This window comes from Streptomyces sp. R35 (genome assembly GCF_041053035.1).
GTDB lineage: Bacteria > Actinomycetota > Actinomycetes > Streptomycetales > Streptomycetaceae > Streptomyces > Streptomyces lutosisoli.
This window is the reverse complement of the sequence record NZ_CP163440.1, coordinates 3,641,465-3,699,135: the sequence shown is the minus strand read 5'-3', so window position 1 is coordinate 3,699,135 and position 57,671 is coordinate 3,641,465. Positions and strand designations below refer to the sequence as shown.

General features: G+C 68.2%; 42 protein-coding genes, 3 tRNA genes and 3 pseudogenes (2 of these 48 running past the window's edge). 32 read left to right on the top strand and 16 right to left on the bottom strand.

The annotated features are described in order from the left end of the window. On the top strand, positions 1-75 hold the 3' end of the coding sequence (locus tag AB5J50_RS16995) for an enoyl-CoA hydratase-related protein (protein ID WP_369258947.1). Its footprint begins 693 nt before the window's first position; only the last 75 of its 768 coding nucleotides appear in the window; its start codon lies off the left edge, out of view; its stop codon occupies positions 73-75. Between the two features lie 47 nt (positions 76-122). On the opposite strand, the gene AB5J50_RS16990 is transcribed toward AB5J50_RS16995, so the two are convergent. After that, positions 123-1,646 (bottom strand): membrane-associated oxidoreductase, encoded by a 1,524-nt coding sequence (locus AB5J50_RS16990; protein ID WP_369258945.1) that lies wholly within the window; start codon positions 1,644-1,646, stop codon positions 123-125. Next, a complete protein-coding gene (locus AB5J50_RS16985) occupies positions 1,643-2,356 on the bottom strand; it encodes a vancomycin high temperature exclusion protein (protein WP_369258943.1) in 714 nt (237 codons plus the stop codon). The genes AB5J50_RS16990 and AB5J50_RS16985 overlap by 4 nt, the downstream gene beginning before the upstream one ends. A gap of 211 nt (positions 2,357-2,567) precedes the next feature. On the opposite strand from AB5J50_RS16985, the gene AB5J50_RS16980 reads away from it, so the two are divergent. The 5 genes from AB5J50_RS16980 (at position 2,568) to AB5J50_RS16960 (ending at position 9,789) form a co-directional block, all read left to right on the top strand. Next, on the top strand, positions 2,568-3,485 hold the full coding sequence (locus tag AB5J50_RS16980; protein ID WP_369258942.1) for a sirohydrochlorin chelatase: 918 nt from the start codon (positions 2,568-2,570) through the stop codon (positions 3,483-3,485). A gap of 103 nt (positions 3,486-3,588) precedes the next feature. Beyond that, positions 3,589-4,926, top strand: coding sequence for a deoxyguanosinetriphosphate triphosphohydrolase (locus tag AB5J50_RS16975; RefSeq protein ID WP_369258940.1), 1,338 nt, complete (start codon positions 3,589-3,591; stop codon positions 4,924-4,926). Between the two features lie 93 nt (positions 4,927-5,019). Beyond that, positions 5,020-6,285, top strand: coding sequence for an NAD(P)/FAD-dependent oxidoreductase (locus tag AB5J50_RS16970; protein ID WP_369258938.1), 1,266 nt, complete (start codon positions 5,020-5,022; stop codon positions 6,283-6,285). A 46-nt stretch (positions 6,286-6,331) separates the two neighbouring features. Then, complete coding sequence (gene dnaG / locus AB5J50_RS16965) at positions 6,332-8,233, top strand: DNA primase (protein WP_327428528.1); 1,902 nt, start codon at positions 6,332-6,334, stop codon at positions 8,231-8,233. A 182-nt stretch (positions 8,234-8,415) separates the two neighbouring features. Beyond that, positions 8,416-9,789 carry an RNA polymerase sigma factor gene (locus tag AB5J50_RS16960; RefSeq protein ID WP_369258936.1) on the top strand — a complete coding sequence of 458 codons (1,374 nt, stop codon included), beginning with the start codon at positions 8,416-8,418 and terminating at the stop codon, positions 9,787-9,789. Between the two features lie 177 nt (positions 9,790-9,966). Here AB5J50_RS16960 and AB5J50_RS16955 read toward each other — a convergent pair whose 3' ends face one another. The 4 genes from AB5J50_RS16955 to AB5J50_RS16940 all read right to left on the bottom strand — a co-directional run bounded on the left by AB5J50_RS16955 (position 9,967) and on the right by AB5J50_RS16940 (position 15,736). Next, positions 9,967-11,895 (bottom strand): ABC transporter ATP-binding protein, encoded by a 1,929-nt coding sequence (locus tag AB5J50_RS16955; protein WP_369258934.1) that lies wholly within the window; start codon positions 11,893-11,895, stop codon positions 9,967-9,969. Beyond that, on the bottom strand, positions 11,895-13,628 hold the full coding sequence (locus AB5J50_RS16950) for an ABC transporter ATP-binding protein (RefSeq protein WP_369258931.1): 1,734 nt from the start codon (positions 13,626-13,628) through the stop codon (positions 11,895-11,897). Before AB5J50_RS16950 ends, AB5J50_RS16955 begins: the two co-directional genes overlap by 1 nt. Positions 13,629-13,827: 199 nt before the next feature. After that, positions 13,828-15,282: an FGGY family carbohydrate kinase gene (locus tag AB5J50_RS16945; protein ID WP_369258929.1), complete on the bottom strand. Its 1,455-nt coding sequence runs from the start codon at positions 15,280-15,282 to the stop codon at positions 13,828-13,830. Between the two features lie 148 nt (positions 15,283-15,430). Then, entirely contained in the window at positions 15,431-15,736 is a 306-nt protein-coding gene (locus tag AB5J50_RS16940; protein WP_327428523.1) for a YtxH domain-containing protein, read from the bottom strand. Between the two features lie 146 nt (positions 15,737-15,882). On the opposite strand from AB5J50_RS16940, the gene AB5J50_RS16935 reads away from it, so the two are divergent. From AB5J50_RS16935 to AB5J50_RS16925, 3 genes are all read left to right on the top strand, one after another. After that, a tRNA-Asn gene (locus AB5J50_RS16935) sits at positions 15,883-15,955 on the top strand. Positions 15,956-15,960: 5 nt separating this feature from the next. Beyond that, positions 15,961-16,033: transfer RNA gene (locus AB5J50_RS16930), tRNA-Asn, on the top strand. 165 nt (positions 16,034-16,198) lie between these two features. Continuing rightward, a tRNA-Ile gene (locus AB5J50_RS16925) sits at positions 16,199-16,275 on the top strand. A 148-nt stretch (positions 16,276-16,423) separates the two neighbouring features. On the opposite strand, the gene AB5J50_RS16920 is transcribed toward AB5J50_RS16925, so the two are convergent. After that, positions 16,424-18,313 carry a tyrosine-type recombinase/integrase gene (locus tag AB5J50_RS16920; RefSeq protein WP_369258927.1) on the bottom strand — a complete coding sequence of 630 codons (1,890 nt, stop codon included), beginning with the start codon at positions 18,311-18,313 and terminating at the stop codon, positions 16,424-16,426. 150 nt (positions 18,314-18,463) lie between these two features. Between AB5J50_RS16920 and AB5J50_RS16915 the strand changes: the two genes are divergently transcribed. Both AB5J50_RS16915 and AB5J50_RS16910 read left to right on the top strand, forming a co-directional pair. Beyond that, positions 18,464-18,709: a DNA-binding protein gene (locus AB5J50_RS16915; protein ID WP_369258925.1), complete on the top strand. Its 246-nt coding sequence runs from the start codon at positions 18,464-18,466 to the stop codon at positions 18,707-18,709. A gap of 181 nt (positions 18,710-18,890) precedes the next feature. Next, positions 18,891-19,814 carry a recombinase zinc beta ribbon domain-containing protein gene (locus tag AB5J50_RS16910; protein WP_369258923.1) on the top strand — a complete coding sequence of 308 codons (924 nt, stop codon included), beginning with the start codon at positions 18,891-18,893 and terminating at the stop codon, positions 19,812-19,814. On the opposite strand, the gene AB5J50_RS16905 is transcribed toward AB5J50_RS16910, so the two are convergent. Together AB5J50_RS16905 and AB5J50_RS16900 are read right to left on the bottom strand one after the other, a co-directional pair. Continuing rightward, the gene (locus tag AB5J50_RS16905; RefSeq protein ID WP_369258921.1) at positions 19,792-20,604 is read right to left on the bottom strand and encodes a hypothetical protein; all 813 of its coding nucleotides are present in this window, start codon (positions 20,602-20,604) and stop codon (positions 19,792-19,794) included. The two genes, AB5J50_RS16910 and AB5J50_RS16905, sit on opposite strands and share 23 nt — an antisense overlap. 4 nt (positions 20,605-20,608) lie before the next feature. Then, positions 20,609-21,151 (bottom strand): hypothetical protein, encoded by a 543-nt coding sequence (locus tag AB5J50_RS16900; protein WP_369258919.1) that lies wholly within the window; start codon positions 21,149-21,151, stop codon positions 20,609-20,611. A 228-nt stretch (positions 21,152-21,379) separates the two neighbouring features. Between AB5J50_RS16900 and AB5J50_RS16895 the strand changes: the two genes are divergently transcribed. The 4 genes from AB5J50_RS16895 (at position 21,380) to AB5J50_RS16880 (ending at position 26,956) form a co-directional block, all read left to right on the top strand. Next, positions 21,380-21,544, top strand: a complete 165-nt coding sequence (locus tag AB5J50_RS16895; RefSeq protein ID WP_369258917.1) for a hypothetical protein — start codon at positions 21,380-21,382, stop codon at positions 21,542-21,544. 485 nt (positions 21,545-22,029) lie between these two features. After that, positions 22,030-23,151 (top strand): ParB/RepB/Spo0J family partition protein, encoded by a 1,122-nt coding sequence (locus AB5J50_RS16890; protein ID WP_369258915.1) that lies wholly within the window; start codon positions 22,030-22,032, stop codon positions 23,149-23,151. Between the two features lie 106 nt (positions 23,152-23,257). Beyond that, positions 23,258-23,668 carry a hypothetical protein gene (locus AB5J50_RS16885; RefSeq protein ID WP_369258913.1) on the top strand — a complete coding sequence of 137 codons (411 nt, stop codon included), beginning with the start codon at positions 23,258-23,260 and terminating at the stop codon, positions 23,666-23,668. Between the two features lie 753 nt (positions 23,669-24,421). Then, positions 24,422-26,956 (top strand): NACHT domain-containing protein, encoded by a 2,535-nt coding sequence (locus tag AB5J50_RS16880; RefSeq protein WP_369258911.1) that lies wholly within the window; start codon positions 24,422-24,424, stop codon positions 26,954-26,956. 151 nt (positions 26,957-27,107) lie between these two features. On the opposite strand, the pseudogene AB5J50_RS16875 reads toward AB5J50_RS16880, so the two are convergent. After that, positions 27,108-27,373: pseudogene (locus tag AB5J50_RS16875) on the bottom strand (transposase family protein); the annotation flags it as partial. 107 nt (positions 27,374-27,480) lie between these two features. Between AB5J50_RS16875 and AB5J50_RS16870 the strand changes: the two are divergent. From AB5J50_RS16870 to AB5J50_RS16850, 5 genes are all read left to right on the top strand, one after another. Beyond that, complete coding sequence (locus AB5J50_RS16870) at positions 27,481-27,897, top strand: hypothetical protein (RefSeq protein WP_369258909.1); 417 nt, start codon at positions 27,481-27,483, stop codon at positions 27,895-27,897. Next, positions 27,894-31,778, top strand: coding sequence for an AAA family ATPase (locus AB5J50_RS16865; protein WP_369258907.1), 3,885 nt, complete (start codon positions 27,894-27,896; stop codon positions 31,776-31,778). Before AB5J50_RS16870 ends, AB5J50_RS16865 begins: the two co-directional genes overlap by 4 nt. Before the next feature lie 172 nt (positions 31,779-31,950). Further along, positions 31,951-33,285: a hypothetical protein gene (locus AB5J50_RS16860; protein ID WP_369258905.1), complete on the top strand. Its 1,335-nt coding sequence runs from the start codon at positions 31,951-31,953 to the stop codon at positions 33,283-33,285. Positions 33,286-33,287: 2 nt separating this feature from the next. Then, a complete protein-coding gene (locus tag AB5J50_RS16855; RefSeq protein ID WP_369258903.1) occupies positions 33,288-34,247 on the top strand; it encodes a ParB/Srx family N-terminal domain-containing protein in 960 nt (319 codons plus the stop codon). Between the two features lie 685 nt (positions 34,248-34,932). Next, entirely contained in the window at positions 34,933-36,135 is a 1,203-nt protein-coding gene (locus AB5J50_RS16850; protein WP_369258901.1) for an IS110 family transposase, read from the top strand. Positions 36,136-39,209: 3,074 nt separating this feature from the next. Here the strand turns inward: AB5J50_RS16850 and AB5J50_RS16845 are convergent. After that, positions 39,210-39,542 (bottom strand): hypothetical protein, encoded by a 333-nt coding sequence (locus AB5J50_RS16845; RefSeq protein ID WP_369258899.1) that lies wholly within the window; start codon positions 39,540-39,542, stop codon positions 39,210-39,212. Positions 39,543-39,579: 37 nt separating this feature from the next. Between AB5J50_RS16845 and AB5J50_RS16840 the strand changes: the two genes are divergently transcribed. Further along, positions 39,580-40,527, top strand: coding sequence for an IS481 family transposase (locus tag AB5J50_RS16840; protein WP_369258897.1), 948 nt, complete (start codon positions 39,580-39,582; stop codon positions 40,525-40,527). Between the two features lie 918 nt (positions 40,528-41,445). Here AB5J50_RS16840 and AB5J50_RS16835 read toward each other — a convergent pair. Then, positions 41,446-44,928: a hypothetical protein gene (locus AB5J50_RS16835; RefSeq protein WP_369258895.1), complete on the bottom strand. Its 3,483-nt coding sequence runs from the start codon at positions 44,926-44,928 to the stop codon at positions 41,446-41,448. Positions 44,929-45,625: 697 nt separating this feature from the next. Between AB5J50_RS16835 and AB5J50_RS16830 the strand changes: the two are divergent. Next, positions 45,626-46,540 (top strand): annotated as a pseudogene (locus tag AB5J50_RS16830) (peptidoglycan-binding protein); the annotation flags it as partial. A 312-nt stretch (positions 46,541-46,852) separates the two neighbouring features. After that, complete coding sequence (locus tag AB5J50_RS16825) at positions 46,853-47,098, top strand: hypothetical protein (protein ID WP_369258893.1); 246 nt, start codon at positions 46,853-46,855, stop codon at positions 47,096-47,098. 446 nt (positions 47,099-47,544) lie between these two features. Here AB5J50_RS16825 and AB5J50_RS16820 read toward each other — a convergent pair whose 3' ends face one another. From AB5J50_RS16820 to AB5J50_RS16810, 3 genes are all read right to left on the bottom strand, one after another. Next, entirely contained in the window at positions 47,545-47,814 is a 270-nt protein-coding gene (locus tag AB5J50_RS16820) for a hypothetical protein (RefSeq protein WP_369258891.1), read from the bottom strand. 796 nt (positions 47,815-48,610) lie between these two features. Continuing rightward, positions 48,611-49,825, bottom strand: coding sequence for a hypothetical protein (locus AB5J50_RS16815; protein WP_369258889.1), 1,215 nt, complete (start codon positions 49,823-49,825; stop codon positions 48,611-48,613). After that, positions 49,825-50,109: a hypothetical protein gene (locus AB5J50_RS16810; RefSeq protein WP_369258887.1), complete on the bottom strand. Its 285-nt coding sequence runs from the start codon at positions 50,107-50,109 to the stop codon at positions 49,825-49,827. Before AB5J50_RS16810 ends, AB5J50_RS16815 begins: the two co-directional genes overlap by 1 nt. 279 nt (positions 50,110-50,388) lie before the next feature. On the opposite strand from AB5J50_RS16810, the pseudogene AB5J50_RS16805 reads away from it, so the two are divergent. Next, positions 50,389-50,511, top strand: a pseudogene (locus tag AB5J50_RS16805) (IS481 family transposase); the annotation flags it as partial. Positions 50,512-50,620: 109 nt separating this feature from the next. Here the strand turns inward: AB5J50_RS16805 and AB5J50_RS16800 are convergent. Beyond that, positions 50,621-51,823: an alpha/beta hydrolase gene (locus AB5J50_RS16800; protein ID WP_369258885.1), complete on the bottom strand. Its 1,203-nt coding sequence runs from the start codon at positions 51,821-51,823 to the stop codon at positions 50,621-50,623. Between the two features lie 679 nt (positions 51,824-52,502). Between AB5J50_RS16800 and AB5J50_RS16795 the strand changes: the two genes are divergently transcribed. From AB5J50_RS16795 to AB5J50_RS16760, 8 genes are all read left to right on the top strand, one after another. Continuing rightward, positions 52,503-53,072 carry a hypothetical protein gene (locus tag AB5J50_RS16795; RefSeq protein ID WP_369258883.1) on the top strand — a complete coding sequence of 190 codons (570 nt, stop codon included), beginning with the start codon at positions 52,503-52,505 and terminating at the stop codon, positions 53,070-53,072. 89 nt (positions 53,073-53,161) lie between these two features. Next, positions 53,162-53,368 (top strand): hypothetical protein, encoded by a 207-nt coding sequence (locus AB5J50_RS16790; protein WP_369258881.1) that lies wholly within the window; start codon positions 53,162-53,164, stop codon positions 53,366-53,368. 103 nt (positions 53,369-53,471) lie between these two features. Further along, complete coding sequence (locus tag AB5J50_RS16785; protein WP_369258879.1) at positions 53,472-53,816, top strand: hypothetical protein; 345 nt, start codon at positions 53,472-53,474, stop codon at positions 53,814-53,816. Between the two features lie 90 nt (positions 53,817-53,906). Beyond that, positions 53,907-54,809 (top strand): recombinase RecT, encoded by a 903-nt coding sequence (locus AB5J50_RS16780; RefSeq protein WP_369258877.1) that lies wholly within the window; start codon positions 53,907-53,909, stop codon positions 54,807-54,809. Positions 54,810-54,826: 17 nt separating this feature from the next. Further along, on the top strand, positions 54,827-55,417 hold the full coding sequence (locus tag AB5J50_RS16775) for a hypothetical protein (RefSeq protein WP_369258875.1): 591 nt from the start codon (positions 54,827-54,829) through the stop codon (positions 55,415-55,417). Then, positions 55,414-56,547 (top strand): PD-(D/E)XK nuclease family protein, encoded by a 1,134-nt coding sequence (locus tag AB5J50_RS16770; RefSeq protein WP_369258873.1) that lies wholly within the window; start codon positions 55,414-55,416, stop codon positions 56,545-56,547. The genes AB5J50_RS16775 and AB5J50_RS16770 overlap by 4 nt, the downstream gene beginning before the upstream one ends. A gap of 91 nt (positions 56,548-56,638) precedes the next feature. Then, positions 56,639-57,562 carry a helix-turn-helix domain-containing protein gene (locus AB5J50_RS16765; RefSeq protein ID WP_369258871.1) on the top strand — a complete coding sequence of 308 codons (924 nt, stop codon included), beginning with the start codon at positions 56,639-56,641 and terminating at the stop codon, positions 57,560-57,562. A 100-nt stretch (positions 57,563-57,662) separates the two neighbouring features. After that, a protein-coding gene (locus tag AB5J50_RS16760) for a hypothetical protein (protein ID WP_369258869.1) crosses the window boundary here: on the top strand, positions 57,663-57,671 show its 5' end (the start). It continues 279 nt past the right edge of the window; only the first 9 of its 288 coding nucleotides appear in the window; the start codon lies at positions 57,663-57,665; its stop codon lies beyond the right edge, outside the window.

Sequence of the window (57,671 nt, the reverse complement as noted above, 5' to 3'; positions counted from 1 at the left end):
TTCGCGACGGAGGACCAGAAGGAGGGGATGAGCGCGTTCCTGGAGAAGCGGACGCCTGTCTTCAAGGGACGCTGAGATCTGGTGGCCGGGGACGAGGGCGGCCTCCCGTCCCCGGCCACCAGCTACTGGCGGCTCAGGGAGCGGCTGGCGCCCGCCGCGATCGTCGTCGCGAGGATCCACCCGGTGATGATCAGCAGATAGGAGAGCCACTGGTACCCGCCGCGCGGCGCGAACGCCCCTTCCTGCCCGAAGTCGATGATGGGCAGCAGCAGATCGAGGGTGTAGACGACGGGGTTGAAGTCGGGCGCCTCGGCGGGCTTCAGGGCGTGCGGATGGTGCAGCGCGAAGGCGACGGCGCCGGTGCACAGCAGCAACAGCAGCCAGCCGGCGGCGCGCATCGGGCGGAAGCCGTAGCCGACGGTCGCGTCCTGCAGATGGCCCCATAACCTGGCGTAACGCGGCAGTGTCCGGCGATGGCGGCGCAGCTTGGCCAGCTGGACCCTGCGCGCGGCACCGTCGTCGCCCGCGGTGCGGTACGCGGCGGTCAACTGCTCGTAGGCGTAGGGAAGATAGCCGCCCTCCTCGCGTTCCAACAGCGGCAGTCGCTGCGCGGCGGGCAGATGTGGGGCGAGGGTGCGATAGCTGAGGCCGTCGATCCGGACGCGCGCGGGCCACACCTCCGGAGGGACGTGCAGGAGGTCCAGCTGGGACCTGCGCAGATTAACCGTGCCCTTGATCGGGGCGGCGTCGCGCAGCCACAGTTCGCCGATGACGCAACTGCTGGCGCGCAGTGCCTGTCCCTCGGGGTTGGACAGCCGGGCGTAGGCGAGATTGAGCTGGCGGGGAATCCTCGCTCCGCTCAGATTGACCCGGCCCCGGGCGCGCAGCCGCATGCCATGCAGGTCGGTGCCGACCGAGAGGTTCTCGGCGTGCAGAGCGGTGTCGCCGGGCGGAGCGTGCAGTTCGGCGTCGTTGAGGTTCACCTGCCCGCCGACCGTGGCGCCGTTCAGCCGGACCTGGCCGCGGGCGACGAGGCCGACGGCCCACACGTCGGTGCCGATCTCCGCGTGGTTGAGCTGGAGAACCGGTTCCTCGGACGCTTCGGGATCCGGGCTGCCCGGCGAGTCCGGAGTGCCCGGCGCGTCCGGTGCGGCCTGGGGGCCGAGCCGCGCCCCGTTGAGGAACACGGCGCCGGAGGTCTTCGCCCCCTGGAGCCGCAGCGGGCCGGTGATACGGCAGCAGCTGAGCCGCAGTACCCCGTCGACACGCAGGTTTCCCCCGCTGAGCCCCGGCAGCACCGAGTCGCTCAGTACCAGGGCGGGCAGCCGCGCCCCGTACAGATTCGGGGCCTGCTCGAAGTGGCAGGACCGCAGCCGCACAGCGTGTTCGACCGTCCCGTACATGAGGTTGAGCTGCCCGCTGACGCGCGCGCCCGTCAGCTTCAGTCCGGCGATGTCACCGTCGCTGGTCGGCCCGCCGACCAGCAGCGCCCGCAGCACCTCGGCGCGTACGGTCCGCTCCGGACCCCAGGACGCACCGGCCGCGGGGTCCTCGTCGGGGCTCTCGCGGAAGTCGACTCCCTCACCGCGCGGGAAGGCCTGCCAGACGCGGCGTTCCGCGGGGGTCAGATCGGCGGGCGCCGTCACCTTCCGGCCGCCGACGCCAGGGCCCGGGCGACCCCCGGCTCCTTCGGCCCCAGGAAATGCGGATCCGGCTTGAACACAGCGTCCAGGGCGGCCTTTCCGGCGGCGAAGACCTCCCGGGTGCCGCCGTAGTACCAGGTGACGTCGTGCTTCGCGTCGACTCCGATGCCGTACGAGTCGACCCCCGCCGCCTGGCACAGGGCGACCGCGCGGCGGATGTGGAAGCCCTGGCTGATCAGCACGGCCCGGTCGACGCCGAAGATCTTCTTCGCGCGCACGCAGGAGTCCCAGGTGTCGAACCCGGCGTAGTCGCTGACGATCCGCTTGTCCGGCACCCCACGCTTCGTCAGATACGCGCGCATCGCGTCCGGTTCGTCGTAGTCCTTGCGGCTGTTGTCGCCGGTGACGAGGACGACCTCGATCCGCCCGGCCCGGTACAGCTTCGCGGCCGCGTCGAGGCGGTGCGCGAGGTACGGGGAGGGCTCGCCGTCCCACAGCCCGGCCCCGAAGACCACCGCGACCTCGGTGCGCGGCGCGTCGGCGGTGGTCCGCAGCCGGTCGCCCGTCACCACGTACATCCAGGTCGCCGGAAGCAGCGCCAGCACGCACAGCAGCATGAACGCCTGCACGGCCCGCCGCTGTCCGGTACGGGTGCGTGGCAGTCGTGGCAGGCGTGGTCTGCGCGGCTTGGGCAGCTCAACGAGATGGCGCATCGGACGGTCCCCTCCCCAGGTGGCCTCGACCAAGGAGGACGCTTCGAACGGTGATCCGGTTCGCCCCCATGGAGTGACCAGCTTCACTCATCGAACTGTCATCGCAGGTCACGAAGGCTCACACACCGAGTGCATCCCATCGTGAACCCCTGGAAAACACCCGTCATGCCCGCGCAACGGCCCGGCAACCTGCTGCCGCCAGGATCGGTCCATGACGGCGTCGAACCATCCTCCCGACGAGTCCCAGCTCCGCCCCGCCGGCCGGCCGCCGCGTGGCGCCCACCCAGACGGTCACCTCGACAGTACGGCGCAACTCATGAACCGGATCACCAGCCAGCTCGGCAGTCAGCTCAGCCTCGTCTCGCTCAACGGCACGCGCCGCCCCGAGCCGCCCGCGCTCGTCCTCGTGGCGCACGGCAGCCGCGACCCGCGCACGCTGAGAACCGTACGCACCCTGATCGAGCGGGTCCGCGAGCTGCGCCCCCACCTGTCCGTGCGCCTGGGCCACATCGAGCTGAACGAACCGCTGCTGCCCGACACGCTCGCCTCCCTCGACGGCAAGGCGGACGCCGTCCTCGTACCGCTGCTGCTCAGCCGCGGCTACCACGTCAAGCGCGACATCCCCGAGATGGCGGCCGCCGCACCCCGCGTACGCACCCGCGTCGCCGCCCCGCTCGGCCCGCACCCGCTGCTCGTGGAGACGCTGTACGCGCGGCTCGTCGAGGCCGGATGGCGGACCCGGATGAGCGACTCCGCCCGCCGCGCTAGCGGCGTCGTGCTCGCCGCCGCCGGTTCCCGCGACCCCGACGCGGCCGTCGACACCCGCCGCACCGCCCAGCTGCTCGCCGAACGCCTCGGCGTCCCCGTCGTCCCGGCGTACGCCTCCGCCGCCGCGCCCACCGTCCCCGCCGCCCTGCGCGCCCTCGCCGCCCGCGGCCGCCACCGCATCGCCGTCGCCTCGTACTTCACCGCCCCCGGCCGCTTCGCCACCCAGTGCGCCGACGCCGCCCCGTGGATCGCCGCCGATCCGCTCGGCGACCACCCGGCGATGGCCCGTCTGGTCCTGCACCGCTACGACCAGGCGCTGGCGACTCCGGCCACCACGGAACCGGAGCTGGCCTCGGTCTGAACCACCGGGCAACGGGATCGCCCCAGGAGGGCGAACAGAACCCGGCGGACGCACAGGCGCCCCGCAACCCCCGATTGTCACTGGCGCCGCTTACTGTCGAAGCATGGACGGCACCGCACCCCCCTCCGACGATTACGACCCGACGTCAGTCGACCGCTGGGCCGCAGAGCCCGACAAACGCCCAGGCCGCACCGCCTTCCAACGCGACCGCGCCCGCATCCTGCACTCCTCCGCCCTGCGCCGCCTCGCGGGCAAGACCCAGGTCGTCACCCCCGGCACCAGGAGCCAGGTCTGGGACGCCAGCCCCCGTACGCGACTGACCCACTCCCTGGAGTGCGCCCAGGTCGGCCGCGAACTCGGCGCCGCCCTCGGCTGCGACCCCGACCTGGTCGAGGCGGCCTGCCTCTCGCACGACCTGGGGCATCCGCCCTTCGGACACAACGGCGAGCAGGCGCTGAACGAGTTCGCGGAGGACTGCGGGGGTTTCGAGGGCAACGCCCAGTCGCTGCGGCTGCTCACCAGGATCGAGCCCAAGCGCTTCGTCCGCTCCGAGACCGTGACCGCGGACGCTGCCACGGCGGGCGGCGACCTCGTCAGCGTCGGCCTCAACCTCACCCGCGCCGCACTCGACGCCGCGACCAAGTACCCCTGGCCGAGAGGCGCCCATCCCACCGACCCGAAGTCGCCGAAATTCGGGGTCTACGAAGACGACCGGCCGGTCTTCGACTGGGTCCGCAAGGGCGCCCCGGGCACCCGCACCTGCTTCGAGGCCCAGGTCATGGACTGGTCGGACGACGTGGCGTACTCGGTGCACGACGTCGAGGACGGCCTGCACGCGGGCCACATCGACCCCAACTGCCTGCACGCGGAGCCCGAGCGGCAGGAGATCTTCGCGGTGGCCATCGGGCGGTACGTGCCCGCGGACACCGACCCCGCCGAGCTGTCCGAGGCCCTGGACCGGCTCCTGGACCAGGAGTGGTGGCCGCACGGGTACGACGGATCGGCCGTCGCGCAGGCCCGTTTGAAGGACGCCACCAGCCAGCTCATCGGCCGCTTCTGCCTGGCCGCGGAGGGCGCCACGCGCGCGACGTACGGCAGCGGGCGGCTCACGCGGTACAACGCCGAGCTCGTCGTACCGAAAAGCGCGCGCCATGAGTGCGCCGTTCTCAAGGCCGTCGCCGACCGCTATGTCATGCAGCGCGCCGAGCAGGAGCGGCTCCGCGCGGACCAGCGGATCGTCGTCGCCGAACTGGCCGAGGCGCTCACGGTCCGCGCGCCCGACGGACTGGATCCGCAGTTCCGGGCGCTGTTCGACATCGCGATCGACGACCGGGCCCGCAAGCGTGTGATCGTCGACCAGATCGCTTCGCTCACCGATGCCTCGGCGCGTTCCCTGCACCTCAGGCTCACCACGCGTTCCCATGGGGGCGGAAGAGTGTGACCCTGCGTGGCCTGATCGGGCCACACCCTCTTCCCGCATCACGCTCCGTGCGGGAGGCTCGCATGTGGCGACATCCTTACGAGGAGGCATCAAGTGGTCGACGCGGATCAGACATTCGTCATCGTCGGAGGAGGTCTGGCCGGCGCGAAGGCGGCCGAGACACTCCGAGCGGAGGGCTTCACCGGCCGCGTGATACTGATCTGCGACGAACGCGACCACCCGTACGAGCGCCCGCCCCTGTCCAAGGGCTATCTCCTCGGCAAGGAGGAGCGCGACAGCGTCTTCGTCCACGAACCCGCGTGGTACGCGCAGAACGACGTCGAGCTGCACCTCGGCCAGACCGTCGACGCCATCGACCGCGCCGCGAAAACCGTCCGCTTCGGCGACGACGGCACCCTCGTCCACTACGACAAGCTGCTGATCGCGACGGGTGCGGAGCCGCGCCGCCTCGACATCCCGGGTACGGATCTCGCGGGCGTCCACCACCTGCGCCGCCTCGCCCACGCCGAGCGGCTCAAGGGCGTCCTCGCCGCCCTCGGCCGTGACAACGGACACATCGTGATCGCGGGCGCGGGCTGGATCGGCCTGGAGGTCGCGGCCGCCGCACGTGAGTACGGCGCCGAGGTCACCGTCATCGAGCCGGAGCCGACACCGCTGCACGCGGTCCTCGGCCCCGAGCTCGGCCAGCTCTTCGCCGAGCTGCACCGCGAGCACGGCGTCCGCTTCCACTTCGGCCGCCGGCTCACCGAGATCGTCGGCCAGGACGGCATGGTGCTCGCCGCACGTACGGACGACGGCGAGGAGCACCCCGCCAACGACGTCCTGGCGGCCATCGGCGCTGCCCCGCGCACCGGGCTCGCCGAGGCCGCGGGGCTCACCCTCGCCGAGCGCGCGCACGGCGGCGGCATCGCGGTCGACGAGCGGCTGCGCACCTCCGACCCCGACATCTACGCGGCCGGCGACGTCGCCGCCTTCCACCACACGCTCTTCGGCACCCGGCTGCGCGTCGAACACTGGGCCAACGCGCTCAACGGCGGACCGGCGGCCGCCCGAGCGATGCTGGGCCGCGAGCTGACGTACGACCGCGTGCCCTATTTCTTCTCCGACCAGTACGACATCGGGCTGGAGTACTCGGGCTGGGCGCCCCCGGGGTCGTACGACCAGGTGGTGGCCCGTGGAGACGTCGGCAAGCGAGAGTTCATCGCCTTCTGGCTCAAGGAGGGGAGGGTGCTGGCCGGGATGAACGTGAATGTGTGGGACGTCACGGAGCCGATCCAGCAGCTGATCCGATCCCGGGCCCAGGTGGACACGGAGGCGCTCGCCGACCCGCATGTCCCGCTGGACAGCCTGATCCCATGACGGACGGCGGCGCTCGACTGTCACACCACCACCGTAGAATTCACGCGTGGCTGGAAGGATCAACGACGAGGACGTGAAGGCGGTTCGGGACGCGGTCCCGATCGACGCCGTGGTGTCCGAGTACCTTCAGCTGCGCAACGCGGGCGGCGGCAACCTCAAGGGCCTCTGCCCGTTCCACGACGAGAAGTCACCGTCCTTCCAGGTCAGCCCGAGCAAGGGACTCTTCCACTGCTTCGGCTGCCAGGAGGGCGGCGACACCATCACGTTCGTGATGAAGGTCGACCACCTCACCTTCTCCGAGTCGGTCGAGCGCCTCGCCGCCCAGGCAGGCATCACGCTGCGCTACGAGGAGGGCGGGTACAACCCCTCCCACCAGCGAGGCGAGCGCATCCGCCTCGTCGAGGCGCACAAGGCGGCCGCGCAGTTCTACACCGAGCAGCTCGACACCAGCCCCGAGGCCGACACGGGCCGTAAGTTCCTGGCGGAGCGCGGCTTCGACCAGTCGGCGGCCGCCCACTTCGGCGTCGGCTACAGCCCCCAGGGCTGGGACCACCTCACCCGCTATCTGCGCGGCAAGGGCTTCACCGACAAGGAGCTGCTCCTCTCCGGCCTCTCCCAGGAGGGCCGCCGCGGCCCCATCGACCGCTTCCGCGGCCGCCTGATGTGGCCGATCCGGGACATCGGCGGCGAGGTCGTCGGCTTCGGGGCGAGGAAGCTGTACGAGTCGGACAACGGGCCCAAGTACCTGAACACGCCAGACACGGCGATCTACAAGAAGTCCCAGGTCCTGTACGGCATCGACCTCGCCAAGAAGGACATCGCCAAGGCCAGCCGCGCGGTCGTGGTCGAGGGCTACACCGATGTCATGGCCTGCCACCTCGCCGGAATCACCACCGCGATCGCGACCTGCGGTACGGCGTTCGGTGGCGACCACATCAAGATCCTCCGCCGGCTGCTGATGGACAACGGCTCGGCCCGCGTGATCTTCACCTTCGACGGCGACGCGGCCGGCCAGAAGGCCGCCCTGCGCGCCTTCGAGGACGACCAGAAGTTCGCCGCCGAGACGTACATCGCCATCGCCCCCGACGGCATGGACCCCTGCGAGCTGCGCCTCGCCAAGGGCGACGAGGCGGTCGCCGACCTGGTCGAACCCCGCACCCCGCTCTTCGAGTTCGCGCTGCGCCAGATCGTGCTGCGCTACGACCTGGAGACCCCGGCCGGGCGCGCCGCCGCGCTCGACGAGGCCGCACCCATCGTCGCCCGCATCAAGAACAGCGGCGCGCAGCACGAGGTCGCCGTGCAGCTCGCGGGCATGCTCGGCATCCTCGACACCCAGTTCGTGGTCAAGCGGGTCGCCCAGCTGGCCCGTTGGGCCCGCGACCGCGGCGGCAAGGGCCCGGCACCGGCCGGGCAGCGCCCCCAGCAGACGTACTCCGCGGGCCAGGCACCCACCGGCGGCCCGGCGCTCACCCTGCGCAACCCCGTGTTCGCCACCGAGCGTGAGCTGCTCAAACTCGCTCTCCAGCGGCCGGAATTGGTCTCCCCGGCGTTCGACGCGTACGGGATGGACGAGTTCACCGCCCCGCCGTACACGGCCGTACGCCAGGCGATCATGGACGCGGGCGGCGCGGAGTACGGCGTCCAGGACCCCCAGGAATATCTGGTGCGGGTCCGCGAGGCCGCCCCCGACGACGTGGTCCGCGCGATGGTCACGGAGCTGGCCGTCGAAGCGATCCTGCGCAAGACCGTCGACGAGAACTACGCGGGCGACCAGCTCGTCATGGTCCGCCGCCGCGCCGTCGACCGCCGTATCCGGGACGTCCAGGGCTCCCTGGCCCGGCAGAGCGCCCACGGCGACCCGGCACAGCTGGCAGCCGTGCAGAACGAGCTGTGGGTGCTCCAGCAGTACGAGCAGGCGCTGCGGGAGCGGGGCGCGGAAGCGCTCTGAGGGAGCGAACCGGGGGTAGTGCCCCGGGCGCACATGCCAATCCCGTACGCCCTTCGACCTGTTTTGCACCGCGTGAGCTGGGCACCCGTACGGCACGGTAACCGCGCGGTCACGGACCGGACGCAAAAAGTCACCGCACGCCCCTCGTGGCGGCGATGTGTCGTACTCCACACTGGGTTCCGGTGCCTGAGTCCTCGGAGCGCGGCCGACCCGCACGCGACGGGTTCCCGATCCCCGCGGTTCCGCTAAACGACTACGGGATGGACAGCGGCGAGGCCGTCGACCCCATCCCCGACGTACCGCTGCCGCACGCCTCAGCAGCGACATTCCTGGAGGTCGCCCCCGTGCAGACCCAGACCCTCGCCCAGACCGACAACACCACGGATACGGACGCGGATACCGACGTCGTCACGGCGGTACCCCCGCAGAGCCGTGCCGCGCACCACCCCGAGACGGAGCCGGAGGGCTCGCCCGAGCTGGGCGAACCGTCCACCGGCGCCGTGGAGGTAGCCGAGGCCGAGGCCGAAGTCGCCGAGGCCGAAGTCGCCGAAGTCGAAGTCGCCGAAGTCGAAGTCGAAGTGGAAACCGAGGCCGAGGCCCCCGAGCCCGTCGAACTGCCCCGAGGCCGCACCAACGACACCGGTGGCCCCTCCTCGGACCTGTTCCGCCAGTACCTGCGGGAGATCGGCCGCATCCCCCTGCTCACCGCGGCCGAGGAGGTCGAGCTCGCCCGCCGTGTCGAGGCCGGTCTCTTCGCCGAGGAGAAGCTCCGCCTCGCCACCGACCTGGACAGCCAGCTCGCCCTCGACCTGGACAAGCTGGTCGTCATGGGCCGCATGGCCAAGCGCCGGCTCATCGAGGCGAACCTGCGGCTCGTCGTCTCCGTCGCGAAGCGCTATGTGGGCCGCGGCCTGACCATGCTCGACCTGGTCCAGGAGGGAAACCTCGGCCTGATCAGGGCGGTGGAGAAGTTCGACTACGCCCGCGGCTACAAGTTCTCGACGTACGCCACCTGGTGGATCCGCCAGGCCATGTCCCGCGCCCTCGCCGACCAGGCCCGGACCATCCGAGTCCCCGTCCATGTCGTCGAGTTGATCAACCGGGTGGTGCGGGTGCAGCGCCGGATGCTTCAGGAGCGCGGCTACGAGCCGACGCCGGAGGAGGTTGCCGCGCAGCTCGACCTCCCCAGTGAGCGCGTCAGCGAGGTCCTGCGCCTGGCTCAGGAGCCGGTGTCGCTCCATGCGCCGGTGGGCGAGGAGGACGACGTGGCGCTCGGCGACCTGATCGAGGACGGCGACGCGACGTCGCCCGTCGAATCCGCGGCGTTTCTGCTGCTGCGTGAGCACCTGGAGGCGGTCCTCTCCACGCTCGGTGAGCGCGAGCGGAAGGTCGTCCAGCTCCGCTACGGCCTTGCGGACGGCCGGCCCCGCACCCTGGAGGAAATAGGCCGCATCTTCGGCGTCACCCGCGAACGCATCCGCCAGATCGAGTCCAAAACCCTGAACAAACTCAGGGACCACGCCTTCGCCGACCAACTCCGCGGCTACTTGGACTGAGCCGACGTTCTTTCGCCCCCGCCGCCCCTACCCGTCCCATCCCTGGGGGCTGGCCCCCAGACCCCCGCTAAAAGATGCGCAGTTCCCCGCGCCCCTTTTAGGGGCGCGGGGAACTGCGCAATCTTTTGGACCAGCCCCCACCCACCCGCACCCGGGGTAGGGGCGGCGGGGGCGAACCTAGTCGACCTCAGCCACCGCCTGGGCGAACTGGGCCTGGTACAGGCGCGCGTACGCGCCGTTGGCGGCCAGCAGCTCCGTGTGCGCGCCCTGCTCCACGATCGACCCGTTCTCCATCACCAGAATCGTGTCGGCATCCCGAATCGTCGACAACCGATGCGCGATCACGAACGAGGTCCGCCCATGCGCGAGCTTCGCCATCGCCTTCTGGATCAGAACCTCCGTACGGGTGTCCACGGAACTCGTCGCCTCGTCCAGCACCAGAATCACCGGATCGGACAGGAACGCCCGGGCAATCGTGATCAGCTGCTTCTCACCCGCACTGACCCCCGTCCCCTCGTCGTCGATCACGGTGTCGTAGCCCTCCGGCAGCGTCCGGACGAACCGATCCGCGTGCGCGGCCCGCGCCGCCTCCTCGATCTCCCCCCGCGTGACGTCCCGCGAGGCCCCGTACGCGATGTTCTCGGCGATCGTCCCCCCGAACAGCCAGGTGTCCTGGAGCACCATGCCGATACCGGCCCGGAGTTCGTCCCGGGACATGGACGCGATGTCGACACCGTCGAGGGTGATGCGCCCCCCGGTGACTTCGTAGAACCGCATCAGCAGGTTCACCAGCGTCGTCTTGCCGGCACCTGTCGGGCCGACGATCGCCACCGTGTGCCCGGGCTCCACCTTCAGCGACAGATCCTCGATCAGCGGCTTCTCGGGGTCGTACCGGAACGACACGTTCTGCAGGGCCACCCGCCCGCGCAGCTCGTCGGGACGGGCCGCCGGCACCGGGTCGGCCTCCTGCTCCTCCGCGTCCAGCAGCTCGAAGATCCGCTCCGCCGACGCGACACCGGACTGCACCAGATTCGCCATCGACGCCACCTGCGTCAGCGGCATCGAGAACTGCCGGGAGTACTGGATGAAGGCCTGGACGTCACCGATGGACAGCGAGCCGGACGCGACACGCAGTCCGCCGACCACCGCCACCAGCACATAGTTCAGGTTCGACACGAACATCATCAGCGGCTGCATGACCCCGCTGTTGAACTGCGCCTTGAACCCGGCCTCGTACAACTTCTCGTTCTGCTCGGCGAACTGCGCCGCCGACTCGTCCTGGCGCCCGAACACCTTCACCAGGTTGTGCCCGGTGTACATCTCCTCGATGTGCGCGTTGAGCTTGCCGGTGGTGCGCCACTGCTGCACGAAGTGCGGCTGCGAGCGCTTGCCGACGCGTGTGGCGACGAAGAAGGACAAAGGCACGGTGACCAGCGCGACCAGCGCGAGCAGCGGCGAGACCCAGAACATCATCACCAGCACACCCACGATGGTCAGCAGCGAGTTGACCAGCTGGCCCATCGACTGTTGCAGCGTCTGCTGGATGTTGTCGATGTCGTTCGTCGCGCGGCTGAGCACCTCACCGCGCTGCCGCTTGTCGAAGTACGACAGGGGCAGCCGGGAGAGCTTCGCCTGGAGGTCCTCGCGCATGCGGTACACGGTCTTGTTGACGGCCCGGTTCACCAGCCGCGTCGCCACCGCCATCAGCAGGCCGGCCAGCAGGAACGTACAGAGCGCGAGCAGCAGTACGTTTCCGACGGCGGCGAAGTCGATGCCCTGGCCCGGGGTGAAGTCCGTCCCCGAGAGCATGTCGGCCATGCCGCCCTCGCCGCGCTCGCGCATGGACGCGAGGACCTCGGCCTTGGTGCTGCCGGACGGCATCTGCCGCCCGATGATTCCGGCGAAGACCAGGTCGGTGGCCTTGCCGAGGATCTTCGGCCCGATCACCGAGAGCGCCACGCTCAGGACGACGGCGCACAGCATGCCGTACATGGTGAGGCGCTCGGGCTTGAACTGGGAGAGGAGCCGTTTGCCGGACCCCTTGAAATCCATCGAGTGCTGATCGGGGCCGCCCCCGGCCATCATGCGTCCCATGGGCCCGGCCATCAGGCGGCCTCCGCTTCCGTCAGCTGGGAGAGCACGATCTCCCGGTAGGTCTCGTTGTCCGCCATCAGTTCGTGGTGCCGCCCGGCGCCGACGACCCGGCCCTCGTCGAGGACCACGATCCGGTCGGCGTCCCGGATGGTCGACACCCGCTGGGCGACGATCACGACGGTCGCCTCGGCGGTCTCCTCGGCGAGCGCCGCCCGCAGTGCCGCGTCGGTCGCGTAGTCGAGCGCCGAGAAGGAGTCGTCGAAGAGATAGATCTCGGGGCGCTGGACGAGCGTACGGGCGATGGCCAGGCGCTGGCGCTGACCACCGGACACGTTCGTGCCGCCCTGCGCGATCGGGGAGTCCAGGCCGTTCTCCAGCTGGTCCACGAAGCCCTTGGCCTGCGCCACCTCCAGCGCGTGCCACAGCTCCTCGTCGGTCGCGTCCGGATTGCCGTACCGGAGGTTCGTGGCCACGGTGCCCGCGAACAGGTACGGCTTCTGCGGGACCAGGCCTACCGTTCTGGCCAGCAGCTTCGGCTCGATGGTCGCGACGTCCACGCCGTCGACGAGCACCTCGCCGTCGGTGGCGTCGAAGAGGCGGGGGACCAGGCCGAGCAGGGTGGACTTGCCGCTGCCGGTGGAGCCGATCACGGCGGTCACCTCGCCGGGCCGGGCCACCAGGTCGATGGTCCTCAGGACCGGCTCCTCGGCACCCGGGTAGCGGAACCCGGCCTCGCGGATCTCCAGATGGCCGTGGCGGCGCAGCTCGACGACGGGCGCGGTCGGCGGGACCACGCTGCTGCTCGTGTCGAGAACCTCCTGGATGCGCTCGGCACAGACCTCCGCGCGCGGCACCATCATGAACATGAAGGTGGCCATCATCACGGACATCACGATCTGCATGAGGTAGGCGAGGAACGCGGTCAGGTCGCCGATCTGCATGCCGCCGCTGTCGATGCGATGGGCGCCGAACCAGACGACCGCGATGGACGACAGGTTCACCACCGTCATGACCATCGGGAACATCAGCGCCAGCATCCGCCCGGTGCCCAGCGACACCTCGGTCAGCTCGGTGTTCGCGCCCCGGAAGCGCTCCTTCTCGTAGTCGTCGCGCACGAAGGCGCGGATCACGCGGTTGCCGGTGATCTGCTCGCGCAGCACCCGGTTCACGGTGTCCAGGCGGACCTGCATGGTCCGGAACAGCGGGCGCAGCCTGCGCACGATGAGAGTCACTCCGATGCCGAGGATCGGCACCACGGCGATCAGCACCGCGGACAGCGGCACATCCAGGCCGAGGGCCAGGATGATGCCGCCCACGCACATGATCGGCGCCGACACCAGCAGCGTGAACGTCATCAGGGCGAGCATCTGCACCTGCTGGACGTCATTGGTGGTGCGGGTGATCAGCGAGGGTGCCCCGAACTGGCCGACCTCGCGCGCCGAGAAGGACTGGACACGGTCGAAGACGGCGGCCCGGATGTCCCGGCCGACGGCCGACGCCGTACGGGCGCCGAAGTACACGGCACCGATGTTGCAGACGACCTGCGCCATCGAGATGCCGATCATCACGGCGCCGAAGGACAGGATGTATCCCGTGTCCCCCTTCACGACACCGTTGTCGATGATGTGCGCGTTCAGAGTGGGCAAGTAGAGGGTGGCGCAGGTCTGCAGGAACTGCAGCAGCACCAGCAGGGCGATGGGCTTCTTGTACGGACTGAGGTAGGTCCGAAGCAGTCGTATGAGCACGCGGGGTCTCTCGGAATCGTCGACGTCAGGGCGATCAGTCGCCGATCGATCGGCGATCAATCGATGATCGGCGGGCGATCGGTGGTGCACCACCCCCTATCGTCGAACACTCCACCCGTGTTACCTCAACTGATTAACCCAAGTGCGGGCCAAAGGCGGACCCGGCCTCAGACCGGAGGCGTACGCCGGTGGGGGAGTGTCACGCCCGAAATGCCCCCGGATGCGCTTGTTCCCGTACGGACACGTACTGCTGTCGTACGGCCTGCCCCACGGCGAGTTCCTCACCGGGCTCCAGCACCTGCGCGACCGCACCCTGCCAGACGGGAGGCAGCCGCGGGTCGAGCGTGCCCTGTGAGGCCCCGAGCGCCCAGGCCGCCTGCCGGGCCGCGCCGAGCGCCGCGTAGTCCGCGGGCTGCGGTACGACGACCTGCGCGCCGAACAGCGCGGGCGCCACGGCCTGCACGGCGGGCAGCTCGGCGGTCGGTCCCAGCAGGAAGATCCGCCGTACGTCGACACCCCGCCCGCGCAGCACGTCCAGCGCGTCCGCGAGCCCGCACAGCATGCCCTCGAAGGCGGCCCGCGCCAGATGCTCGGGCCGCATCGACTCCCGCCGCAGCCCCGCCAGCGTCCCCGCCGTGTGCGGCAGATTCGGGGTCCGCTCGCCCTCCAGATACGGCAGCAGTACGAGCCCGTGAGCGCCCGGCGTCGACTTCATCGCCAGGTCGGACAGGCCCTCCAGGTCGGGCACGCCCAGCAGCTCGGCGGCGCCGCGCAGCGCCCGTACGGCATTGAGCGTGGTCACGACCGGCAGATGCATCCCGGTCGCGTCCGCCAGGGAGGTGATCATCCCGGAGGAGTCCACCAGCGCCTCGGGGTGTACGGCCATCACGGACCCGGAGGCCCCCAGCGACACCACCGCGTCGCCGAGCCCGATCCCGAGCCCGAAGGCCGCGGCCATGGTCTCGCCGGTCCCGGCGGAGATCAGCAGCCCCTCGGGAGTGGTCCCCGCCGCCTCGGACGGGCCGAGCACGTCCGGCAGCGCGGCCTGGTGCCCGAGCGCCAGCTCGACGAGATCCTGCCGGTAGGCGCCGGTGGCCGCGGACCAGTACCCGGTCCCGGAGGCCCCGCCCCGGTCGGTGGTGCGTCTCACGGGCCGCCCGAGCAGCTGCCACACCAGCCAGTCGTGCGCCTGCATCAGCATGGTGGTGCGCAGCGCGGCCTCGGGTTCGTTCTTGTTCAGCCAGCGCAGCTTGGTCACCGGCTGCGCGGCCTGCGGCACACAGCCCACGGCCTGCGCCCACGCCTCGCGGCCCCCGAGCGCGTCCACGAGATCGGCGGCCGCGACCTGCGCCCGCTTGTCCCCGCCGACGAGCGCCGGCCGCACCGTGTTGCCCTGCACATCCAGCGGGACCAGCCCGTTCTGCTGCGCGGAGACGCCGATGGCCTGCACACCTTCGAGCAGCCCGCCGCCGGCCGCCTCGCCCAGGGACAGCAGCCAGGCCTGCGGATCCACGTCGGAAGGACGCCCGCCGCCTTCGGCACCCTCCACCGGATGCGGCGCATACCCCTGCCTCAGCACGGCACCCGTGTCCGAGTCACAGACGACGATACGAGTGAAATCGGGCGAACTGTCCAACCCGGCGACTATCCCCATGGCGGAAATTCTGCCGTACGCCGGGGCATGACCGCGCCGGGCGGCCGCAGACGGCAGGACGTGGCCCCGGTGTCAGCCCGGTGGTGCCGATGGATATTCGCCCGGTGCGGCCGGTGCGGCCGGTGCGGCCGGTGAGCCGACTGGGTGGCTAGGTGTTGCTGGTGCCCCAGTCGTCCTCGCCGGTGCCGTTGGTGTTCCGCTCGCGCAGCGACCGCACCCGGTCGGCCACCGAGTCGGGGACGTGGTCGCCCACCTTCTCGCTCACCGCGTGGTACGCCTTGCCCGCGAACTCGCGGCTCTGCTGGGCCGCGCTCTCCGCGGTGTTGCGCACCGCGGGGTTCTGCGCGACCTGGCGCGCGGACTTCTTCAGCTGTTCGTAGCGCTCGCGCCCGGCGCGCGTGCCGAGCACGTACCCCAGGGCCAGTCCGGCGACGAATGTGAGCCGGTAGCGCATGACGGCCACCCTTCCCTTGCGTCGGCATCGGTGCGGAGGGAACCGATTGGCGGAGCACCCCCCTGCTTGCGCTAATGTATGTGTCGCAGCGAGCGCACGCCCCCTGGCGAATACCCAGGTAGGTGCGTTCGATGCAACGAGATCAATCCTCCGTAGCTCAATTGGCAGAGCAGCCGGCTGTTAACCGGCAGGTTACTGGTTCGAGTCCAGTCGGGGGAGCTCGGTCTCCTGTAGCTCAATTGGCAGAGCAGCCGGCTGTTAACCGGCAGGTTACTGGTTCGAGTCCAGTCGGGAGAGCAACGGAAGAGGACCCCTCTGGGGTCCTTTTTCATGTCCGCGGGAACCGCGCGGGGCACGCCAAAGTCTTCATGGTCATGTGATGCCGACCATCCGAAGCAGGAGATCGTATGAGCGGCTATGCTGCGGCAGACGGCGCGCACAAATGTGCGCGACACGCCGCACGGGGCGGTAGCTCAGCCGGTTAGAGCAGCGGACTCATAATCCGTCGGCCGTGGGTTCGAGTCCCACCCGCCCCACCAGTCGCTACGCGGGCAGAACCGTTTCTACCTGCACAAACGTACGAGCGGGGGTCGCCACTCCAGGGTGGTGACCCCCGTTCATACGTTCAGATCAAGATCCAGTGGACGCACAGTGGACGCGGAGCAGGATCAGTGGACGAGGTGGCCATCAGGCGGCCTTCTGAGCTCTCTTGCGCGACCGGCGGCCGACCCGTGTGCCTTCCGTCGGCAGGCCCGTCGGCAGGGCCCAGCCCTCCGCGTCGGGGGAGTCGGGGCGGCCGACCGTGAAGCGTGTGAGCGAGAAGTCCGCCTGCTGCTCCGGCGGGTAGCGGTCGTTGAAGTTCTCGACTCGGATCAGCTCGAGGCCGTTCGCGACGCAGTGATCGCGTATCCACCGCACGGCCGCGTTGGCGGCGTCGTCCTGGCCGCGGCCGGTGAGCGTGACCATGCCGAGGAGGTCGGAGTCCGGCCGGGTCTGTGCTCCGACGGCCCAGGTGTTGCCCGACTGGCGTGCGCCGTGTGCGAAGAGGGTGGCAAGGCCGTCCTGCCAGGCCGTCTCGGGGACCAGCAGAGGGGTGCGAACGTCGAAGGGGATGTCGCGGGGAACGACGGCCATGACGGACTCGGCCTCGGCGCGCATCATTTCGGGCAGCACGCTGGTGTAGGTGTCGGAGGTGATCTGGCGTGAGGAGTGGCCGAGCTTTTCCTGGACGACCTTGATGTCGTTGCCGGCGAGCAGGGACAGGGTGGCGGCGAGGTGGCGCAGGTCGTGGAGGCGGACCGGGGGCAGGCCGGACAGCTCGACGAGGCGGGTGAAGCGTCGGGATATCCAGTCGGGGTGGAGTGCCTCGCCGTTCTCGTGCGTCCACACGCGGCCTGATTCGACGTAGGCGTCGCGCCACTCGCGGCGCATGCGTTGCTGCTTGGCGCGGAAGGCGGCGAGGTTCTCGCCGGACTCCAGGCTCAGTGTGACGGTGCGGACGCTGTCGGCCTTCGGTGTTTCGCCGTACAGCTGGTAGGCGACTTCCACGATCTGCTGGGAGATCCGCATCCAGAGCGCATCGGTGCTGACCTCCGTCCAGGGCAGCGCGGCCATCTCGCCGCGGCGGGGGCCGACGAAGATGAACGTGTGCCAGAGCTCGTAGAGCCAGTCGGTCTTGACGAAGTCGAGGAACTGGCCGGTCAGTTCTGGCGTCCAGACCATGACCGGGCCGGGCTTGTCGCCGGTGCGCTTCCAGTGCTCGATGCGCTCGGGCGTCCAGACCAGGGGCTTGGGCCGGGTGACCGGGGGGAGCTCTACGAGCTGTGCCCAGTTCTTGGCGAAGGCCTGCTCGCTCTTGATGCCCCAGGAGAGGGCCGAGGAGAGCGTGTCGTTGATGCGGTGCATGGTCGCGGGGGAGGTGACCTTGCGCAGGCCCTTACGGCCCTCGCGCAGGGCTTTGTTGGCTTCGAGGAAGGCCTTGCGCTTCTCGCGCCGCTCTTCCTTCTTGGCGTAGCCGGCGGTTCTGGCCCAGGCCCGATGGGCCTCGTCGCGGGCTTGCTGAAGTTCCTGGACTCGCAGGCGGTGCAGGATCCGCTCGGCGTTGTCCTTCTCGATCGCGTCGTACATGCGGTCGAGGTGGCGGACCTTGAGGTCGCGGCGCTTGATGTGTCCGAGGTAGGGGAGCAGGTAGTTGTTGATGTGCTCCTCGTAGCCGTGGCGGGTGGTGCGGGCAAGGGACTTCTTCGCTTTGATCCAGCGGAGGAAGAAGGTGCCGCACGTCTCGTCGGAGAGCACATCGGTGCCGGCCATGGCGGCGTCGTAGAGTTCCTTCGCCTTCGCCTTGGCGTCGTCCTTCTTGGCGAAGCCTCCGCGGCGTACGCGCTGCCGGTCGCCGTTCTCGTCGGGTTCGAGTTCGAAGTAGAAGGCCCATGTGCCGTGCTTCGGCCCGAGTTTTGGGCAGGTGGTGCCGATGGATCCGATCTTGGGGGAGCCGTCTGGGTTGAGTTTGGGCTTGCCGTCCTTGTCTTTGAGTGGCCCCTTGCACTGGCATCGCCGGTAGTAGCTCGGCTCGAACATCCGACCCCCTGCTGTCGACTGGCCCGCAACCAGTCGGTGTTGTGCGTGTGTGTACGTGTCTTGCGTGCTCTTTTTTGATCTTGCGGGGGTTGTCGGACACTGAGGTAAAGTCGCCTGCGAGTTGGCGCGGGGGAGATTGCGACCAACGACATGACTGCTCAGGAAGCGGGCGGGCAGGTTTCTGCCGGGGCGATGGGCCTGGAGGAGCTGCTGTCTCTTCCGGCCACGGTCAACGTGGTGACTGCCAGCCGTGCCCTCGGGATCGGCCGGGACAAGGCGTACGAGTTGATCCGCAACGGGACTTTCCCGGTCCGGACGCTTGCGCTGGGCGGGAAGACCCGGGTGCCGACGGCGGAACTGTGGAAGCTCCTTGGCGTTGAGAGCACCCAGGCGTAGCCGGTGTCTCGGGGCTCGGGTGCGCGCGTCAGCTTGCTGGTATAGGTATGCCCTTTGCAACAAAGTGACCTATCTTCGTTAGCATGCGAGGTGCATCGGGGTCGGAGAAGGCTGGGGAGATTCTGTGCCGAGGTTGTACGGGTTCGCGGATGCCGCATGCAGAAGGCCCAAGGGCGACGAAGTGCCGTCGCTGCAGGAGGCTGCGAACCGGCGGGAGGCTGGCCAGCCCTACGAGGCGATCACGACTTGGCTGAACGCGGAGGGGCACCGCACGACCCTGGGCAATGAGTGGAATCCGGTCGGCCTGGCCAATGTCCTGGACAACCCGTCCATCGCCGGGCTCTACGAGGACGAGGAGGGCAACCTGCTGCCCTCCGGGGGCCCGGAGCTGATCCCGCCCGCTCAATTCCGGACGATCCGCCAGATGCGGCCCAAATACCAATCAGAGGCGAGCCGGGCGCCGCAGCAGGAGTACCTGCTCAGCGGCGAGAACTCTTCGTGCGGATTGTGCGCGCACCCTCTTGGTGCCTCTCCCTCCAACGCGGGCAGCCGCGGCTACCGCTGCAAGCCCAGCACCAGGCAGCACCCCGGCGGCTGCGGGCGGGTACGGATCAAAGCAGACCTGCTGGAGGAGTACGTCGCCGAGCATGTGCTGGCTGAGCTGGCCAAGCCGGAGGTCAGCGCGCTGATCGAGCAGGCACGCGACCAGCTGCTGGCCGAGGCGGTAGAGCTGCGTGAGAAGGCAGATGACGTCAAACGTCGGCAGACGCAGCTGGGTGAGGACTACGCCCGCTCCTCGGGTTTGTCGCTGAGCGCGTTCAAGGCGGCCGACAAGGAGCTGGCGGCGCAGGGCAACGCGCTCCGGGCGCGGGCGCGGGTCCTGGAGCGGGTCAAGCACGTGCCAGTGGGGGTCGTGCCGGATCTGGTGCGCTGGTGGAAGCACGCCCCGCTGGTGGCGAAGCAGGGTGTGGTGGCCCTGATGCTGGAGCAGGTGCTTGTGTACCCGGCCGCGTCCAGGGGCTCGCGCACCGTGGACGACGACCGGGTGACCTTGAAGTGGCGGACGTGGGACTCGGCGCCTTCTACGGAAGAGCAATCCGCCTGACGGCTCTGTCCTTCACGCCCCTGTCCGTTGCCGGTCGGACGCGCGGCGGCAGAACCCGCTTCGCGACCGTGGGCAGCGTGATTCCCACGGTGACGAAGAGCGCCGCCAGGGCGCCGGTGATGGGCACGATGTGCGTTTCCACGATGGACGGCCACGTCCACCCCGCGAGGCGGGCGATGGTGATGCCTGTGCGGGTGCCGGAGTAGGCCAGACCCAGCACGGATCCCACGGCAGTGACGGCGAGGCCGGCAGCTGCGACGGGTCTGCGCCGCCAGGCGGCGTAGGCCAGGAGGATGTATTGCAGGCTAACAGCGGTGGCCATGACGTCCAGGAAGCCGAGGTGCGTCAGCACGAAGGCGGCCTCCATGCCGTCGCCCTGGGGTGCGGAGAACAGCTGGGCGGATGAGGCGCGGATGTACTGGAACTCCCAGACCAGCACGGCCATGACACAGCAGAAGAAGACGATGTGGGCCACAACGGCTCTGCGTACGCCGATGGTGGGCAGCCACCAGCTCACCGTCACAAGTTGCATGCTGAGAATGGTCAGTCCGCTGGTCAGAGCCCATAGGAGAGCGCCCGCACCGCCGTGGCCGGTCACCTCGTCCACGGCTTCGGCGACGGGGGGAACCAGCAGGAACGCACTGGCGAAGGCGCTCGCACACAGCACGACGCGCGCGCGGAGGGCTGCGGGGTCCGGCTCCGCGTGTGGGGGGTGGGGAGCGTAGGTGAGGTAGGTGGCCGTGGCGAGTGCGATGAGCAGGGCGCTCGCGCTGAAGAGGGGGGTGTCCAAGGGTTCAGCGTCCTTCCAGGTCGGCCGCTGCCCTCTCAGCGGCTTCGTTCAGGCTCAGGCGGCGGCGTGGCCGGCCCTCGCGAGGTTGGTCGACACCAGGAGGTGGAGGGGGGAGCGCCGGGACGTCTTCGGACAGTCCTGCCTCCCGGCGCATCTTCCTGAGCATCGACTTGATTTCAACGATGTCCTGCACTTCGAGGTCCTGCATTAAGCGCAGTACCTCACGCGCCTCAGGTCGCTGCCGGTAGACGGTCAGCGCGGTGAGGTCGTCCCATTCGGTCCCGGGCAGCAGGAAAGCGGCCGGGGCGTCGAGCGCCAGGGAGAGTGCGGTGACGGTGGAGGACCGGGGGTTGCAACTAGAGCCGTTCAGAAGGCTGTTGACCTGACCGTGGGATACAACTGGTTTGCCGGGCCGGGACTTTGACGTCGCCTTTGCAACGTCGTGGGCGCTGGGGATGAACCCGTCCGGGTCGCGGCGCAGACGGAACAAGGCCATCAACTTCGCGCTCAGGCTCATGAGTTCGTGCGAACCCGAGGTGTCTGCCATGTCCCCGCTCCCCTCTCCGGCATATGCTCAACGCATAGTAACCGCTTGACATTTACAGTACATCGCAGGTCGGATGGGTTATGCGGTTTGCTGGATGGTTTCCGTGAAGGAGTGAGGTGGGCGGGGTGGGCGCCACATCCACTCCTCGCCGCCCGCGGCTCACGGGCGGGCGGGAAGGCCCGATCGCGGGGTCATGGCGGCGTGTTCGCCGTTTACGGGAGGAATTTCATGTCCGAGCTGGACGAGCGGCGGATCGCCGAGTTGGCCAAGAGGCCGCCACAGGTGCTGCGGGGCGGGGCGAGTGCGAAGGCGCTGACGGAAGCGCGCAGGGTGCTGGAGGCTCAAGCGGTGATCGGCCGTCAGGGTCTGGATGGCGAGTTGCGTGACGAGTGACACCCTCGAACTTCCGGCTGGTTCACCCGCCTCCAGAGATAGATGACATTGTTGAAGTGCTCGTGTATGTTCAGGCGTGCCGAACGGGCCCAGCAGTCGCAGGAACCCTGTATCGGCGGCGTCGCGCGAGTGGCGTCCTTCCCTGCTCCTCGCGGGTGGCCGACCCCCCGCGCCCCGCCCGCGAGGAGCGGCCGCGTCAACGCGGCCATCGGGGTGTGCGGATGGGAGCGGAGCCCGTCGCGGTCGCAAGGCCGCGGCGGGCTCCGCTCCGTTTTCTGGCGCCGCGCCGGTAATGCCTCCTTGGTGCGGCTGCTCGGGCGGGCTCTCGCTCGGGGAAATCGAGTTCGCGAATTTCGAATTGAATTCCTCGAATTAAAAAGAATGACCCACTTGCTTTAGAGGTGTATGCGATTAAGATATAAGCACAAGGAAAAAGGGGAAGCCGAAAAGGACGGCTTTCCTTCGAATTCGGAAAGGCGTGGGAAATGTTCGTCAACCTCAAGATCTCGGAGATCGTCCCCAACCCCGACCAGCCCCGCAAGTTCTTCGACGAGGCGAAGCTGAAGGAGCTGGCCGGCAGCATCAAGGAGAACGGCCTCCTGCAGCCGGTCGTCGTCCGTCCGACCGAGAGCGTCGAGGCTCCCTACGTGCTGATCGCGGGCGAGCGGCGGTGGCGGTCTTGCAAGGAGGCCGGCTTGGAGACCATCCCGGCCAAGGTCATCAAGAACGCCGACGAGGAGAAGGCGTACGTCCTCAGCATCGCTGAGAACGTCAACCGCGAGGACATGACGATCATGGAGGAGGCCGGTGCGTACGCCGACCTGAAGGCGGCCGGCTGGACCCCCGCCAAGATTGCCAAGCAGTTCGGCAAGACGGAGACCCACATCACTTGGCGGCTGGGCCTGCTCACCCTGCGTCCCGAGGTCGCCAAGATGGTCGACGAGGGCCAGATCAAGAACAACCTGGCCTGGCACATCGCCCAGCTCAGCCCGGCCAATCAGATGGTGGCGGCCATGCGGTACGTGCGCGGCGACTTCGACAGCGAGGCCGAGGCCCAGCACTTCGCCAACGGGCTGAAGATGATGGAGAAGCAGACCTCCCTCACCAACGAGCAGCCGCCCAGCGAGGAGGTGCAGGAGCAGCGGAAGAAGGCCAGGGCGAAGGCCAAGGACGGCTTGGGCAAGGCCGAGGACATTCTGATTCCCCTCTTTGAGGAACTTGGCGCGAAGAAGCCCGAGGATCTGGCCGTCATCCTCGGCACCGACCTCGACCGCTACGTGCGCGTCGTCGGCAAGATCTACAGCCAGGTGCAGCAGGTGCGGAACCTGCTGAGCAAGGCCCAGGGCGTCCAGCGGGCCATGGCGGCCGAGTTCAACAAGGCGGCGACCGAGGTACAGCAGGAGGCCGCACAGCAGAAGACGGCCAAGCCTGAAGGCGGAGCCAAGCCCGCGGGCGCGGCCAAGAAGGCGGCGCCGAAGCCCGCGACTCCTCGGTCCAAGACCACGGCAGCGGCCAAGGCCCCTGCCCGCAAGGCGGCCCCCGCCCGGGAGCAGGCTGAGCCCGCCACCCCGGCGGCCAAGAAGACCGCGGCCCCGGCCGGCAAGTAAGGAGGGCTGAGGGGCCGGATATCGGTTCCCTCAATTCCTTCAGCAATCAACGCCCGGAGAATTCCGGGCGTTGACGCATGATGTGCAACCCGCGAAAGGAAGCAGCTTGCTCACCCTCTTCACGAACCGGTACCAGCAATTCCAGCCGGCGCAAGGAGTGCCCGTCCGCATAACCCTCGGGTCCCCGCGATTCAAACTCCCCTACACCCTCACCCACTCGGTCCGTGAACTCGCACCGCAAAAAGCGTATTTCAGCAAGCCGCTGCCCGAGTTCGCCGCGGCATACCGGGCCGACCTCGACCAGCTCGGCCCGGCGAGGATCGCCGAGCGGCTCCGGGAGATCGTGAATGCGGAACAGGACCACCGACTGGTCCTGCTCTGCTTTGAGGACCTCTCCGACCCCCAGCAATGGTGCCACCGGCGGATCTTCGCCACCTGGTGGAAGGACGTCACCGGAGACGAGGTGCGCGAACTGGGACCGGTCGTTGGCCCCTACGAGCAGGGCAGGCTGTTGTAAACGGGCCGCCTGGTCGCACGACCGGGTGTCGGGGTGTGAGAACGCCATCTCGTGCTGGAGCGAGTGCCCGGCCACCCCAACCCGAACCCAGTGACTGGCAAGGGTGCCCCTTTTCCGCAATATAGATGACATTATTTCAAGAGTTGATGCTCTTCGTGTTAGATCTCAGCGCAGCGCCCGGCCCGGCACCCCGCCGGTCCGGGCGTTGACGTTCGTGCAGGAGCCGAGCTGTTCCAGGCGCCATCCCCGGCCCCATGCGCTCCATCGTGTGGGAAACCGGGGGCAGTTGACCGCGCTGCCCGGGTAGTCCCGTGCTGCGGCGACTTCACCACCCGACGTTGTCCGCGGGGCGGGAGGGTCGAGTGGGCGACGGCGGTGTGGGTGGGGTGTGCAGGGGCCCAGCGTTGCGGCCGTGCCGGGCCCGCCACCAGCGTGGCGGCGCGTAAGGAGGTGGGCTGTACATCTGGGAGGCCGGTGGTACACGGGGTGCAGGGGAGGCGATCCGGATCCGGAGGGCGGACACGGTGCATGTCCCTGTCGTGGAGCGTCGGTGCCCTGTACGCCTGGGTTCTGTACGGGAGCCGCGCGGTGACGTCGGTGCACTTTCCGCTCAGGGACCTTCTCCTGGCCGGTCGTCTGCGAGACGGCCGCTCTCGGGGTGACATGGGGCGGCTGCTCTTTGGCAGCCGAGAGGCAGTCCTGGAAAACGCGGATATTCCGCCGTCGAGCGGCGCGGTCCGACACCATGGTGACATGGCAGATGCGGGGGCGTCCGGACGGGGGCGTGTCGGTCGGTGGTACTGGGCGTTGGTGATGGGCGGGGCATGCTCCGCGTTGCTCATGGCCTACGTGGGGAAACTCGGCGTCATATCGACGCTGAACGTGACACTGCCCACGCTGCCCTCCTTGTACCTGGCCTGGAAGGCGTTCCAACTCGAGGGGTTCGACGCCGTACGGGCGAGCGACATGGAGTCCGCGGCCCGCGACCTGGCCGACCTCGTGCGGCACCAGCGGAAGGCCGAGACGGGGACCCGTGGGCGGGACGGCTTCGCTCCAATGCCGGTCACCTGGGCTGCCGCGGACTTCGATTTCGTCCACGACTGGTCGAACCTGCGGTCCATCGCGGCCGAGTGGCCCGGCGCTCGCCCCGAGAACTCCGCCGGTTGGCCGTCCACAGCCGCCGGCCTGTCCGGCCGCGACGAGGAGATCGGCGAGGTGTTCAGTGACAGGACACCGGCGCGGCGGCTGCTGCTCCTCGGGGAGCCCGGAGCGGGCAAGACGACGCTCCTGAACCGTCTTCTGCTGCATCTGCTCGACAACTGGGACGCGGCCCCCGAGAAACGTGTTCCGGTGCTCTTCAACCTCGGTTCCTGGCACCCGGAGGACACCACCCTGATGGACTTGATGGTCCGTCAACTCCGCCTCAGCTATCCAGGACTGACCGCTCTCCCGCCGGCCGGTCCGGCGACGCACGGCGCCGCCGATCTGGCCGAGGCGCTGCTCCAGGGGCAGCGGATCCTGCCGATCCTCGACGGCTTCGACGAGTTGCCGGTCGGTCTGCGTGCCAGGGTGCTGGCCGCCGTCAACGACGAACCCTGGATCACGGCCCCGCTGGTGCTCTCCAGCCGCCTCGCGGAGTTCCGCGAGGCCGTTCACGCCGCTGACGTCGCCATCGGCGTGTACGGGGCGGCGGGGATCACCATTCTGCCCATGGACGCCGCTGACGCGGCCAGGTACCTCCGGGGTAGGCCCGGCACCGAGGAGGCACGGCGCTGGGCGCCGGTGGTGGCCCAACTCGGCACGCAAAGTCCCGTCGGGCAGGCCCTGAGCACCCCGTTGGGCCTGTTCCTCGCGCGCAGGTTCTACCGCTCCTCCCTGGAGCCGGGTTATCCGGGCCGCACCCTGCCGCCAGACCCGGCGGGACTCTGCCAGGACGGCCGGTTCCGCACGAGGGACGAGGTGGACGAGCACCTGCTCGGGAGTTTCCTCCCCAGCGTGTACGGAACCGACGCCCCGCAGGCACACCGAGTCCTGACCCGGATCGCCCGGCATCTGGAGGACGACCAGGGCGGAGCTCCCGACATCGCCTGGTGGAGGCTGAGGTCCCTCCTGCCGGCGCGCCGGGCGGCGCGATTCGTCGCCCTCGTCCTGGGCGGTGCCGTCCTGGTGACGGCCACGCTCACCGCCAGCGCGACGGCGTCGCTGACCTACGGGGCACAGGGTGACATCCTCTACTGCCTCTCGCTGGGCCTGTATTTCGGGCTCCTGACCGCGCTGACGGTGGCCGGGGCCCGCCCGGCCCTGGTGGCGATCGCGTGCGCCTTGGTGACGCTCGTTGCACCCTCCGACGGCCCAGTTCTGTGGAGGTGCGGCGACCTCGCAGGCATAGCGATCGTCGTGTTCCTGGGCTTCTCGACCTTCCGTCGGACGGCGGCGAGGTTCCGGTCACTGGGAGCCGCGCGGATCCTGGCCCTGGGGCTGACCGGCGCACTGATCGGCGCGATGACGCAGGGGGTGCTCACGTACGTCGTCGTCACCATCCAGCCGGTGGACTGGGCCAACCCCCTTACCTTTACCGGCGAGGCACTTGAGAGCGGCGCCAGGCTGGGACTCTTCCTGGGTCTCTCCTACGCCGCCCGCGTCAGCCTGAGGGAAGCGGCCGCGACCCCCGGCGGACGGCTGGCCTGGGCATGGAGCCGGTCCGGTTGTCTGGCGGCGCTGCTGCTCAGTCTGGTGCTCACGGGCATCGCAGCGTGCGTGAGCGCGGCGATGCCGTCGCAGTGGGGAGCGGACGCCTCCACGTGGACGGTGATCGCCGAGATCGGCTTGTCCATCGCCCTGGTTACCGGGCTCGCCGGCGGCATCGGTTTCGGTCTGTCCGTCCAGACACCCGATCTGGCCACGGTGGTGGGACCCGAAACCGTCCTGCGTCAAGACCGCGAGGCGACCGGCACGATGACACTGATGACCGGTGGGGTCTTCCTTGTGGTCTTCGGCCTGTCGGTCGCACCCCTCACCCTGACCGGCGGTTCCGGAATCTTCGGCGTGGCGACGTTCGCCTGCCTCTATGCCCTGCTGGGGGCAATGCTGGGCGCCCTCCGGCAGACGTCGTACATCCTCTTCGTCCTCACGCAAAGCCATCTCGCCCGGTACGAGGGATTCCCGCCCGACCTCATGGCCTTTCTCGACGACGCCCGAAGCCGAGGCATTCTGCGCCAGGTGGGACCCGTCCACCAGTTTCGTCATATCGATCTGCAGCGTCACCTTGCCCGCCAGTCCCGGAGGTGACCTGGTGTGGAGGCCAGCGAGGCGCCGGTGGCGGACGGGCCGTCTCTCAAGGGTGTCGTGAGGGGGGAACGGGGGCGGTTGTACGCAGTACGGACAATCCGGGCCCAAGTGGTGGGACGCGTAAGGGGCCGTGTCCATGGAGTGAGCTCTTTCAGGGTTGCCGCTCCAAGGTGAGGACGGCGCGGCGATTGACGACATTCGATTCGGGCTGCACCGAGCCCTGCGGAAGATGCGCCAGGACTTCAGACGGGCCACACCTCGTTCCACCGGTGCCCGCGCCGCCGAGAGCGCGCGGTTGAGCGTTTGCTGAGTCGGTGGCAACCCGCGGCCGGGTGGGCGTCTGAGCGGTGTCGTCACCCACGGGCCGGCTCCCATGTAGGCGCGGTCGGCGAGGACGGGTATGCCCTGGCGTTCGCAGAACGCCATAGCAGTGATCAATCAAAAGTTGGGGCATTGTCGGTGTAATGGATGCTTTCCCCAATGCCCGCCTGTAGCTTGAGATTTGGGTGTAAGGGGGATACATCATGGATCCGATTGCGCTGGCGGCCGGGACCGCTCTGGTGGGTGCCATGGCCAACGACGCCTGGCAGGGAGCTCGTTCGGCGATGACCGAACTGTGGCGCCGGATGCGCCCCGAGCAGGCCGACGCGGTCGATGCAGAACTGGCCGAAACCCGTGCACAGGTGCTGTCCGCGCGAGAGGTTGGCGAGCGGGAGACCGAGCAAGCCCTGACCGCGGACTGGCAGTTACGACTGCAGGCGCTGTTGCGGGCACACCCGGAGGTCGCCGACGAGCTGAGGAACCTGCTGGATACCCGCCTCGCCCCGCTGCTCTCCGCTGAGGAGCAATCTGCGGTCGGATCCTTGGTCATGAAGGCCGAGGCCTCGGGCAGCGGGCGGGTATACCAGGCTGGGCGAGACCAGCACATCACCGAGCGATGAGCACCGAGGAGGGCTCGCCGCCCGGCGGCGAGACACGATTCGGGGCCCGGGCGTCGGAAAGCGCCCGGATCTATCAAGCGGCCCACGATCAGTACGTGGCCGAGCGTGACCTCCACCTGCACTATGAGACCGGGGTACGTCGGGCGCGCCGGGCCCTGGTCGACAGCGCACCTGATGCAGAATGCCCCTACCCGGGTCTGGCTGCCTTCGACGAGGACCAGTCCCGCTGGTTCTTCGGACGGGACGCGGTGACCGCGGATCTCCTCGTCCGCCTGGACGAGCGGCTGCACGAAGGCGGCGTACTGGCCGTGGTGGCGCCCTCGGGAGCCGGCAAGTCCTCCCTGTTGCGTGCCGGCCTGCTCCCCGCTTTGGCCCGCGGCGCGCTGCCCGCACCCGGATCCGCCTACTGGCCCCGACTTCTCGTCACCCCGACAGCCGACCCGATGGCGGCGCTGTCCGCGCGCCTCGCCCAGGCCGTGGGCGTCAACCCACATCGCGCGGGCAGCGGTCCGCAGGAGTACGCGGCAGAAGTGCTCGCCGCTCTCGGTGCGGGCAGCCCGCCGAGCAGACGTCTCGTCCTGGTGGTTGACCAGTTGGAGGAGCTGTTCACTCTCTGCGCGAACGAGCGTGACCGGCAGGACTTCCTGGACGTGCTCACCGCCCTGGCTCGCCCGCACCCGGCCGGGGGCGGGCCGGTCATCCTGGTCGTTCTGGGCCTGCGGTCGGACTTCTACACGCCATGTGCCGACTATCCGCAACTGCGCTCCGCGCTGCAGGACAGGCAACTGGTGGTCGGTTCCATGACGCAGACGGAATTGCGGGAGGCGATCGTTTTCCCGGCCCAGGCCGTCGGCCTGGATCTGGAGCCGGGACTCGTCGAAGTGCTGTTGCGTGATCTAGGTGCGCACACCGACGGCGGTCGCCTCCTCGGAGCCGAGGCGCCGCAGGGCTACGAGGCCGGCCGGTTGCCCTTGCTGGCGCACGCGCTGCGGGCCACCTGGCAACAGCGACACGGCCACTCGCTCACCGTCGAGGCCTACCAGTCGACCGGTGGCATCCGCAACGCCGTGACCACCACCGCGGACCGCATCTTCACCAGCCTCGACCCGGACGGCCAACGGTTCGCCCGCACGCTGTTCCTGCGGCTGGTGAAAATCGGTGACGGCGTGGAAGACACGCGCCGTCGGCTACCGCGGGATGATCTGCTCGGCACAGCTTCGGACGCGACGGGCATGACCGCCGTGATCACTGCCTTCACCCGAGGGCGCCTGCTGACCCAGCACCAGGAAACCGTCGAAATCACCCATGAGGCGCTGCTGCAGGCGTGGCCGCGGCTCCGTTCCTGGATCGAGGCGGACCGGTCCGGGCACCTGGTCCACCAGAGGCTCGAAGAGGCTGCCACGGCCTGGCGGGACGCCCAACATGACACCAGCGTGCTGTACCGCGGTCAGCGCCTGGAGACGGCCCGGGCCTGGGCGAACCGGGACGGCCAGGACCAGGCCAGCGCGGTCGCCTGCGCCTTCCTCGCCGCCTCCGTCCAGCACGCCCAGCGCGGGATGCGCATACGCCGGGCAGCGATCGCAATCCTCGTGGCACTTGGCGTACTCGCCGCAACAGCTGCGGTGGTGGCTCTACAGCAGCGAAGCACCGCACAGGCCCAGCGGGACGAGGCGGTATTCAGCCGAGTAAAGGCGGAGGGCGGGGCGTTGCGGGAGAGCCAGGCCTCGCTGGCGGCGCAGTTGAACCTGGTGGCATTGGGCATGCGACCGGAAGATGCGGCACTTCGGACACGGTTGATCGAGGATGCTAGTCAGCCGTTGTCGGAGCCCTTGGACGGGGCGAAGGGGCCGTATGAATGTATCGCTTTCAGCCACGACGGGGCACTGCTCGCCGCTGGCAGCGAAGACGGATCCGTACAACTGTGGCGGTTTTCCGGCTCCTCGAAAGCCAAGTTGATCGGTCACACGCGGAGCGATTCGAGCGGAGGCCCTGTGAACGCCGTGGCCATGAGCGCCGACGGCCGACTCCTGGCCACGGCCAACAATGATGGATCGCAAAGGCTCTTCGACATCTCCGATGCCACGCACCCACGACCGCTCGGCCACACCCCTCCAAGGGAGGCGCCGTCTGCCGTCGGAGTGGACGTCAGCCCCGACGGCAAGCTCATGGCGAGTGCCACCGAGGACGCATGGGCGGACCTGTGGGACATATCCAACCCTCGACGGCCCCGGTTGCTGGGGCGGGCAAAAGACGTCGACACATACGCGCTCGTGGGCTCCGTAGCCATCAGCTCCACCGGCCGATACCTCGCCACCACGGGTGGCGACGGCAACGTCCAGCTGTGGGACATACGCCATCCGGCGGCCCCTGTACGGCTCGGCTGGATCACCGATTTTCCTCACAGTACCGCGTTGCCTATAACACCCCAGGGCACCGCCGTGTTCAGCCCGGATGAGAAGACTCTCGCCAGCGGGGGCAATGACGGGATGGTGCGGCTATGGGATATCTCGGACAAGCGTCATCCCAGTCTGCTCGGGCTGCCGCTGCCGAACAACCTCTCGCCCACCACTGGCCTCGCGTTCAGTCCGGACGGTCGGACCCTTGCCACATCGAGCAGCAAGGACAGCGTATACATCTTTAATCTGGCCGACCTGACGAATGTTCACCTCATGCAGACGCTGCACGGGAACCTCCTCGGCGGCCGAGCGTTGGCGTTTCGCCCCAATGACGACAGCCTGGTCACAGTGGGACCGGACCCCGCCGCTCCCCTGTGGTGGCACCTCCGACCCACAGTCATAAACCGGCATCAAGGACTGGTGAGCTCGGAGAGCTTCGCCCGTGATGACGGCAGCATGATCACAGTGGGCAACGATGGGATGATCTGCCGCTGGAACCTCCGCAGCGCGTCACAGCCCGTCCTACTGGACTGCGGACGGTTCGAGAACCCATCGCGAGGCTCCTTCAACGACACCTGGCTAGACGCCGTCGCGGTGAGCCCGGACGGCCGCACCATGGCTTTAGTCGACAACGAGAGCGGCAAGATGGAGCTTTGGGACATCGCAGCTATTCGCCACGCGAAGAAGCTGAAAACCCTGGCAGATTCACACGGCTCCTACTTCAGGAACCTCTCCTTCAGTCCGGACGGGCATGTACTGGCCGCAGCCGGAGACCAGGGAGCGCCACAGCTATGGGACGTGTCGGATCCTCGCCATATAAAACTTCTCGGCCGTTTCGCCCAGGATGACAACGCCCCGTCGGCGGACCAGCTCGCCTTCAGTCCCGACGGAGGCCTAGTCGCCACGCTGGATGACGCTGATGGGCGAGTAGTCCTGTGGAATGTGACAGATCCGCGGTATCCCATTCAAGCCGGCCACACGAAGCGCAACGAGCATGACGACGAGTACAGCATGGCCATGGCCTTCAGTCCCACGGGGGATCTCATCGCCACAGCCAGCGACAGCGGGAGGATCCGCCTATGGAGCGTCACTCGCTCCGGCACTCTCTCGGTGAAGGGAACCGCCACCACCGCCACCCCCACCCCCACCGGAGCCTTCACGACTCTCTCCTTTAGCCCCGACAAGCACCTCCTGGCCACCGGGGGTTCTGACAACACGATCCGTCTCTGGGACGTCTCCGACCCCGCCCACCCCGCCGCCTTCGGACTGCCCCTGGCTGGACACACCCGCGCCGTCCACGCAGTGGTCTTCGACCCCACCTCTCCTGTCCTGGTCAGCGACAGCTACGACGGCACAGTGCGACTTTGGCCCACCGAGATCAGCTACGACACCAACCTGGTCTGCAGGGCATCCGCAGGAACTCTCACGCCGGCCCAGTGGAATCTGCACCTGTCTGGTCTGCCGTACGACCCACCGTGTCCGTAGTCAATCGGATGGGCGTCTCCTCCAGAGCGTGTGCGTTGCACGACCAGAAAAGATAGGTGACATAATTAAAATTTGCGTCGCACTGATTGCGCTAGGTTCCCCGCGGCGCCCCGACCAGCCATTGGCTTGCCGAGCGTTGCCGTTCAGCGCGCTCGCGCACCCAGGAGGCGAGATGTTCCAGGGCACCATCCCCGGCCCCATGCGCTCCATCGTGCGGGAAACCGCGGGAAGTTGGCCGCGAGGTCCTGTGTACGTGCCGTGCTGCGGCAACTTCACCATCGAACGCTCCCTGGCCGGCATGGGCTTCGAGCTGCACTCCTCGGACGTCTCGATCTACACGAGCGCGGTCGGCCGGTGGCTCACCCGGCAGCCGGTCGGCATCCGGCTCCGCGAGGAGAGCCGAGGCGAACTCGCATGGCTCGCGGACTCCTTGGACGACGGCGTCGGAACCGTCGCCACGCTCATGCTCGGCACCCGGTTCCTCGCCAGCGTCGGCCGCGACGGCCTGTGGCACGAACGGGTAGTGCGCTCCTACAGGGACCAGTGGAAGGCCAAGCACGCGGAGACGGTCGAGCGGCTGTCCGGCTCGGACATCGAACTCGCCTCGTACGAGGTGGGGGACGTGCGGTCCTGGCTGCAGAGGGTGCCCCGAGAGGCTCCGGTGTGCAGCTTCCCTCCCTTCTACGGCGGCGGGTACGAGAAGCTGTACGAGCCGCTGGAAGCCCACTTCGCCTGGGACGCACCGGAGTATGAGCCGCTGTCGGACGCGGACGTGGTCGACGTGCTCGGCGCGATCACGGACCGACCGTACTGGCTGACCGCCTCCAACCACGACGTGCCCGAACTCCACCCTTACTTGCGCGGGGTGATCAAGGCGACGCCGCGTGCCGCTCCCTTCTACGTGTATGCCAGCGAGGCCCGGACACGGATCGTGGCCCCGCGCCAGACGGTCGAGCCGGTGAAGGCTCCTCGCCTGCGGGAGGGGGACGAACTCGTGGGCCCGCTCACTCTGTCGCTGCTGAAACCGGGGCAGTTCAACGCGCTGCGCTCCCGATACCTCAACCCGAGGATCGCGCCCGGGGCAGCGAACCTGGCCGTTGCGGTCCGGGACGGCGGCGGGCGGCTGCTCGGCGTGTTCGCCATGGCGCCCAGCACGTTCACGCCGGACGAGGCGTACGTGCTCTCGGACTTCGCGGTCGCGCCGACCGACTACCCGCGGTTGTCGAAGCTGATCGTGCTGGCGGCCATGAGCGCGGAGGCGCAGTTGCTGTGTCAGCGGGCGTTCTCGCGGCGGATCCGGCGGGTGGCGACGACGGCGTTCAGCAACAACCCGGTGTCGATGAAGTACCGCGGGCTGCTGCGGCTGAACAAGCGCGGCCCGTCGAGCGAGGACGGCTGGAAGTTCCAGCTCCAGTACCAGGGCGCCATGGGCCGGCACACGCTGGCCGGAGCCCTGGAGATATGGGCGAAGCGGTGGGGCGCCCCGACGACGAAGACGGGAGTGTGACCATGGAGGACACCAACCGCCTCGCCCCGCCGCAGATGGTGCAGGGTGACCCGCGCACGCTGACGCTGCTCGACGTCAACGCGCGGTTCCTGCCGCATGAGCAGTTCCGGCAGCTTGTGGCGAACATCGAGCGCGACGGGCATCTGACCTCGACGCCGTTGGTGTGGAACGACACCGTGTCGGGGCGGCTGGTCGTGCTCTCGGGCAACCACCGCACGCTGGCTGCGATCGAGGCCGGCCTGGAGCAGATCTGGTGGATGCAGATCGACGAGCCGCTGCCCCGCCAGCGGCAGATCGCGCTCCAGCTCTCGCACAACGCCATCGCGGGCCAGGACGATCCGGCGGTCCTCAAGGAGCTGTACGACGAGCTGGAGAACGTGGAGTGGCGCCAGTACACGGGCCTGGACGACAAGACTCTGGATCTGCTGGAGAAGGTCGACGTCGCTTCCCTGGGCGAAGCGAACCTCGACTTCGCCAGCGTGCAGTTCATGTTCCTGCCCGATGAACTGGAGCGGGCGGAGGCCGCGTTCGACGCGGCCAGGTCGACGGCGGCAGCGGACCAGCGGTGGGTCGCTGGGCTGAAGCAGTACGAGCCGGTGCTTGATGCGCTGGAGACGTCGCGGGCCGCGTACAAGATCGGCAACAGCGCGACGGCGCTCGGAGTGATCCTCGCTGTGTTCGAACGGCACCTGGATCAGCTCGCCGATGGCTGGTTCGATGCGGCCTCCGGTGAGCCAAGCCGTAATGGCACGGCACCTCTGGAGACGGTGTTCGGAGTACGGGTGATCCCAGTGGAAACGGCGGTCGCCATACGGGCAGTGATCGACCGCATGGTGCAGCAGGGCACTGTGCCGGAGAAGGAGCCCTGGCGTGTCCTTGATGTTCTCGCCAGTAACTCAGCTTCACTCAACTCGGTGCGGTCCACGAGCTCGACAGAAGTCTCGGCAGAGCATGGCCGATAGCCCCGCGCGTTGCGCGGGGGGTCAATCCCTGCGGGTACGGGGAGCAGTGGCGGCCGTAGAGGCGGGCCTGCATGGCGAGGGGACCATCCCTGCTGGTGCGGGGAGCAGTCGCCGTGCTCGCGAGGCTGGCCGAGGGTGATGGGACCATCCCCGCGGGTGCGGGGAGCAGAAACAGTTCAAGCCCCGTGAACTTCGCTCCCAGGGACCGTCCCCGAGGGTGCGGGGAGCAGGGCGGCCGGGACGTCGCCGGGGGACCATCTCCGCATGTGCGGGGAGCAGGCACCGCGACCTCAACGACACGGCCCTCTGCTGGTTCCATCTCCGTGGGTGCGGGGGAGCAGCCGGCGCGCGCCCCGCACACCCCTGTACGGACAGGACTATCCCCGCGGGTGCGGGAGCAGCCGACCCGCGTGCCCAGCTTCAGCACCTGATCGGGATCATCCCCCCCCATTACCGTCTTCGTAGCCCCGCAACGGGGTTACCGGCCTTCGGAGTTGGCATGACTACCTCCCCTTGTCGAGTGCATGGCCTGGGGGGTGGTGTCACCAGCTCCGGAGGCACTGACAGACCGCTGATTAGGGGCATGACCACCGACTTCTTCGCAGGTCGGGAGGCTCTTCGTAATGTGGATGTGGCGATCAGTGCCGTGGCAGGGCCGGGTGAGTACGACCGGAGGACACCGCACGTGATCGATACCGGCGACATCGACGTCTACCTCGGCCTGGACGTCGGCAAGGGCGAACACCACGCCACCGCGCTCACCCCGGCCGGGAAGAAGACCTTCGACCGCAGACTGCCCAACAGCGAGCCCAGGCTCCGCGAGGTGTTCGCCAAGCTGCAGGCCAAACACGGCACCGTTCTCGTCATCGTCGACCAGGTCGCCTCCATAGGCGCCCTGCCGCTGACCGTCGCCCGTGACCTGGGCTGCCAGATCGCCTACCTGCCCGGCCTGACCATGCGGCGGATCGCCGACCTCTATCCCGGCGAGGCCAAGACCGACGCGAAGGACGCGTTCATCATCGCTGACGCGGCCAGGTCGATGCCCCACACGCTGCGATCGGTCGACCTCGACGACGAGACGATCGCCGAGCTGCAGATGCTTGTCGGGTTCGACGACGACCTCGCCGCGGAAGCGACCCGTCTGTCGAACCGGCTGCGGGGCCTGTTCACGCAGATCCACCCGCACCTGGAACGGGTCCTGGGCCCGCGCATGCAGCACCCGGCCGTGCTCAGGCTGCTGGACCAGTTCGGTTCACCGGCCCAGATCCGCAGGGCCGGACGCCGACGCCTCATCACCCTGATCCGTCCGAAAGCGCCCCGCATGGCCGAACGGCTCATCAACGACGTCTTCACCGCCCTCGACGAACAGACCGTCGTCGTCCCGGGCACGGACGCGGCCGCACTGATCGTCCCCAGCCTCGCCTCCTCGCTCCAAGCCGTGCTCGACCAGCGCAAACTGCTGGCCCACCGGATCGAGGAACTGCTGGAGGCCCACCCTCTTTCCAAGGTCCTGATGTCCATGCCCGGCATCGGCATCAGGACCGGCGCCCGCATCCTCATCGACGTCGGCGACGGCACCGCGTTCCCGTCCGCCGCCCACCTCGCCGCCTACGCCGGCCTTGCCCCGGCCACCAGAAGCTCCGGGTCCTCCATCCGCGGCGAACAGCCCTCACGCAGAGGAAACAAGCAGCTCAAACGCGCTTTCTTCCTCTCCGCGTTCGCCGCGCTGGCCGACCCGGCCTCCCGCACCTACTACGACAAGAAGATCGCCCAGGGAAAGCACCACACCCAAGCCCTCCTCTGCCTCGCCCGCCGCCGAGCCGACGTGCTCTTCGCGATGCTCCGCGACGGCACCTTCTACCAACCACCAACCCCGATCACCCCTTGACCAAAGTCATAGGGGCACCCCCCCGGGCGCGGGGAGTAGACGCTTTCCGTATCAGCCTTATGACCATGGGAAAGGACCATCCCCGCGGGTGCGGGGAGCAGTGTGGAGTCGATCAGGGGATCGTCAGACTCCAGGGACCATCCCCGCGGGTGCGGGGAGCAGCAGATGGCAGAAGGTCTGGAGCAGAACCCGAAGGGACCATCCCCGCGGGTGCGGGGAGCAGCCCTCGGCTACCTCGACCATTCCGGGCACATCGGGACCATCCCCCCCGGGTGCGGGGAGCAGGACGACGTGCCCATCCTCGCCATGGGTGGCGAGGGACCATCCCCGAGGGTGCGGGGAGCAGTTAGACGCTCTCAAGTCTCTTGGGGCCGGGGCGGGGACCATCCCCGCGGGTGCGGGAAGCAGAAGCTCGGCGAACTCCTGCACGAGGGCACGGGGGGATCATCCCCGCGGGTGCGGGGAGCAGACGAGCGGCGGGCCGTCGCCGGCCTTCTCCGTAGGACCATCCCCACGGGTGCGGGGAGCAGAGTGTTGCTGTGCTGGTACTCAAGCGCGATCCTGGACCATCCCCGCGGATGCGGGGGGCAGTTCCCGGCGTTGGCAAGTGCCGCCGCCCCGGCTGTTGGCAGTTGGGACCATCCCCGCGGGTGCGGGGAGCAGCTCACAGCGCAACACCTCTCCGGGGGACGCTGGGGACCATCCCCGCGAGCGCGGCGAGCAGTAGGGATAGGTCGGGCAGCCGTGGTTCCACCCCGGACCATCCCCGCGCGCGGGGAGCAGCGCAATGCCGAGTTGCAATGGCGCAAGAGTAAGGGACAACCCCGCGGACGCGGGGAGCAGGCACTGCACAAAGGGCGGCGAACCCACCAACCATCTCCGCGGGCGCGCAGAGCAGTTGGCACCCTCCATGGCGATCCACGTTGAGCGGGGACCATCCCCGCGAGCGCGGGGAACAGTGACCCGGCGTGCTGCCGAGTTACCCGCGCTTGGGGCCATCCCCGCGGGTGCGGGGAGCAGGACGACGTGCCGATCCTGGCCATGGGCGGCGAGGGACCATCCCCGCGGGTGTAGGGAGCAGCGAGCAGGCCGAGGTAGCCGCTCATCGTGACCGGGACCATCCCCACGGGTGGAAGCGAGTGCAGTGAGGGCAATGAACTTGTCCTGGGCGGGATCATCCCCGCAAATGCGGGAGCAGCTGATGCAGAACTTGGACGGGCTGAAGACCAAGGGGCCATCCCCACGGGGCGGGGAACAGGCTCACCATCCCCGCGAGTGCGGGGCGCAGACGCTGATTGGCGGTTTGTTGGCGTCGGTGACGGGACCATCCCCGCGCGTGCGGGGAGCAGCCCGCGGTGAGGGTGGCCACCCCCATGCGGGCGGGACCATCCCCGCGCGTGCGGGGACCAGGTATTTCGCGACGCTCAGCAGGTCGAACGGGGCGGGACGATCCCCGCGGGTGCGGGGAGCAGAAATCCTTAGCCGTTATCAAGATCTCTACCACGGGATCATTCCCGCGGGTGCGGGGAGCAGCACGGTGCCCAGCCGTCCTCGATGAGCGGCCAGGGACCATCCCCGCGGGCGCGGGGAGCAGAAGTACATGGAAGGCCCACCGCCCTCCCGCTGGGGACCATCCCCGCGGGTGCGGGGAGCAGGCCTTCTCCACGGTGTACATGCCGTCGGTCAGGGGGCCATCCCCGCGGGTGCGGGGAGCAGTCGGCGAACTGCTGGAGCAGCCAGACCACGGCGAGACCATCCCCGCGGGTGCGGGAAGCAGCGTAGGACGGCAAGCGTCCTTTCCCGCAGGCGGGGACCATCCCCGCGGGTGCGGGGAGCAGATGAGCCACATCCGGTCCGCGCGGTGCGCCTGGGGACCATCCCCGCGGGTGCCGGGAGCAGCGCAGGCAGGCGACACGGTCGGCGTGCCCGCGGGTGCGGGGAGCAGCTGATCCGCCGCTACGTCGCCGCCGGCTCCGAGGGACCATCCCCGCGGGCGCGGGGAGCAGACGGGCAGGGGCAGGCGAAGCGTCGATCGAAAGGGACCATCCCCGCGGGTGCGGGGAGCAGAACATGTTTCCCCCCATGAAAGCAACCTCTCCGGGACCAACCCCTCAGGCGCGAGGAGCAGTGCAGGAAGTAGGCCTGAAACTGCAGATCGGTGGGACTATCCCCGCGGGTGCGGGGAGCAGATCTAGCGTGTCAGGGTGCGGGGGAGTAGATCGGGACCATCCCAGCGGATGCCGGGAGCCCGGCGCGGGTTCGGCGATTTCAACGCATGAGCCGGGACCATCCCCGCGGGCGCGGGGAGCAGGCCTTCGACCCGGCGGCGTTGACCGCGTTGAGGGGACCATCCCCGCGGGCGCGCGGGGCACGTGCCGATGTGCCAGCCCCTTCAGTCGATGGCGGGACCATACCTGCGGGTGCGGGGGCAGATGACGTACAACGCGTTCGTCTCGATCGTCGGGACCATCCCCGCGGGTGCGGGGAGCAGCTGCCGTTGACGTCGGTGAGCGCGGCCGCGTAGGGACCATCCCCGCGGGTGCGGGGAGCAGTGCTACTACGGACGTGACTTCCCACGTGGCGAAGGATCAACCCCGCAGGTGCGGGGAGCAGCCGGACGCGTACGGTCCGCACGTGGTCGAGGAGGGATCAACCCCGCGGGTGCGGGGAGCAGGCCGAGCGCCAGCAACTCGCTGCCAGAGAACAGGGACCAACTCCCCGGATGCGGGGAGCGGGAGAAGGGCGGACGGGCCGCCACCCTGTACCAGGGAACAGCCTTCGCGGGCGTGGCCATCGTGGCGGGTGTCGGGACCATCCCCGCGGGTGCGGGGAGCAGGGCATCAAGAACGGCAACGGTCCGCTCACCACGGGACCATCCCCGCGGGTGCGGGGAGCAGTTGAACACCGTGCCCAGGAACCGGCCGACGTCGGGACCATCCCCACGGGTGCGGGGAGCAGTGTTCGCACATCGTGAAGCGAAAAGGGGGAGTGGGACCATCCCCGCGGGCGCGGGGAGCAGTGGTGCCAGGCCTGATCACTTGACTGCACCAACAGCTGGCTCAACCTGGTGGCGGTCAGAGAGTCTCCCGCATCACGCGTATCAGCCGTTCGCGTTCGCGGTTGAATTCCTTGCGCGGATGGCTGAGCTCTTCGTCGTTGTACGGAATGCCCCGGCCTACTGCGTCACGGTAGGCGATCAAGAGTTTAATCAATTGACTCGTCAAAGCCGTTATTTCATCGTTCGTCACCAACGAGAGCTCGAAGCGCCGAGCAAGCACACTGCTGTCTCGAAGCACTGTCAATGCGCAGGCTCGCGCAGTCTCATCGTTGTCGTGGCCTTGGCTGATGTTCCATAAGATCTCACTCGCTTCTGTCGTCGCCTGTCTCGATCTAAAACTGCCGATCATCGTTGACACCTGGGTCTCTGATCACTAGGAGATCCACATGTCGAAGACACCCCCGCTCGATCGCGAGGCCAAGCGGCGCCTGGCCGTCATACGCCATGTCGAAGAGGTCACCGGCAACGTCGCCATGAGCTGCCGGTACTTCGGCATCAGCCGGCAGGCGTACTACATCTGGTATCGCCGCTACCAAGCCGAGGGCATCGAGGGGCTGCGCACTCGCTCGAAGGCGCCCAAGCACAGCCCGAACGCCACGCACGTCGAGATCGTAGGGAAGATCATCTATCTCCGGCAGAACTACCACTTCGGGCCCGAGAAGATCGCGATGTACCTCAAGCGGTATCACGACGTCACGATCAGCAAGTCGGGCGTGTGGCGGATCCTCAACCGCCTGGACATGGGCCGCCTGCCGGCCTCACAGCGGTACAAGCGACACGACCGCAGATGGAAGCGGTACGAGAAGCAACTGCCCGGCCACCGCGTACAGATCGACGTGAAATTCATCGAGCCGCTCGCCTCCATGCCACAAGGCCGGCGCGGCGGCCGCAACAAGTACTACCAGTTCACGGCGATCGACGACTGCACCCGGCTGCGGGTCCTGAAGATCTATCCGACCCTCAACCAGGCCACCGCCATCCAGTTCGTCGACTACGTCCTGCAGAGGCTGCCGTTCCAGGTGGAGGTGATCCAGACGGACAACGGAGCAGAGTTCCAGTCCGCCTTCCACTTCCACGTGCTCGACAAAGGCATCGGCCACGCCTACATCAAGCCCCGCACACCGCGGCTGAACGGGAAGGTCGAACGCTCCCACCGGATCGACGGCGAGGAGTTCTACCGGCTCCTGGAGGGCGTCATCATCGACGACGCCGAGGTCTTCAACGACAAGCTGCGCGAATGGGAGGACTACTACAACTACCATCGCCCACACGGCGGCCTCGGCGGCCAGACTCCTTACGAACGCCTCAAGCAGAAGACCGCGCCCCAGGCGTAAACGATCATCGTCGGTTGCACACCGACAGCCTGCAGAAAGGCCGCGTAAGCCGACCGCAGTTCGCTCCGTTTGTGTAACTCCCGGTCTCTACGCGATCGGTTGCGATCCACGAGAAACGAAGATCCCAGAGCGATCAAACCGCCGATCGCGGTGCTCACTGGTGCTGTCCACTCCATATCGCCAGCTTGCTACCTATTCGATTCAAGAAACGCTGCTTGGTGAAGAGAAGGTCCAGGCAGTAGGCGTCGGGGCCATCCCTGCGAGTGCGGGGAGCAGTCGGGGAGGCCGGTGTCCCGGGGGTTGCGAGGGGACCATCCCCGCGAGTGCGGGGAGCGGGGAGCAGGACCTGGTCATCGACCAGGCCAAGGCCTTCGCGGGACCATCCCCGCGGGTGCGCAGGGCAGATGGCCAGCGATATCGCGTCGACTTCGGCGGAGGGGCCATCCCTGCGAGTGCGGGGAGTAGACGGGCGCGAGGTTCTCCTTCGCCCGGATCTCGGGACCATCCCCGCGGGCTCGGGGAGCAGCTCGAGCAGAAGGTCGGCAGAGGGTCGGGCTGGGGATCATCCCCGCGGGTGCGGGGAGCAGAACGACACCTTCGCCAGGCAACGAGCCTGGACGGGACCATCCCCGCCGGCGCGGGGAGCAGTTGATCCGCTTCAGGATCGGGTCGTCCTTCTGGGGGCCATCCCCGCTGACGCGGGGAGCACGTGTCGGCCATGTCGGGGGTGCCGATCTCCTGCGGACTATCCCGGCGCGTGCAGGGAGCATGTGCCGTCCGGTTGGCCGCGGTGAGGGCAAAGGAACCCTCCCGCGGGTGCGGGGAACATTTTACGAACACGGGACCAGCCCACTGGCGGTAGGCACCATCCCCGCGGGAGCGGGGAACACTGGGAGGGCCGCCCACGGCGACGGTGACTCAGGGTTGGGATGTGTCGTTTCCGGCTTCTGGTTCGTTCACGCGCCGGTCAGAGTCTCTTGCGATCAAGCTCAGGTGTCGCAGGGCGTCGGGAGCGAGTTGAGGGAGTAGCGGGATCGTGTGGGGCCACGCGTTGGTTCTCAATAGGCTGCGCACGAGGTGTCGGGCCGTTTCTTCAGCAGGGGGGCTGCCGCCGCTGGATGTCTGGGCAAGCGCCAGACAGGTCCGGACGACCCTGTCGCCGGCCTTGCTGTCCGTGGCCAGTGTTACTGGGGCGCCCGCGAGGTATGCGGCGGCTGCGTAGAGCGCCATCGCTCGCTCGCCTGGTGTTCGTGCCGCCTCGGCATGGCGCCAAAGGGCGGTGGTGTCACTGGCCATGGCGGAGAGCAGGGTGAGTTCTGCGCAAGGTCCTTCCCCCGGCTGGAGCGAGTGCTGCCATCTGTCGGTTATGTCTGTGACGACGTGGCGGCTTCCTTCGGGGAGGCAGTCGAGGCGCTTAAGCAGGGTGAGGATGGTCATTGACGGCGTGTGCCATGGCGGGGGTGTGTCAGACAGGCGAAGTGAGGCGAGCCGGACCGCTTCGTGCAGTCGCGGGGCGGGTTGTCGAATATTCGGGTAGGCGAGTAGGAGAGCTGCCAGTTCCGGGAGGGTTCGGAGAGGGCTTCCTGAATCGATCCGTAGTATCAGATCCTCGGTGAGAGGTTCGGCGATGCGTGCCGCTTCGTTGGGGCAATGGTGGGTGAGTCCGGCCGCGACGGCTGTTAGCGCGAGTCGCTTCTCCATGGCGGTACGTCCCGTTGCGGTGGCCAAAGCCGCAGGTGCGTCACCGCCGTGGGCTAGTGCTTGGGCTACGACGTTGGTCAAGCCAGGATCGGCACTGCCGGCCATCACACGCGCTGCCTCATGGGCGTAGCGGTATCCCGCATCTGCGTGCCCGCCGAGGGAGCATCCGAGGGAGATCGCTGCCAGGTGAAGTGCACGGTCCGGGGGACCTGGCAGGTATGCGACGAAGGCCTCGGCTGAGCTGAATTCGCCTGCGAAACCCAGGGCCCGGGATAGGCCTACCGTCCAGTCTTCCGGGACGGATGGATGCGACGACGAAACGGGGAAGCCTCGCAGGGCAGTCTCCAGCAGCTCCCGGCTGCGCAGAAGATTGCCTGCGTCCAGTTGATCGTCCGCCTCGTGGAGCAGAAGTACGTGATCACGCTGTGGCCCGTCGCCGGGGGGACGCAGACCTGCGGACAGTCGATGCCTGGGCGCGCGCCGGGGTACTGGTGCAGGTTGGTCCTGTCTCTGCGCGCCTCCTGGCCCTGTCTGTGTCTTCGTGTCCTTCCTCCGCGATGCCGCCAGCGCAGTCCGCTCTGCGTCCTTCTCTCTCCGGACCGCGTTCTTCTCCTCCCTGGCGGTGGCCGAGGCGGCCTTAGCCTCTTGTGCTCTACGTTCTTCACCAGCTTCAGTGAGTGACAGAGCCCGTTCAGGGATGACATCGCCGAGTACTCCGGCGCGCAGCTCCTCGGGTAGGGACCTTAGGAGGCGGCCGATGTCTTCGAGGGCGTTCCTCGTGGGGGGCATGGTGTCGTCGACCGCCTGAGCGAGACGTGCCAGCGTTCCGGCCAGTTCGCGACCGAGGTGTGCCTGATCGTCTTCGGACAGCGCATCGGGGTTGGCGAGTGCTTCGGTCATCCGGGCCAGTGCGGCCCGTGTCTTTTCTTGAGCTTTGCGTTGTCGCCTGGCAGGCAGTCTGGAAAGTGCCGATGCGGCGCGGGCGAGTACGTCGACTGCGGCCAGCCCGTCCGAGGGGTCGAGCTCCTCACAGATGGCCATGATGCGATCACCGGCGTCGCTGCCGAGCGAAGGCATCGCCCGCGCCAGTGCCCCCCAGAGGTCCACCGCGGCCGCACGGTCGCGGATGCGTCCCTCGCTCAGGGTCTCTGCTCGTTCACGCAGGGCTGTCAGGCCATCCGTGTCACCGGTCGTGACCAGCAGGCCGGCTGCCGCGGTGAGTGTTTCAGTCCCTGCCGCCTTGTCGCGGATTACGGCCTGTAGCAGGGTTCGGGCAGCGCCCAGCTCGTTCAACGGTACGAGTATGCGGGCGGATTCGAGGAGCCGTGTGTACGTCTCGGTGTCCTGATATGTGCCGGGGAAGTCCGGGTCGGTACAGGTGAGCCACTGGGCGGCCTCGAGGGCGACGGCGTCTGCTCCTTCCCGCTCTGCGTAGGCCATCTCCACTGCAACGTCCGCCAGGTGCGCGGCCCTTTCGGCCGTGGTGGGTGCGGAACGTGCCAGGCCGCGAGCGCGCTCTACTTCGCCCAGCCGGACGAGGAGGGCGGGGGCACCTGGAGGCACCTCGCGCGACTCGCTGCGCAGCAGAGACCGCGCCGCGATGAGCGGGGCGAGTACTGCCAGGTTGCCGGGGGTGGTGTCTGAAGGGTTGATCTCTTCCTCAAGTGCGTCCAGTTGCGCGAGGGCCGCTTCTGGGCCGGCCGTGGAGGCGAGCCGGCACAGCCGGGGCATGTCGAGAACGTAAGCGGTCCGTTCTGGGGCGCCAGTTAGCAGCCGGAGCTGATGTGCCAGGGGGTAGGGGGGCGTCTCGGGGGGCCAGCCCGCCGTACGCCATCTCTGCGACCAGCCGACCAGCGTACGGGTGTGCTGCGCGATCGCCTGGTCTCCCAAGTCCCCACGAATTACCTGGACGAGACCGGGATCCGCAAGGGCGTAGGTCTGGGATACCGGATCGTCGAGGATGACGGAGCGCCCTGCCGGCCCCTGCATCAGGCGGTCGACCCAGTCGGCCGGGAGCCCGGCCAGCTCCGCCAGGTCCGCCGTGCGCAGGCCGCCGCCCGCCGCGGCGAGCAGCCCCGCGACCGTTTCGCCTAGAGCGGTGGGGTCCGGCGGTGTCAGCCGGACCTGTGGGACTCCTTCGGCAGGTACGAGAGCGCGCAGGTATGTGCGTTGGCGCAATGGATGCCGGGCGGGGAGGTCGTCGGGAAAGCGCACGCCGCGCCTGAAGGAGACGATGACGCGCATACCGGAAGGTGGAGCAGAGGGGAGGAGCGCGGCGATGCTTCCACGGACGATGCCTGGCAGGCTTCCGCCTTCGGCTGCGGGCGCTTCGCTTGCGGCAGTGAGTCCTGACCATGCCACGTCGTCATCGAGACCGTCGACCACCAGCAACAGCTTGCGCCCGTGCTTCACGCTCGTCTCGGCGGCGTCGGCAAACAGGCGCTTCCATTGCTGGACACCGCGAGGTATGCGTTGCTCGGGTTCACGGAGTAACGCCCTGATCTGATCGGCCATTTGCTTTTCGAATTCAGCGCGTGTGTCGGTGCCACGCGCGGAGACGAAGAAGTTCAAGACGTCGGTGTTGCTTGGCGGCCGCTGCACGTAGTCGGCGAGCAGGGCGGTCTTGCCTACCGGGGCGTCAGCGTGCCAGCACAGGTACGGCGGCGCCGTGGAACGGGAGTCGCTGACGAACGCGTTCATGGCTCTACGTTCGCCCTCCCGCCCGCGGAGATCATTAACGGCGGCTTCAATGGCGGGCCTGTGCGGGCGGACGAAGCGGTGGTGCGGGTCCCTCTCCCGGACTACGACGATCTGCCGGTGCTGTCTGCTGGTTCCTTCTTCCTGCGCGGCACGCGTCTGCCGTTCGGTCCCTACCTGAGGACGTCAGGATACGGGTCAGGTCACGACCCGGCGTGGGCGGAACTTTCGTGTAGTAGAAGTGCCCTCGTCGTCAACTATTCGCCTTCCGGCACGACCAACCGAATGCAGCACACAGGCTCGGTTTCTGTATCTCGTTCCACCGACGGAAAGCCAGTCTCAATCGTTGCAAGTGAGACAGAGAACAGAAAGAAGATCCTTTCCGCAGTAGCCTCCCCCTGAGGGTTCAAGGGCTCCGTCACTGGCAAGGTGACGGAGCCCGTACTCGTTCGCGGTTCCAGCGCAGCTGCAAAGTCGACGGAGGCGGCAGCCCGTAGGTCCTCATCATCTTCGAGTGAAGAGGCGATTCCGAACGACGTCGAGGGTGCCCCGCTTGTCACTCGGGTCGTGCGGTCGCGCGGGTAGCATGACCAATGGGTGACCCTCCACTCAACGCTTTGCAGCTAACTCCCGAGGGACCGGACCGCACCGACGGTCCCGGCCGACGGCCATACGGCGCAGGGGAGAAGGCGAAGCAAGCGTGGCAACTCCGTTGAGCGCGGACAGATTCTTGTCCGTGCTGAAGCACGCGGGCCTCGGCGTCGTCGAGCACGGCACGTGGCGTACCCACAACCGCAACCGATACGGCAACTGGGGCCCCGTGAACGGGGTCATGATCCACCACACCGGCCCGTACTCGTCCGAGGCCGACATGGTGGAGCAGTGCCGCGTCGGCTACCACGACCTTCCCGGCCCCCTGTGCCACGGCGTGATCGACCGGGCCGGGACAATCCACATGGTCGGCTACGGCCGCACCAACCACGCCGGCATGGGCGACACCGACGTGCTGCTCGCGGTCATCGCGGAGAAGACGAGCCTGCCGCGCGACAACGAGGCTGACACCGACGGCAACCGGCACTTCTACGGCTTCGAATGCATCAACACCGGCCAACAGACGTGGCCCGCCGTCCAGCTGGACGCAATGGCCCGCGCCGCCGCGGCCGTATGCCGCGCACACGGCTGGAACGAGCACAGCGTCATCGGCCACAAGGAATGGCAGCCCGGCAAGCCGGACCCGGGCGGCATCGACATGGACGACTTCCGCGCTCGCGTCGCCCGCCACCTCGAGGGCGACGGTACGACTCCGGGCAAGCCCAAACCGCCCACTTCCAAGCCGAAGCCGTCGCCCAAACCCACTCCGAGGCCGACCCCACGGTACGCCGCCTATCCCGGCAGGGCCTTCTTCCAGGCCGGTCGGTCCTCGCCGGTGATCGAGGCCATGGGCAAGCGGCTAATCGCCGAAGGCTGCGACTCCTACGACACCCCCGTGGGCGCGGTGTGGAACGGCGCGCACCGCCGCTCGTATGCCGCCTACCAGATCAAGCGTGGCTACCGCGGCCCTGACGCCGACGGCATCCCCGGCCACGCGACGTGGAAGGCGCTGCGCATCCCGCACCAGGCCAGCACGACCGAACCGACGACGACTCAGCCCGAGAAGGAGACCGATCCCGTGCCGCAAGCCCTCGCCGACATCGCGGAGCGCACCGTGGCCACCTACGTCCAGTCGCTGCTGGGCCTAATGGCAGCCTCCTCGACCACCGACCTGGTGTCGCTGTCGGCGTGGCAGGCCGCCGCCGTCTCCGCTCTCCCCGCAGCCCTGTCGGCACTGAAGTCCACACTCGGCACGGCGCTCGGCCGCACCGGCACAGCCTCCTGGCTGCCGGGCAAGCACGACCCGGCCACCCCCAAGTACTGACCGGAGGTACGCGTGCCCGAGGGAGAGATCGCACTCGCACTCGCCGAACTGCGCAGCGCCCTGGAAGTCGGCCTTGCCCGCATCGACGGCCAGCTGGCGCTGCTCGTGCAGCGAAGCGACCAGACCGACAAGGCAGTTGAGGACTTGGAGCAGCGAGTCGCCGCCCTGGAGAAGGGGAGGTGGCCGCTGCCGACCATCGCGGTACTGACGTCCGTTACAGCAGTTGTGCTGACGGTGCTCGGCGTGCTCCGGGGTTAAGCGCCCCGTTTCTGAGTCGCTGAACCCCAGCGTCCGCGTGCATCACTCTAGATTCACCCTGGCCGGGCCCGCTCATCCCGATCACTTGCAGAGGGTCCCGTAGGGCCGTGTGGTCGTTCTTCCTGGCCTGGTTCGCTCGGGGCGCTTCCCGGGGGCTTGGCTAGCGTGTCGACACCATTCAACGGAGGTCCCGTAGGGCCGTGTGGTCGTTCTTCCTGGCCTGGTTCGCTCGGGGCGCTTCCCGGGGGCTTGGCTAGCGTGTCGACACCATTCAACGGAGGTCCCGTAGGGCCGTGTGGTCGTTCTTCCTGGCCTGGTTCGCTCGGGGCGCTTCCCGGGGGCTTGGCTAGCGTGTCGACACCATTCAACGGAGGTCCCGCAGGGGAGATAGGGGTGCCGCCGCGGTCTTCGTCTCGCTGATCTGGCATGGTCCTAGTCCGGTCCCATCACTTAGTCTGGATCGCGGTGATTTCGGCCAGCCCGTCCGGCCCCCCGCCGTCTGTCACCCGCACCCTCACCGTTGTCCCTGACTGCTTTGCCGATGTGGCGATGCCCAGCACGCCGGTGGTGGCTTCTGAGCTGTCGGTTCGAATACGCCGCCAGCCGACGTACCAAATCGTGTAGCGGTACTCAATCCATGCAGTGCCGCCACCTGCGAAAACATTAAGGACCTCGGCGTCGTAGTCGACCCATGAGCTCTCATCCCATGCTGACACGCCTGGTCTCCCTTCATGGTCGGCTCTCTCGGCATGGAGAGAGGTAACTCTATGAGCATCACTAAGCACCCTAAGTAATACATAAGTCGGGCGAAACTTCTATATCTACACAAAGATGACGGCGCGACATGGCTGATAGGGGAAGCTCAGCCCAGTCCAGAAGGTCCTCAAGTGAACCAGCGGCCAAGGCCGCCCATGGAGCTAGACCTCTCATGGCCCGATGGAGCACAGCGCCCTGTGCCGGAACGGCGGGCCGGACGACCTGCGCTCCCGGTCTTGGTGTCTGGTTTTTAGGTGAGACCGACACCGCTTGTCGTCGAGCTTGGACAGCACTTGCATCATGTCGTCGCGGAATGCCGATGAGAACTGACATCGTCGTGAGAGGTCGTACGTCCGGTGTCTACTCGTCCGGCTTCGCCCTATCGCCCTGCGGTGCGATAGGGCATCCACATGCCCATGCGAACGGGGGACACACGTGGCGACAGCGGCAACAGCAGGCGCGATCACCAAGTCGAGGACGTGCTGCAAGTAGGCGTTCCATCACCCTGAGGGAAATCCAGCAGGCCGAGGTCCGCACCAGGGGTCGCGAGGCGAACGCGCCCTCCGGCGGGCACATGGACCGTGCAGGCGAGGTTCCCTTGTGCCCGTCCGGCAGGCCAGAGCAGGTCGCAGCGTAGGACCACGTGCCGTCGGCCCGGCACCACCAGCACGCTCTCGTTGACGGGGTGGACGACCCCGTCAACCGTGAGCGTCCAGCAGGATGCCGGGCCGGGGACCTCGACGCGGAGCGTCGGTGTCACTCGAACCTCACGGAGGACGTGAAGTCGTTGAAGGTGGGGTTTTCATCAACCGGGTGACCGACGGTCACCATCCCGGCCGGTTCGGAGGCGGGGTGAGCACTGTCGAGGGAGCGGACGAGGGTGAAAAACTGCGGTCCGACCTTCACCGTGAAGTCACCGTCCTCGTCGTCGAAGTTGGGCTCACAGAACCAGTGGACGACCTTGTTCGGCGGCCCGATGAAGATCATCGAGCTGATCTCGTCCTCCAGCTCGATGTCATTGGTGAACAGATCGTTCTGGATCGCCGTGATGTCATTGAGATCCTGCACCGCATCCTGCGCGGCAAACGAGAAGTACGGGCTCGCGGTGACGCTGCTGACCAGACTGTCGAGCCCCAGCAGGAACCCGGCGAAGTCGGCGAACGCCTTCAGCGTGGTCACCGTCTCCTGCAGGGTCGCCAGCGTCGACTTGAGCTGCTCGATGCTGCGCAGCGGCGAGTTCCCCGGGACCATGATGAAGACGAACCCGTCGTCGTCCCCCGCCTTGGGCTGGAAGTCCGAATGCCTGAACGCCGCCAGCAGCTTCGGAAACAGGAGCGCGGGGATCGCTACGGGCACGGCCGGCAGAGGAAGCGACTGCGACACGAGGTCGAGGGCCTTGAGTGTCACGGTGGCGACGAGCTGGACATGGAGCGGCGCGGGTACCGCATTGGTCGTGGTGAGTTCCTCCACAACGGGCTTGAAGGCGATGGCGATCTCGGTCCCCTTGACCTTGGGTACACCACCTTCGGTGAAGGGAACACCCTTGCTGACGTTCCATTTGTCTTGGGCGAGCGGCTGGCCGTTCTCGTCCTGGACGGCCCACACCACCTCCAGCTGGACCGGCACCTTGGTCTGGCTGAGCATGGGGATCAAGCCGGTCAGCTGGCCCAGCAGGCCGTTCACCCCAGTGGCGACGGGCGTGCCGGCCAGCGGCTGCCCGCTGATGATCGACGTGCCCAGGGCGGCCGGGGTCAGCTGGTCCTCTGGCTTGAAGCCCGCGAACCTGACGTCCTTGGTGATGAACGTCGCGTCGAGGGCCCCGTGCAGGATCTGCGAGACGTCGATCTGGCCGGGCAGAGGCTCGATCGTCGCATCCACGAGGGTACCCCCCGGGTGTGGTCTGACCACCGCCTGAAGCGTCTTCGCGAGTGAGTCGAGGAGCTTCTGATTGTCGGGCTGAACTTCGGGCATCAGCCCACCCCACCTACGGCAGCACCCTGCTGCAGCGAGAGGAAGATGTCTTCCCCGCTGGACAGCATGGTGTCGCCGACTTTGACGTCCATCAGGTCGTTGTGTCCTTCGTTCATGATGAGCCGGATCTTGCCCGGCGCGTCGAAGGTGATCTTCCAGCCGTCGTTGTGCGCCGTCATGGTGTTCGCCAGGGGGATCTCGATGCGCAAGACGGATCGCCGGTTGATGTAGATGGCAGTGCGAACGGGCGCCGCTGCCGCTGCGGCTGGTGCGTGGTCGGCCATGATGAGCCGCCTCCTTCGCCAGAGTGCTCGGGGGTTTTCATCAGGAGCATGACCACAACGTCGCGCTCCTTCCCGTGGCGCTCGGACCGTTCCTTCGAACGGGGTACGGTGCTCGAGATCGCTTCTGTTCAGGTCCTACGCCCCCTGGGATCGCCCGTTTGCCCGGCCCCGCTTTCGGTGCTTGCCGTCCAATGTCGTCATAGCCGTCGTTCACACGGTGGTCAGACCGGGACCTGGCGGTGCCCTCGTCAACGCGGCGATCGAACCGCTGCCCGGCCAGACCGGCCCACCGGCCAGGTCATCCGCCGCTATGAACGCAGTCGGCCCGGCGAACTCGTGCACGTGGACGTCAAGAAGCTCAGCCGCATCCCCGACGGTGGCGGCTGGCGCGTCCACGGCCGTGCCGCCTGCCCCGACCGCCGCCGCATTGCCAGCCTCCGGGTGGATCCCTGATCTTCGGTCCTGGCCACGGTCACCGGCCCGTGCTCATTACTCCGCGCGGCCCGGGACCTCACTCCACTTCGGTCACCACGCCGTCCGCGTCCATGACCCAGCTTCCGCTCTCGACGCCGTACACCTTCTTGTCGTCGAGCCACTTCCAGGACATCTGCTGCAGCATCCGGTTGGGCCGACGTTCCCAGACCGGCTGGTGGTCCCAGCCCTCGACCCGGATCATCAGCTTGTCCGCGCCCGGAATCGCCTGATACAGGTCCGGAACGGAGAAGTGCAGCACCGGCCCCAGCACCTCCGCTGTGTTGGCCGTCGTGTCCTGGTCTCCGTAGACGATGCACACCGGCACAGCGGTGCCGAGCGTGGAGCCGTACGGCACAGTGCTCGAGTTCCAGCCCCACCAGTAGGAATTACGCCACCGCATGACGCCTTCCGGCGCCCCCGCAGTGCTACCGCCCCACTTCTGGCCAACACTGTCGCAGTCCATGATGGACTGCCACACCGTCCCGGCCAGGTCCTTGTCACTGATGGTGGCCTGCAGGCCCGCCTTACTGGTCAGGTTCATCGGGAAGCCGAAAACCGCAGCCGGCTTGGACTCAGGCTGCGTGGGCAGAGCTGTGCCGGGAGGCGGAGCGAAGGGGTCCTCGGGGTGCGTCGACCACCGGCCGGCCGGAGGGAAGATGGGCGCGAGAAGGAACATGCCCGCCACGTCCCCCGGATTCTGCAGCGCGTACGGGCCCATCACGAACGAGGCCGCGGACCAGCCGACGAAGGAGACCTTCTCGTTGCTGCACCGCGCCCTGATGAACTTGACGACGGTGGCCAGCTCGTCCCATTCGCTCCGGGAATTGCCCAGCTGATGCGGGTAGGGCGCCGTCGGGGAGCAGGTCCCCGTGCCGGGGTTGGTCTCCAAAAGGCCCCGCTGGGCGGGGTTGGCGTTGCACGGATCCTCCATCTTCGGGCGGGGAGAGAGCCCGGAACCCTGGAGGTCCATGATGTACACGTCGTAGCCCTTGCCCGCCAGGAACTGGGCCCAGCTGTAGCTGGTGTCAGGGTGGGTGGAGCTACCCTTCGGTGGGAGTACGAGGTCGAAGCCAGGCAGAGCCGGAACGCTCCGGCCGTGGAGCATGAGAACCGGCTTGGGTGTGCCGCCGGACCCGGAAGCCTTGTATTCCCGTACGAACAGCTCGACTTCCTCACCGGAATTGGCCGGGATAGTCGATTTGTGCTTGACCTTGTGGTCAAAGGTTGTCAGTTGCGGCATGGTCGCCTCCAATGGCTGTTCGCGTGAGGAACGGTTGTTCCAGGAGGGATCAGCATCTCCGCCGCCGCCGGACCATACGGGGAGCGGGGCGGCGGGGCGCACGGATGGTGACTGATCGGGTGGGTGCCGCTCCTCCGATCGGCGGGGCGCACCCGGGGGAGCACGCCAGAGACCGCGCTTCGGGGTGCTGGCTGTCCGGTCCTTCGATCCCAACGCCGCCTCCGACCCGAGGATGGTGACCGTCCTACACGCGGCAGATGCGACGGACTTCTGTCACTCCTTCAACGACTTCATGTCCTCGGTGAGGTTCGAGTGACGCAGACTCCGCGTCGAGGTCTCCGGCCCCGCATCGTGCTGGACGCTTGCCGTCGACGGGGTACTTCTCGCTGGCGTCCAGGACCATGTCTTCGCTGGCACAGGCCACGTGCTCGCTTCGCCATGGCCCCAGCCGAACTGCACCCTCCATGCCGACCACGAAGGTGAGCGGTTCGATCGTACGCAGAGGAAGCGGCGAGCCCGCGCAGTGACGAGAAATGGCATGGCCCCCGTCGAAACGGGGGCCACTGGGCCTCTTGGTAGACCGTTAGTCACGGTAGCAGCACCCATCGCGATGCCGGTCGGCGCGGTGTGGCTACGCTCGTTCGGCGGCAGGTTCAAGAGGACAGCGGAGGACAGGGCGATGCATCGGCTGAAGCCGTATCTGGTGGGGTATCAGGAGTTCGCTGCCCTGTACGGGGTCGCGCCGCAGATGGTGTCGCAGTGGCTGTCGCCCAGCCGCGGTGTCCTGGATCCGGCGACCGCCATCGTCGTCTCCGGGGTGCGCTACTGGCCGCTGGGGTTTGCATGCCGTTTCGGCACGACCACCGCCCGGCCGAAGCAGCTGAACGTCCGCTACAAGGAACGGCTCATTGCGGAGCAGGGCGAGGGCTGGGAGGCCGACTCCCGCGACCAACTGCCGCCGATCGTCGGCCAGCAGGAGATCATCGAGCTGTTCCATCTGCCGTCCCAGGGCACCCTGGCCACGCGGATCGCCGCGGGCAACTTCCCGCAGCAGGACTGGCTGCTGTCCGGGTCGGGGCTGTGGCTGCTGGACACCGTGCTTGGCGCGGCGCCCGGGCTGCGGGCGAGCGCGCGCAGCCTGTCCTGGGAGGTCGACGACCAAGTGGCGGCGGCCCTGCGCGGGGGCGCGTATGACGGTCCGGGCTCGAAGGTCCTGACGCGGGGGCGGCATGCACCAAAGGGCCTCTGACCTGCATAAACTCTGTACATTGACCTCGAACGCGAATAAGATATAGGCACATCTTCCCCTAAGGGGTTCATTCGCATAGGAGGCAGATCATGCAGTTCGTGCAAACGCCAGCCGGTGACAGCGTCGCCGCCATGGAGGTGAAGGAGGTCCTGGTAATGGAGCTCGCCCTGTCGCGCTACGTGCTGGAGCATCCGGATTCCCGTGTCGCCGTCCGCATGCTCGCGGACATCTCCCGCGTCAACGAGGAGCGGGAGGCTCGCATGGAGGATCTGGGGGAGGGTGTCGCCTCCTCCTGATCGGTGCTGAGTGAAGTCGCTGCCGTCGTAGCGGGGTTGATCACCGGCCATCCAGCCTGCAAGATAGGTGACATTCTTGCAGGCGTCGCCGAGAGGTGGGGGTATGGAAGGTGTCCAGGACGAGATCCCGGGGTTGGTGATCCACACCGTGCGGCATCCGGACGGCCAGGCGGCCACGATCCAGGCGCAGTTCGAGGCGTTCCACCGGCTCAACCCCTGGGTGCTGCGGGCGCTGGAGAGCCTGATGGCCGACTACCTCAGGCGCGGCGCCACCCGTGTCGGCATCGGGATGCTCTTCGAAGTCCTGCGCTGGCGCTACGCCACCGCCACGGAAGGCGACGAGTTCCGCCTCAACAACAACTTCCGCTCCCGCTACGTCCGGCTGCTCATCGAGCGCCACCCGGAGTGGGGGCCCGCGTTCGAAGTCCGCGCTCTGCGGACCGACTGAGCCAACCCTCTTGGAGACCACCGACCCATGAACCAACCAACCGAACAACCAGCCTCCGACACTGCACAGACTGTCCCCGCACTGGCTGCTGTGGGGGCACTGCCCGAACAGGCCGTCGCCCAGAGCGCGATCGTGCTGCGCGCCGACCAAGCAGAGTTCTCCGCACGCCAGGTGGCCGCCTTGGCACTGATTAACCCCGGCCTCCAGCAGGCCCCCCGCGCGCAGCTTGCGGTGTTCTTCCACTACTGCGTGCGCTCCGGACTCGATCCGTTCGCCCGCCAGATCTACATGATCGGCCGCAAGAACAAGGGCGAGGACCGCGAGGACAACCCGGTCAACTGGACCATCCAGACCGGCATCGACGGCTTCCGCACGATCGCCCACCGGGCGGCCGAGCGGACCGGGGAGCGCATCTCCTACGAGGACACCGTCTACTACGACGCCGACGGCACCGCCCACGACGTCTGGCTGGCACCGGTCCCGCCGGCGGCCGTGAAGGTCACCGTGCTCAGGGGAGCGAGCCGCTTCCCATTCATCGCCCGCTGGAGCGAGTTCGCGCCCGAGTACTGGGACGCCAAGCAGAGCAAGTACGTCGTCGCCAAGATGTGGCGCCAGATGGGCTCCCACATGCTGCGCAAATGCGCAGAAGCCGGCTCCCTGCGCATGGCCGCCCCGCAGGACCTGTCCGGTGTGTACGTCGACGAGGAGATGGCCCAGGCCGACGCCGAAGTCGTGGCCGGGGCCTCCGAAGAGGCCACCCGCAAGCTGCGCGAGGCCGCCGGCCTTGAGACGAGCGAGCCCGAGAGCGAACCCGACCAGCCCGAAGGCGCGACTGCGCAGGAGAAACAGCCCCAGCCACGCAAGCGCACCCCAGCCCGGCCGAAGAACGAACCGGGTGAACCGGCCGCAGATGACAAGCCTGCGCCGCGCCGCCCACGCGCCACCGGCAAGAAGACGGCCACTGCGGCCCGCAAGCCGCCGGCCACGTCCTGAACCACGGGGGAAAGACCATGACCAGCACAGACCTGCCGAACCAGATCCTGACCGTTGCCCGCGCGTCCCTGTCGGCACGAACCCGCTGGGACGAGATGCCGGAGCTCCTCGTCTTCAAGCGCCACAGCGACACCGGCGTGAGCGTCCAGCCGCTACCCATCCCGGACCTGTTGTGGGAGTTGTTCCATCCCGCCGAAGTGATCGTCGCGTCGGCAAGGGCAACCCGCACCACGACCATCGCCGCCGAAGCCGACACCGTCGCGCTGGCTCTGCGCAGTGAGGGGTTCGCCATCACTCCTGACACCAGCCCCCAGGCGGCCGAAGCCATGCGCCGCCGTATGGCCGGAGGCTCGGCTCCCCGCAACGAAGACATCCCCGGGCGGATCGAACAGCGGTGGATCAACGCCGTCGACCGGCACGGCCAGCAGTACCTCGTGACCGCCGACCGGCTCAGCGACGGCAGCGCGGCACCCGCCGTCGGGCACGCCCTTGACGATAGTGAGCGGCTCGGCGGCGCCATCCATGAGGCGCTGGAGGTGTTCTGCCAGACCGTCTGGCCCTGCTCGGCAGCCGCCGCGGCCCCGCATCGGTTGGGAGAGCCCCAGTGACCCTCGTCCAGGAGCGGCCCGTCAGCCTGTGGCCCGCGGCCCACGCGACCGACGCACGCCGCCCGCGCTCCCGGCAAACGAAGATCGGCGCGAGCGACACCGTGTGCGCACGGCGCGCCGGGTACCTTCTGCACGGCCGCACGCCGACCGACGGCGGCGAGAAGCGCAAGGCGATCCTCGGCACCTGGCTGCACGAAGGCGCGCTCGACGCCGTCCGCCAGGAGTACGGGTGGATCATCGAGCGCCGTGTCGAGGACGACACCATCCGCGGGCACATCGACGCCGTCCAGCTCGATGCCCGCACCGCGGCCCGGCTGCCGAAGCGACTGCGCCCCAGCCTCCCGGCCGAGGAGCTGACCGTGGAGGACATCAAGACCAAGAGCACCTTCCAATGGGACGCCATCCTGCGGTACGGGGCCAGCGACGCCGAGATCCGCCAAGTCCTGCTCTACGCCGACCTGTTGCGCACCGAAGGCTTCGCCGACATCAAGGGGCAGCGGCAGCTCGCCCAGCTCGGCCCGCTGCCCGTGGGCCGCATCCGGTTCAGGTTCATCAACCGCGACTCGGGGGACGACCACGTCCAGGAACTGCCGTTCACCGCCGAGCGCGCGAGCGGCGCGCGCTGGTGGGTCGAGCAGGTACGCGCCGCCGAGACACCCGAGGACTTGCCCCGCACCTTCCCCGGCCCAGGCCTGTCCGCTGTCTGCGACAACTGCCCCTTCAAGACGGCCTGCTGGGGCCCGGCCTTCGCCGATCGCAGCCCCCAGAGCCTGCTCGTCCACGACGACGCCGAGCGGGAGAAGACGCTGGCCGAGTACGTCGAGGTGTCCGAGCAGATCAAGCCGCTCAAGGACCGGCTCAAGGAACTGCGCGCGAAGCTCGACGGCGCCGAGGAAGGCGTGTACGGCGACAACGTCCTGTCGTGGAGCGGCGGCAACCCGACCAAAGTCGATGACGTGGACGCCTTGGTCGCGCTGTTCCGGCAGGCCGGGGTGCCGGTGCCGATGGCGCCCGACGTGGCAGCGATGAAGGCCCAGTTGAAGGCGGCCGGCATCCCGGCGCCGATACGCCTCGACCATGAACGGCGCACCACGGTGAGCATCAACGTCACCGTACGCAAGAAACCCTGACCCGCACTCCAGGCAAGGGGCAGGGCCCGATGCAGGCACTGCCCCTACCCCCAGTGCGGCCCGTACCCGGACGTGACATGGAGAGGTACCGGTGAGCATCCAACTGATGGTGGTGGCGGCCTACCTGCCGAAGGAGGTGATCAACAAGACGCAGAAGCTCGTCCTGATGAAGATCGCGGACTCCGCCGACGACCAGACACGCCTGGCCCGACCCGGCCTGGACCGGATGACGGCCTGGGCGGGCGTGGGCAAGAACCAGGTCATCACGGTCGTCACCGAACTGGTCGGCCTGGGCCTGGTGGAGAGGACCGAGATCGGCCGGGCGGGACGGCGCGCCGAATACCGGGTCTTCCCCTACGGCGTGCCGCCCATCCCGTCGACCGAGGAACTGATCGAACGGCACCGTGCCTCGCAGCGTGCGCCGAGAAACCCCCGGCTGGCCCGGGAGCCGTCACTGCGGGGCAAACCGTCGACGGCAGCCCGGACCCGCGACGACGTGTCCGCCCGGGAGGCAGCGCGCGCGGCCTCGGCGGCCGGACAGGAGCCAGGGTTCCCCCAGGGGAACCCTGGCGATGGACAAAAGAGGGTTCCCCCAGGGCAACCCAGTGGGTTCCCCCACGGCGACCCAGTGGGTTCCCCCAGGGGAACCCCTTCTCTTCCTTCTTCTTCCTACAGCCTTCCTAACCCCCCTACCCCCGCGGCGGGCACCGGGGGAGAGGGAGAGGAGCGCGAGCAGGCCGGGGATCAGCCACTGTCCGGCTGCCCTGCGCATCCGCAGCCCGTCGTCGGCTGCCGGGGGTGTGGCACCAACGCGCGCGCCCGTCGCGAACGGACTCAGCGCGAGGCCGCCGAGCGGGAGCGCATGGCCCAGCAGGCGTGGCTGAGGGAGTTCTTCGCCGAGCAGGAGCGGCGGGTTGCCCAGAGCGACCCGGTGGCGCTTGAGATGGCCCGCCAACGGGTCCGGGAACTCGCTCGCCTGGGCCGCACCCGACAGGCCAACTCCGCTGGCAGATAAGAGACTTCAAAGATCACCATCATTGACGCCTCCATGCGTGCGAATAAGATATAAGTAATCGGTTTGAAACCCCTTCGAACCCGACCCTCTTGGAGACCGCATGAACACC

Bases quoted from the DNA above. Each gene is read 5' to 3' on its own strand.
- AB5J50_RS16985 (WP_369258943.1), bottom strand. From the start codon at position 2,356: ATGCGCCATCTCGTTGAGCTGCCCAAGCCGCGCAGACCACGCCTGCCA.
- AB5J50_RS16980 (WP_369258942.1), top strand. From the start codon at position 2,568: ATGACGGCGTCGAACCATCCTCCCGACGAGTCCCAGCTCCGCCCCGCC.
- AB5J50_RS16975 (WP_369258940.1), top strand. From the start codon at position 3,589: ATGGACGGCACCGCACCCCCCTCCGACGATTACGACCCGACGTCAGTC.
- AB5J50_RS16955 (WP_369258934.1), bottom strand. From the start codon at position 11,895: ATGGCCGGGCCCATGGGACGCATGATGGCCGGGGGCGGCCCCGATCAG.
- AB5J50_RS16945 (WP_369258929.1), bottom strand. From the start codon at position 15,282: ATGGGGATAGTCGCCGGGTTGGACAGTTCGCCCGATTTCACTCGTATC.
- AB5J50_RS16940 (WP_327428523.1), bottom strand. From the start codon at position 15,736: ATGCGCTACCGGCTCACATTCGTCGCCGGACTGGCCCTGGGGTACGTG.
- AB5J50_RS16920 (WP_369258927.1), bottom strand. From the start codon at position 18,313: ATGTTCGAGCCGAGCTACTACCGGCGATGCCAGTGCAAGGGGCCACTC.
- AB5J50_RS16915 (WP_369258925.1), top strand. From the start codon at position 18,464: ATGACTGCTCAGGAAGCGGGCGGGCAGGTTTCTGCCGGGGCGATGGGC.
- AB5J50_RS16900 (WP_369258919.1), bottom strand. From the start codon at position 21,151: ATGGCAGACACCTCGGGTTCGCACGAACTCATGAGCCTGAGCGCGAAG.
- AB5J50_RS16895 (WP_369258917.1), top strand. From the start codon at position 21,380: ATGTCCGAGCTGGACGAGCGGCGGATCGCCGAGTTGGCCAAGAGGCCG.
- AB5J50_RS16890 (WP_369258915.1), top strand. From the start codon at position 22,030: ATGTTCGTCAACCTCAAGATCTCGGAGATCGTCCCCAACCCCGACCAG.
- AB5J50_RS16880 (WP_369258911.1), top strand. From the start codon at position 24,422: ATGGCAGATGCGGGGGCGTCCGGACGGGGGCGTGTCGGTCGGTGGTAC.
- AB5J50_RS16870 (WP_369258909.1), top strand. From the start codon at position 27,481: ATGGATCCGATTGCGCTGGCGGCCGGGACCGCTCTGGTGGGTGCCATG.
- AB5J50_RS16865 (WP_369258907.1), top strand. From the start codon at position 27,894: ATGAGCACCGAGGAGGGCTCGCCGCCCGGCGGCGAGACACGATTCGGG.
- AB5J50_RS16860 (WP_369258905.1), top strand. From the start codon at position 31,951: ATGTTCCAGGGCACCATCCCCGGCCCCATGCGCTCCATCGTGCGGGAA.
- AB5J50_RS16855 (WP_369258903.1), top strand. From the start codon at position 33,288: ATGGAGGACACCAACCGCCTCGCCCCGCCGCAGATGGTGCAGGGTGAC.
- AB5J50_RS16845 (WP_369258899.1), bottom strand. From the start codon at position 39,542: ATGATCGGCAGTTTTAGATCGAGACAGGCGACGACAGAAGCGAGTGAG.
- AB5J50_RS16840 (WP_369258897.1), top strand. From the start codon at position 39,580: ATGTCGAAGACACCCCCGCTCGATCGCGAGGCCAAGCGGCGCCTGGCC.
- AB5J50_RS16835 (WP_369258895.1), bottom strand. From the start codon at position 44,928: ATGAACGCGTTCGTCAGCGACTCCCGTTCCACGGCGCCGCCGTACCTG.
- AB5J50_RS16815 (WP_369258889.1), bottom strand. From the start codon at position 49,825: ATGCCCGAAGTTCAGCCCGACAATCAGAAGCTCCTCGACTCACTCGCG.
- AB5J50_RS16810 (WP_369258887.1), bottom strand. From the start codon at position 50,109: ATGGCCGACCACGCACCAGCCGCAGCGGCAGCGGCGCCCGTTCGCACT.
- AB5J50_RS16800 (WP_369258885.1), bottom strand. From the start codon at position 51,823: ATGCCGCAACTGACAACCTTTGACCACAAGGTCAAGCACAAATCGACT.
- AB5J50_RS16795 (WP_369258883.1), top strand. From the start codon at position 52,503: ATGCATCGGCTGAAGCCGTATCTGGTGGGGTATCAGGAGTTCGCTGCC.
- AB5J50_RS16790 (WP_369258881.1), top strand. From the start codon at position 53,162: ATGCAGTTCGTGCAAACGCCAGCCGGTGACAGCGTCGCCGCCATGGAG.
- AB5J50_RS16785 (WP_369258879.1), top strand. From the start codon at position 53,472: ATGGAAGGTGTCCAGGACGAGATCCCGGGGTTGGTGATCCACACCGTG.
- AB5J50_RS16775 (WP_369258875.1), top strand. From the start codon at position 54,827: ATGACCAGCACAGACCTGCCGAACCAGATCCTGACCGTTGCCCGCGCG.